Origin of the sequence: Oceanospirillum beijerinckii DSM 7166, assembly GCF_000422425.1 — a bacterium.
Lineage (GTDB): Bacteria > Pseudomonadota > Gammaproteobacteria > Pseudomonadales > Halomonadaceae > Oceanospirillum > Oceanospirillum beijerinckii.
Genome location: NZ_AULT01000028.1, coordinates 1 through 57,671 on the forward strand (window position 1 = coordinate 1; position 57,671 = coordinate 57,671).

General features: G+C 47.1%; 45 protein-coding genes (1 of these 45 running past the window's edge). 15 read left to right on the plus strand and 30 right to left on the minus strand.

Annotated features, from left to right (window positions below; all coding sequences use genetic code 11):
- The 4 genes from H579_RS0109095 to H579_RS0109110 all read left to right on the plus strand — a co-directional run.
- Positions 1-286: IS110 family transposase (locus H579_RS0109095; protein ID WP_028299745.1), on the plus strand; the 286-nt coding region annotated here is incomplete at its 5' end.
- Between the two features lie 340 nt (positions 287-626).
- A complete protein-coding gene (locus H579_RS25025; protein ID WP_051227484.1) occupies positions 627-2,318 on the plus strand; it encodes a B12-binding domain-containing radical SAM protein in 1,692 nt (563 codons plus the stop codon).
- A 3-nt stretch (positions 2,319-2,321) separates the two neighbouring features.
- A complete protein-coding gene (locus H579_RS0109105) occupies positions 2,322-6,392 on the plus strand; it encodes a non-ribosomal peptide synthetase (RefSeq protein WP_084624045.1) in 4,071 nt (1,356 codons plus the stop codon).
- 116 nt (positions 6,393-6,508) lie between these two features.
- Positions 6,509-8,764, plus strand: coding sequence for a cyclic nucleotide-binding domain-containing protein (locus tag H579_RS0109110; RefSeq protein WP_028300412.1), 2,256 nt, complete (start codon positions 6,509-6,511; stop codon positions 8,762-8,764).
- Between the two features lie 201 nt (positions 8,765-8,965).
- Here the strand turns inward: H579_RS0109110 and H579_RS0109115 are convergent, their stop codons facing one another.
- The 4 genes from H579_RS0109115 to nfuA all read right to left on the minus strand — a co-directional run bounded on the left by H579_RS0109115 (position 8,966) and on the right by nfuA (position 15,142).
- Entirely contained in the window at positions 8,966-10,315 is a 1,350-nt protein-coding gene (locus tag H579_RS0109115; protein ID WP_028300413.1) for an OmpP1/FadL family transporter, read from the minus strand.
- A gap of 54 nt (positions 10,316-10,369) precedes the next feature.
- On the minus strand, positions 10,370-12,679 hold the full coding sequence (locus tag H579_RS0109120; protein ID WP_028300414.1) for a hypothetical protein: 2,310 nt from the start codon (positions 12,677-12,679) through the stop codon (positions 10,370-10,372).
- Positions 12,680-13,293: 614 nt separating this feature from the next.
- A complete protein-coding gene (locus tag H579_RS0109130) occupies positions 13,294-14,370 on the minus strand; it encodes a TAXI family TRAP transporter solute-binding subunit (RefSeq protein WP_342662782.1) in 1,077 nt (358 codons plus the stop codon).
- 181 nt (positions 14,371-14,551) lie between these two features.
- A complete protein-coding gene (nfuA, locus tag H579_RS0109135; protein ID WP_028300416.1) occupies positions 14,552-15,142 on the minus strand; it encodes a Fe-S biogenesis protein NfuA in 591 nt (196 codons plus the stop codon).
- Positions 15,143-15,541: 399 nt separating this feature from the next.
- Here nfuA and metH point away from each other — a divergent pair, with 399 nt between their 5' ends.
- The 4 genes from metH (at position 15,542) to H579_RS0109155 (ending at position 23,058) form a co-directional block, all read left to right on the plus strand.
- On the plus strand, positions 15,542-19,240 hold the full coding sequence (gene metH / locus H579_RS0109140; protein WP_028300417.1) for a methionine synthase: 3,699 nt from the start codon (positions 15,542-15,544) through the stop codon (positions 19,238-19,240).
- A gap of 205 nt (positions 19,241-19,445) precedes the next feature.
- Entirely contained in the window at positions 19,446-20,759 is a 1,314-nt protein-coding gene (locus H579_RS0109145; protein ID WP_036565906.1) for an MATE family efflux transporter, read from the plus strand.
- Positions 20,760-20,930: 171 nt separating this feature from the next.
- A complete protein-coding gene (locus H579_RS0109150; protein ID WP_028300419.1) occupies positions 20,931-22,577 on the plus strand; it encodes a nitrite/sulfite reductase in 1,647 nt (548 codons plus the stop codon).
- Positions 22,570-23,058, plus strand: coding sequence for a DUF934 domain-containing protein (locus tag H579_RS0109155; RefSeq protein WP_028300420.1), 489 nt, complete (start codon positions 22,570-22,572; stop codon positions 23,056-23,058). The genes H579_RS0109150 and H579_RS0109155 overlap by 8 nt, the downstream gene beginning before the upstream one ends.
- An 86-nt stretch (positions 23,059-23,144) precedes the next feature.
- On the opposite strand, the gene H579_RS0109160 is transcribed toward H579_RS0109155, so the two are convergent.
- The 13 genes from H579_RS0109160 to H579_RS0109220 all read right to left on the minus strand — a co-directional run bounded on the left by H579_RS0109160 (position 23,145) and on the right by H579_RS0109220 (position 36,888).
- Positions 23,145-23,375: a hypothetical protein gene (locus H579_RS0109160; RefSeq protein ID WP_028300421.1), complete on the minus strand. Its 231-nt coding sequence runs from the start codon at positions 23,373-23,375 to the stop codon at positions 23,145-23,147.
- 226 nt (positions 23,376-23,601) lie between these two features.
- The gene (locus H579_RS0109165; RefSeq protein WP_028300422.1) at positions 23,602-24,768 is read right to left on the minus strand and encodes an NAD(P)/FAD-dependent oxidoreductase; all 1,167 of its coding nucleotides are present in this window, start codon (positions 24,766-24,768) and stop codon (positions 23,602-23,604) included.
- Entirely contained in the window at positions 24,752-26,830 is a 2,079-nt protein-coding gene (locus H579_RS0109170) for a LodA/GoxA family CTQ-dependent oxidase (protein WP_028300423.1), read from the minus strand. The genes H579_RS0109165 and H579_RS0109170 overlap by 17 nt, the downstream gene beginning before the upstream one ends.
- An 82-nt stretch (positions 26,831-26,912) precedes the next feature.
- On the minus strand, positions 26,913-28,313 hold the full coding sequence (locus H579_RS0109175) for a hypothetical protein (protein WP_102049317.1): 1,401 nt from the start codon (positions 28,311-28,313) through the stop codon (positions 26,913-26,915).
- Positions 28,314-28,512: 199 nt separating this feature from the next.
- The gene (gene moaA, locus H579_RS0109180; RefSeq protein WP_084624047.1) at positions 28,513-29,607 is read right to left on the minus strand and encodes a GTP 3',8-cyclase MoaA; all 1,095 of its coding nucleotides are present in this window, start codon (positions 29,605-29,607) and stop codon (positions 28,513-28,515) included.
- Positions 29,594-30,115 carry a molybdopterin synthase catalytic subunit MoaE gene (gene moaE / locus H579_RS25030; protein WP_084624048.1) on the minus strand — a complete coding sequence of 174 codons (522 nt, stop codon included), beginning with the start codon at positions 30,113-30,115 and terminating at the stop codon, positions 29,594-29,596. The genes moaA and moaE overlap by 14 nt, the downstream gene beginning before the upstream one ends.
- Positions 30,116-30,118: 3 nt before the next feature.
- The gene (gene moaC, locus H579_RS0109190; protein WP_028300426.1) at positions 30,119-30,967 is read right to left on the minus strand and encodes a cyclic pyranopterin monophosphate synthase MoaC; all 849 of its coding nucleotides are present in this window, start codon (positions 30,965-30,967) and stop codon (positions 30,119-30,121) included.
- A 119-nt stretch (positions 30,968-31,086) separates the two neighbouring features.
- On the minus strand, positions 31,087-32,376 hold the full coding sequence (locus H579_RS0109195) for a bifunctional molybdopterin-guanine dinucleotide biosynthesis adaptor protein MobB/molybdopterin molybdotransferase MoeA (RefSeq protein WP_028300427.1): 1,290 nt from the start codon (positions 32,374-32,376) through the stop codon (positions 31,087-31,089).
- Entirely contained in the window at positions 32,373-32,963 is a 591-nt protein-coding gene (mobB, locus tag H579_RS25035) for a molybdopterin-guanine dinucleotide biosynthesis protein B (protein ID WP_051227485.1), read from the minus strand. The genes H579_RS0109195 and mobB overlap by 4 nt, the downstream gene beginning before the upstream one ends.
- A 552-nt stretch (positions 32,964-33,515) precedes the next feature.
- On the minus strand, positions 33,516-34,109 hold the full coding sequence (mobA, locus tag H579_RS0109205; protein ID WP_028300428.1) for a molybdenum cofactor guanylyltransferase MobA: 594 nt from the start codon (positions 34,107-34,109) through the stop codon (positions 33,516-33,518).
- Between the two features lie 224 nt (positions 34,110-34,333).
- Positions 34,334-35,035, minus strand: coding sequence for an ATP-binding cassette domain-containing protein (locus tag H579_RS25040; protein ID WP_084624049.1), 702 nt, complete (start codon positions 35,033-35,035; stop codon positions 34,334-34,336).
- Between the two features lie 53 nt (positions 35,036-35,088).
- The gene (locus tag H579_RS0109215) at positions 35,089-35,793 is read right to left on the minus strand and encodes an ABC transporter permease (RefSeq protein WP_028300429.1); all 705 of its coding nucleotides are present in this window, start codon (positions 35,791-35,793) and stop codon (positions 35,089-35,091) included.
- 279 nt (positions 35,794-36,072) lie between these two features.
- On the minus strand, positions 36,073-36,888 hold the full coding sequence (locus H579_RS0109220; RefSeq protein ID WP_028300430.1) for an ABC transporter substrate-binding protein: 816 nt from the start codon (positions 36,886-36,888) through the stop codon (positions 36,073-36,075).
- Positions 36,889-37,412: 524 nt separating this feature from the next.
- Here H579_RS0109220 and H579_RS0109225 point away from each other — a divergent pair.
- The 3 genes from H579_RS0109225 to H579_RS30085 all read left to right on the plus strand — a co-directional run bounded on the left by H579_RS0109225 (position 37,413) and on the right by H579_RS30085 (position 41,278).
- The gene (locus H579_RS0109225; RefSeq protein WP_051227486.1) at positions 37,413-38,840 is read left to right on the plus strand and encodes a sigma-54-dependent transcriptional regulator; all 1,428 of its coding nucleotides are present in this window, start codon (positions 37,413-37,415) and stop codon (positions 38,838-38,840) included.
- A gap of 149 nt (positions 38,841-38,989) precedes the next feature.
- Positions 38,990-41,092, plus strand: coding sequence for a sensor histidine kinase (locus tag H579_RS0109230; protein ID WP_084624050.1), 2,103 nt, complete (start codon positions 38,990-38,992; stop codon positions 41,090-41,092).
- 87 nt (positions 41,093-41,179) lie between these two features.
- The gene (locus H579_RS30085; protein ID WP_425411339.1) at positions 41,180-41,278 is read left to right on the plus strand and encodes a hypothetical protein; all 99 of its coding nucleotides are present in this window, start codon (positions 41,180-41,182) and stop codon (positions 41,276-41,278) included.
- Positions 41,279-41,382: 104 nt separating this feature from the next.
- On the opposite strand, the gene H579_RS0109235 is transcribed toward H579_RS30085, so the two are convergent.
- The 3 genes from H579_RS0109235 to H579_RS0109245 form a co-directional block, all read right to left on the minus strand.
- Positions 41,383-42,291, minus strand: coding sequence for a helix-turn-helix transcriptional regulator (locus H579_RS0109235; RefSeq protein WP_028300433.1), 909 nt, complete (start codon positions 42,289-42,291; stop codon positions 41,383-41,385).
- Positions 42,284-43,246, minus strand: coding sequence for a formate dehydrogenase accessory sulfurtransferase FdhD (locus tag H579_RS0109240; protein ID WP_051227487.1), 963 nt, complete (start codon positions 43,244-43,246; stop codon positions 42,284-42,286). Before H579_RS0109240 ends, H579_RS0109235 begins: the two co-directional genes overlap by 8 nt.
- A gap of 351 nt (positions 43,247-43,597) precedes the next feature.
- Positions 43,598-44,128: a peroxiredoxin-like family protein gene (locus H579_RS0109245; protein ID WP_028300435.1), complete on the minus strand. Its 531-nt coding sequence runs from the start codon at positions 44,126-44,128 to the stop codon at positions 43,598-43,600.
- A 627-nt stretch (positions 44,129-44,755) separates the two neighbouring features.
- Here H579_RS0109245 and H579_RS25045 point away from each other — a divergent pair.
- The gene (locus tag H579_RS25045; RefSeq protein ID WP_036565909.1) at positions 44,756-45,064 is read left to right on the plus strand and encodes a DUF6482 family protein; all 309 of its coding nucleotides are present in this window, start codon (positions 44,756-44,758) and stop codon (positions 45,062-45,064) included.
- A 139-nt stretch (positions 45,065-45,203) separates the two neighbouring features.
- Here H579_RS25045 and H579_RS0109255 read toward each other — a convergent pair whose 3' ends face one another.
- A complete protein-coding gene (locus tag H579_RS0109255) occupies positions 45,204-46,070 on the minus strand; it encodes an HDOD domain-containing protein (protein WP_084624051.1) in 867 nt (288 codons plus the stop codon).
- 340 nt (positions 46,071-46,410) lie between these two features.
- Here H579_RS0109255 and H579_RS0109260 point away from each other — a divergent pair, with 340 nt between their 5' ends.
- The 3 genes from H579_RS0109260 to H579_RS0109270 all read left to right on the plus strand — a co-directional run bounded on the left by H579_RS0109260 (position 46,411) and on the right by H579_RS0109270 (position 49,558).
- Positions 46,411-47,502, plus strand: coding sequence for a TRAP transporter substrate-binding protein (locus H579_RS0109260; RefSeq protein WP_211224695.1), 1,092 nt, complete (start codon positions 46,411-46,413; stop codon positions 47,500-47,502).
- A gap of 208 nt (positions 47,503-47,710) precedes the next feature.
- Positions 47,711-48,262 (plus strand): TRAP transporter small permease subunit, encoded by a 552-nt coding sequence (locus tag H579_RS0109265; protein ID WP_036565913.1) that lies wholly within the window; start codon positions 47,711-47,713, stop codon positions 48,260-48,262.
- A gap of 9 nt (positions 48,263-48,271) precedes the next feature.
- Positions 48,272-49,558 carry a TRAP transporter large permease gene (locus H579_RS0109270; protein WP_028300439.1) on the plus strand — a complete coding sequence of 429 codons (1,287 nt, stop codon included), beginning with the start codon at positions 48,272-48,274 and terminating at the stop codon, positions 49,556-49,558.
- Positions 49,559-49,644: 86 nt separating this feature from the next.
- On the opposite strand, the gene hypE is transcribed toward H579_RS0109270, so the two are convergent.
- The 9 genes from hypE to hybE form a co-directional block, all read right to left on the minus strand.
- Complete coding sequence (gene hypE / locus H579_RS0109275; RefSeq protein WP_036565916.1) at positions 49,645-50,694, minus strand: hydrogenase expression/formation protein HypE; 1,050 nt, start codon at positions 50,692-50,694, stop codon at positions 49,645-49,647.
- Positions 50,695-51,027: 333 nt separating this feature from the next.
- A complete protein-coding gene (hypD, locus tag H579_RS0109280; RefSeq protein WP_028300441.1) occupies positions 51,028-52,173 on the minus strand; it encodes a hydrogenase formation protein HypD in 1,146 nt (381 codons plus the stop codon).
- A gap of 24 nt (positions 52,174-52,197) precedes the next feature.
- On the minus strand, positions 52,198-52,920 hold the full coding sequence (locus H579_RS0109285) for a D-sedoheptulose-7-phosphate isomerase (RefSeq protein ID WP_084624052.1): 723 nt from the start codon (positions 52,918-52,920) through the stop codon (positions 52,198-52,200).
- Positions 52,917-53,216: a HypC/HybG/HupF family hydrogenase formation chaperone gene (gene hypC, locus H579_RS0109290; RefSeq protein WP_028300443.1), complete on the minus strand. Its 300-nt coding sequence runs from the start codon at positions 53,214-53,216 to the stop codon at positions 52,917-52,919. Before hypC ends, H579_RS0109285 begins: the two co-directional genes overlap by 4 nt.
- A gap of 26 nt (positions 53,217-53,242) precedes the next feature.
- Positions 53,243-54,775: a sigma-54-dependent transcriptional regulator gene (locus H579_RS0109295; RefSeq protein ID WP_084624053.1), complete on the minus strand. Its 1,533-nt coding sequence runs from the start codon at positions 54,773-54,775 to the stop codon at positions 53,243-53,245.
- A 60-nt stretch (positions 54,776-54,835) separates the two neighbouring features.
- Positions 54,836-55,870 (minus strand): hydrogenase nickel incorporation protein HypB, encoded by a 1,035-nt coding sequence (hypB, locus tag H579_RS0109300; RefSeq protein WP_028300445.1) that lies wholly within the window; start codon positions 55,868-55,870, stop codon positions 54,836-54,838.
- Positions 55,871-56,203 carry a hydrogenase maturation nickel metallochaperone HypA gene (gene hypA / locus H579_RS0109305; RefSeq protein ID WP_036565918.1) on the minus strand — a complete coding sequence of 111 codons (333 nt, stop codon included), beginning with the start codon at positions 56,201-56,203 and terminating at the stop codon, positions 55,871-55,873.
- A 46-nt stretch (positions 56,204-56,249) separates the two neighbouring features.
- Positions 56,250-57,491: a hypothetical protein gene (locus H579_RS0109310; RefSeq protein ID WP_028300447.1), complete on the minus strand. Its 1,242-nt coding sequence runs from the start codon at positions 57,489-57,491 to the stop codon at positions 56,250-56,252.
- On the minus strand, positions 57,484-57,671 hold the end of the coding sequence (gene hybE, locus H579_RS27810; RefSeq protein ID WP_028300448.1) for a [NiFe]-hydrogenase assembly chaperone HybE. 634 nt of this gene lie beyond the right edge of the window; the window shows 188 of its 822 coding nt (coding positions 635-822); its start codon lies beyond the right edge, outside the window; its stop codon occupies positions 57,484-57,486. The genes H579_RS0109310 and hybE overlap by 8 nt, the downstream gene beginning before the upstream one ends.

The following is a 57,671-nucleotide window of genomic DNA, read 5'->3' on the forward strand; positions in this document are numbered from 1 at the left end:
ACAAGTAGCGGCCTATTTGGGTTTAGTGCCTCGTATCCAGCAATCAGGGCAATGGAAAGGAAGAAGCCGTTTAAGTAAGCAGGGGCCAGCCAAAATAAGAGCAAAGCTCTATATGGCAGCAGTCAGTTGTTTACAACATAACCCAGATATTCGACATCAATTTAAGCGTTTAGTAGAGAAGGGTAAAAGTAAAATGCAGGCCCTGTGCGCAGGTATGCGCAAGCTTGTTCAAATTTGTTTTGGTGTTGTAAAGCATCAAAGCGAATATCACCCTCAATCAGCCTAAAAGAGCTGTTGAAGGTGATTTGGAGAGATGGTATCTACAATATTTATCGGGATTGGTATTAGAAGCCCCCAAAACCCCCTCTAATCACAAATCCTAAAAAAACATCCCCCCTCCTTCTTAGGGCAAACCACCTATACTTTGCACAGAAACTTGAACTATGCCGCACAAACCTTTGTTGGCAATGCCATAAAAAAGTGGCACTTTTAAATATGTCGTAACAAATTGATCCATCGAATGATCCAACCAGAGTTGTTGAGCTCAACAATGGTTTGAGAAACGTTAGTCAATTTGTTGTAGCGCTCATTTGTCGAGCCGTTGAAATAATAAGCCGAGTGTTTTTATGGAAAACCCTATATCTGTTCAAGCCCAGCAAAACTCAAGTCAGAAACCATCCCGTTTTGGCATTTTGCTCATTAAACCCTCCCGTTATGACGACGATGGCTATGTAGTGCAATGGTGGAAGAGTATCGGGCCTGCTCATAGCCTGGCTGCGGTTTGGGGAATCGTTGAAGATGCAGCCAACCGCCAGGTGATGGGTTCCAGTGTAACGGTTGAGATCAATGGAATTAATGAAATGACCACCCGTGTTGACACTAAAAAACTGGGCAAACAGCTTAAATCCTATGATAGGGCTTTGGTGATGATGGTTGGAGTACAGACCAATCAGTATCCACGCTCGATTGATCTGGCTCGACAGTTTATTACACAGGGTATTCCTGTGGCTATTGGTGGTTTTCATGTCAGCGGTACAATGGCTCTCACGCCGGATTGGGAATACGGCGCTCTTAAATCCGCTCAGGATGAAGGTATTACACTGTACGCTGGTGAACTGGAAACCGGTGTCGATGAACTCTTGCGTGATGCCTTGAACGGTACTTTAAAGCCGATGTATGACAAGGGCGACGACCTGGCAGATATGAGCAAGGCCCCTCTTCCCAAGCTGTTAACGCCAAAACAGCGCAAGATGAAAATCGATGTCGCCACAATGGATATGGGGCGGGGCTGTCCTTTTAAGTGCTCTTTCTGCTCAGTGATTAATGTATCCGGTAATAAGATGCGTTCGCGGGACCCGGCAGCGATTGAGGTTTATCTGCGTCAATGTATTGATCAGGGCACTCACCGCTTGTTATTGGTGGATGATAACTTTGCCCGCTTGCGTGAGTGGCGAGAGATTCTGGATGTTTTTATTAAGCTGCATAAAGAGACAGGTATTGAGTGGGATTGCTTTGTGCAACTGGACACTCAATCTCACAGAATTCCAGGCTTTGTGGAAAAAGCCAGGGAAGCGGGCTGTACTCGGGTGTTTATCGGAATAGAAGCTGTGCGTAGCGATAATTTGCTCGCCGCAGGTAAAAAACACAATAAAGTCCAGGCGATGCATGACATGGCAATGGCATGGAAAAAAGCCGGTATCTTTATCTTTGGCACCTTAATCATAGGATTTGATCACGACACCCCTGAGCTGATGAAACAGGATATTCGTTTTATTCAGGAAAATGTGCCCATCGATATTCTGATTACTACCGTTTTGACTCCCCTACCCGGTTCAATGGACCATAAGCACGCCGTTGAAGCGGGAGTAAAGCTGGACCCAGACCTGAATGAATATGACACCACGCACGCGGTATTTGATCACCCTCTGATGAGTAAAGAGGAGTGGAATCAGACCTATCTGGATCTTTATGACTGGTTTTATACTCCTGAACATATCGAGAAGATTTTCACCCAGGCGCTGGAAAATGGCATCAGTGTGAAAGAGTTGATTCAGGTAATGATGGCATTCTACGGTTCACCTCGCTTTGAAAAAAGCCATCCTTATGTTTATGGCCTGGTGCGCTTCAAATCCCGTATTGATCGCCGCCCTGGCCGAAAGATCGAACCGGTCTGGAGTTTCTATCCCCGCCGGGTATGGGAGGTCAGTAAATCCCTTGTCGGCCACATAGGGCTTTATATTCATCTAGTAAGAATCGCACGACGTGCCCGCAAAGCAGTGAAGCGCCGCAGTCCTTTGATCAAAGTGGAGCAAATTTGATTTATGTATTGCTCATCCCCGCCTCAGCCTCAACCGGACTTAGATAGACCCGGCACGGAGAACAAAACAATCGAAGACAATCAGGACATTAATTGCCACCAGGCCAGCTTTCAGGCACATCTACACCCAATGACAGCTGGGCATCAGGCAATCTGGCTGGATCAATGTGCTCATGCAGACACCCCCCTGTACAATATGGGTGGTGGTGCTTTTATCGAAGGCCCATTAGATAGGGCTTTATTATGGCGGGCACTGGATCTTGTAATTCAGGAAAGTGATGCCCTGCGTATGGTGCCTCAGGGCGGAAAAAGCTTTTTGCTACTGGACAAAATCACACCTGATATTAAAGAGATTGACCTGAGCAAAGCACAAGACCCAGAAGCTGCAACTCTCGCATTATGGGAGCAGCACTCCGCTCAACCGTTTGACCTAACACTGAAAACGCCTCCGTGGAAAATCATTCTGACCCGGTTAAGTGAAGAGCGTCATGGCATACAAGCCTTGTATCATCATCTATTAATGGATGGCTTTGGCTCAACTCAAATCATGCATCTTTGGTCAAATATATACACAGCTTTAACTCACGGCCAAGACACCCCATCATCAACCACTCCCAGCTATTGCAACTATTTGGCGGATAGTCAAACATATTACAATAGCCTGCAATTCGAAAAAGACAAGGCCTTTTGGCAAGAACATCTGCCAGAACTACCGGAACCTATTATCCTCCCCAGGCAGAATATCGCTATCCAGGCAGTCTCAGCTAAAGCGACACGCACTCACAAAGACTCACTCACTCCAAGCCAGCTTCAACAAAGGGGGAATACCTCAGAAAAGCTTAACCCTTCTGTTATTCGTCAACACACGATTCCCCGGAAATTGTATGATCGTATCGAAGAAGGCGTCAGCAGCTCGGCTCCGGTTTTTCTGGCCGCATTAGCCCTGTATTTCTCTAAAGTCAGCGGGCAAAAACAGGTTGTGATCGGAGTCCCGACCTTAAATCGCTGGGGCAAGCGCTATAAATTCACACCGGGCTTGTTTACCAATGTGATACCAGTCCCAATTAACGTTGATCCTGATGCCAGTTTGACTGATCTAGTGAGCGCCGTAAGCAGGAATCTCAGAGCATGCTATCGGCACCAACGCTTTCCTCTATCCGAAATAACACGCCAGTTAAAAGCACTTAAGGAAGGCCGCACCGCGATTTTTGACCTTGCCTTCTCCTTTGAACGCCAAATGCTTGGTATATCTTTTGGCCAGGCCACCCTAAACAGTACTCGCCAATTATTTTCTGGGGTATCCCGTTACCCCATTATTCTGTCTCTGTGTGAATTCTCCGCTGACGATAATGTGGAAATGGTACTAGAAGGAGATCAGAACTATCTGTTTGACGGTGAAGCCGAACTATTGCTGAAACGATGGTTTCAGATACTCCAGACGATTGTCGATGCGCCGGATACTTTCTGTCGTGATATTGAGCTGGTACCTGAAACTGAAAAACAACAGCTACGTAAACTGACGGTGCTGACAGCACTTACACCACCTGCTGATACTCTTTTGGTTTCCGGTGAAATGCCCCTTGCCTCATTAGCCAGTCCTCAGCAGAAATACGATACAGTTATTCATGCTTTTCTGGATCAGGCTAAAAACAAGCCCAATACCATTGCGCTTATTAGCGATGAGAGTCGTGTAAATTATGCTGAGCTGGAATTATGGAGCAGACAAATAGCTTTACAGCTGAGAAAAATGGCTACTCAGCCCATTGAACCCGATTCAATAATTGCCTTTGCTGTCAAACGCTCACCTGCAATGATTGCGGCTATTTTAGGTATTCTACGTTCTGGCGCAGCTTTTATGCCCCTTGACCCGGATACACCTGCTGACCGTCTACAACATATGCTGGCTGAGGCAAATATCAGCACAGTCATCGTCGATGGAAATACCACCCAACAACTGACTGATCTGGAAATAAGCACATCGGTTAATTTTTTTGAACTTAATTCACCCGATAGAAAAAAAGAACAAGCTCTCGACTCTACCCTATCACTCGATCTACCCTGTGCAAATCAGCTGGCCTATCTGCTCTATACTTCCGGCTCCAGCGGTCTGCCTAAAGGGGTTATGATCGATCACAGCGCCCTGATGTCTCGCATCGTCTCCACTTACGGCTCAGTACCTTATGATCGCAGCTGTCAAGGGACTCAGATCACCTTTGATCCAGCGATGGTGGAGATTTTTGCCCCACTTTGTCAAGGTGGTGCGATTATTTTACCGCCACCTGGACGCCAAACAATGGAAGTGATCGCACAAACCATTTTGCGTCATAAGGCAAGTTTCGCCATCTTTGTACCATCAACGCTACCTCACTTCCTGGATGCGATTGAAGGCAAAAAGGATCTGCCTCTCCGCCTGGTTTGGTGCGGTGGTGAGATTCTCTCTCCAAGTCTGGCACAACGTTTTCTAATGCTCACAGGAGCGCGCTTAATCAACTGCTATGGGCCAACAGAAGCCACAGTTCTGGCTTCCAGCTGGGAGTGCACCTCGCAAAAGATGCCAGCGGTTCTGCCTATTGGCAAAGCAATTAAGGATAGTAGTATTTATATTCTTGACGCTTATGGTCAACAACTGCCTCTGGGCATCACAGGCGAGATATACTTAGGAGGGCCAGGCCTGGCACGGGGTTATCGTAATCGACCAGAACTGGATACTGAGCGCTTTATTTACGCACCATTTGATTCAGAACTGCGTCTCTATAAAACGGGTGACCGTGGCATGATGATGCCAGATGGCGTGGTATATTTCTCAGGTCGAGCGGACCGTCAGGTCAAAATACGAGGTCATCGTGTTGAACCCGACGAGATTGAAACCGTGCTATTGGCTCACCCGGATATTACCAACGCCGCAGTTAAAGCCCAGCCAGATAATAATTCACAGAGCTTACATGCCTGGCTAGCCAGCCAATCACTGGATGAAACAGCCGTGCGTGATTACCTGCACAGCAAACTACCTGACTATATGGTACCTGGTTTTATTAAGGTGATGGATGCTTTACCAAACAACTCCAGCGGTAAAGTTGATTGGCAGGCATTGCCTGAAATTACTTGCAGTACTGAAACCCATCAGTATCAACCCCCTTCAACTCCACTGGAGATTGAGCTGGTTACGTTCTGGGAGGATCTACTCAAACGCAGCCCCATTGGTATTCATGATAACTTCTTTGCCTTAGGCGGTGATTCACTATCGGCAATGAGTTTCTTATCGGGTCTGGATACCCTATCAGGTAAGGAAACTACGGTATCACTGTCCTTTTTTATCCATCACCCAACGGTTGCTGAGATCGCTCAGGCTTTTTCAAAGTTTGTCGGTGATAAGCCTGTTGCAGTGACATTGAGCGACAACCCCATGACCCCTACTGTCTTCATAGCGGCTTCAGGTCATGGCGATGCAGCCCGTTTCCAACGTCTTGCCGATGCCTTGGGGAAACAATGTTCCCTGGTGATGCTACAACCACCTTTAACGACATCGGATGATCCTCTGGAACAACGAAACCTTAATCTGGCACAACATTATGCTGATGCCATTGAAGCCAAAGCGGACAGAGAATTTATTCTGGGCGGTTTTTCCATTGGCGGTATTGTGGCTCTGGAAACAGCAAAAGAACTCATCCGCCGTAATCGGGCGCCACAACGTACACTGCTGCTTGAAACCGTTTACCCCTGCCCTATCTTAAACAGTGCTCGTATTTGGTTAGCCTTTGTGAAGTTGGTTAAAGGGCTAAATATTCTGAACATTAACGTGAATGGTCGCCGTTTAGGTACCATGCTGTCTGACCAAGGATTAACAAGCCAGATTGAAGCGATGAAAATTTATCGTGCCAGTTCATTTGATGGCCCAGTGGATCTGATTATCTCTAATGGTTTGAACTTGCTCAGTCCTTTGTTATTTCGTCGCTGGAAAAGCCAAGTATCTAAGCCACCTCGTATCATGCGCGTCAAAGGCTGTCATGGCTCTATGTTTTCTGCCAATAATGTTGCAGATCTTGCTAAAGCTATTGAAAAAAGTTTACATAAATAGTTGGCATCTCTCTGATTTTTTTATAAAAATCAATGGCCACTGTAATTAGCCAACCCAACAACTGCTCGAACCAAGATATTCCAGCTTGATCTGAAGCATACAAAGGAAAACGCTTTATGCTCCCAAAACATCCCAACGATTCGATGGAGCCCGATGAGATCATCGCTCTGCTGGCGACACTGGATGTTTTTAGAGGTCTGGAGCAGAGTCTGCTTACTCGGGTTGCTCAAGTGCTTGAACCTATGTCATTCACTTCTGGCAGTTATCTCTTTGATCGGCATGATGTGGCTCATACTGTTTTTATCATCGTATCAGGCAACGTGCGTCGAGTGGCATCATCAGCTAATTGCTCCAGTGTATTATCTGAGCATAGCCGGGGAGATATTCTTGATTTAGCTGTTCTGGGTGGCCAGATGACCCGCTCTTCTGCAGCCTTAGCCATATCTGAAGTACAACTTTATCAGCTATCCAGAAGCGCATTTAAGCAGCTGCAAGCTCAATACCCCACCCAATTTTCCGCCTTGATCCGCCGTTTAACACAAACCATTGAGATCATTCACCTCAAAGCAGCCCTACAGGAAAGCGCTCTTTTTTCCGATTTAAGCGAAGATATTCTGGATCATCTCAGCCACGAGATGGAACTAAAAGTGGTTCCCAGCGGCATGCAGCTGATCAAAAAGGGAGATCCGTCTGATTATATCTATTTTGTAGTCAGTGGCCGTTTCTTAGCAGTTGATGAAATCGATGGCCAAGAAATCCCCTTAAGAGATGTAGATCGTGGCGAAGTACTGGGTGAGATAGGAGTTATTCTCGAAACCAGCCGCGCAGTGCATGTTCGTGCAGTACGGGACTCAACGGTAGGCAGGCTCAGCAAAACGGTGTTTGAAACACTGTTTAATAATCATCCTGTAGCAGTCCATAAAGCCACCACCAAGATGATTGTTGACCACCTTATATCACCTTCACGGCCCCTTGGTGCCACCATCCCACGCACCATCGCCATACTTCCCATCTCCACAGGAGTTCCTATCAGTGAGATCGCCAGGATGTTGGGAATAGCCCTGTCGAGTCGAGGCGCAACTTTAACAGTTGATAGTCAGCTGATCACCAGTATGGGAGGTCTCAATGATCAATCCCTGGCCCCATCCGATGAAGCCTCCAGGGGCTCCATCGTTAATGCACTGAATGACCTTGAACGCTCTCATGAGCACTTAATTCTTGTGAGCGATACGGGCGATACCCCTTGGACACAACGCTGTATCAGGCAGGCTGATGCAATACTGCTACTGGCTGACACCTCTGCTGATACCTCAGTGACACCCCTTGAGCAACAGATCAAAAAAATCAAAACAGATGGCAGGATAAAGCCCCATCTGCTTCTGTTACAGAAAGCAGAAACATCGGTTGCCCGTAATACTGCAGCATGGTTGGCACACAGAGATTGTGTAATGCACCACCATCTACGTCATGGAAAAAAAGATGATATTCAGCGCCTGGCCCGCTTTTTAACTGGCGAAGCAATTGGTTTGGTTCTAGGAGCTGGAGGAGGACGTGGCCTGGCTCATATTGGCGTATTTCGTGCGATGAAAGAACTCAATATTCCCATTGACTATATCGGTGGTACCAGTGTCGGCGCCTTTATCGCCTGTCAGATTGCATTAGGCTGGTCACCAGATAAAATACTTGAGCAGAGTAAACGCATTACAAGTTCATTTGCAGATCTCCCCACTCTGCCCATTGTGTCGTTGTTTTCTGGCCGCAAAGCCTGCAGGGTAACAGAGCAGGCCTTTGGCGATATCTTGATCGAAGACTTATCCACAAAATACTTTGCAGTGTCCTGCAATATCAGCCATGCCGGTATGAAAATCCATAACCGCGGCCCCATGGTTGAAGCCGTGTTAGCGAGCAACGCAGCACCGGGCATTTACCCGCCCTATCCTCATCAGGATGGTTTACTAGTGGATGGTGCCGCACTAAACAGCCTGCCTGTGGATGTGATGGCTCAAGCTAACCCCGGTGGCATTGTATTAGCCGTCAACGTGAACCCTAAAAATGATGCTCGCGATCCAATTGAATACGACGGGGCTTTATCGGGTTGGAGCGTGCTGTTTAGCCGCCTGAACCCGTTTAGAAAATCGATTAACGTGCCCAACATGGTTGAAGTATTGATGCGGGTCTCCAATATTGGTGGCACGCTGGAGCAACGAAAAAACCAAGCAGTCTATACAGATCTATATCTGGAGCCCCCACTGACGGACTTCTCCGTAGTCGATTATAAAAAAATTGAGCAACTGGCAAACATTGGTTACGACTACGCTAAGCCGCTTCTCGAAAAATGGAAGCAAGAGAAAGAAAAGGAAAAAGGAAATTGATTGAATGTGCCACTAATCAAGCTTTGTACAACTGATACTGAAAACTGTTTAAATCAAATGTAAAAAGCGGGCCATTATTTGGCCCGCTTTCGTATTAATCTAATATACTGGCGAGATGTATTAACCAACTGACTCCAATGTGCTTGTTAGACCTAGCCAGATTTAACAAGACATCAGTAGCAGCCACTCAAACTCAACGCACTAGAAACTCATATTAAAGCCCACGGAAAACACATGCGCTTCAGTGTCGTAGTCCGCATTAACACTGCCTCGTGAAGCATCTTCCGCCAACTGACCCGTACGATTCAGATTCACCTTATCAACATTCACATAGGTGTAAGCTAAATGAATACGACTATCAGGTGACAACTGATAACTACCGCCCAATGACATCCAGGTTCTGTCTCCATCCGGTGTACGGGCTGAACGATACTCCTCTTTCACAGGAGAATTATCTTTAGCAAAGCCGGTCCTTAAGGTCAGCTTATCGGTAGCCTGATAAGTAGCGCCAATCGAGTAGAACCATTGGTCTTCAAAATCAAAGGTGAGTACCGAATCCGGTTGTTTAACCTTATCTTCACCGGCTGCAAATGCGATCCTTAGCTCATCCATTGAACTCCAACCCGTATGCATTGCCGTCAGCCCCAACGTCACTTTTTCATTCATATCGTGCTCAAGGCTTAATGTGGTTACTGACGGAAATTCAATTTGGTCAAACACATAGGCATTATCGACTCCCAATGCCGCCATAGTTGGAGGAACATTTTCGTAAGTTGCATCGCCTTCAAAGGTAAAATCGATTTTACTACGATGACCAAGACCTAAACGTGTCCCAGGAACAGGTTCATAAGCTAAACCAAAGGCATACCCTACTGAAACATCATCCCCTTCAATCTCACCATAGCCTTCACCTCCAATACTATTACCCCCATTGAAATCTGTTAGCGCAGACGCCAGAAGAACATACCCTCGATGCACCTGAACACTACCGCCAACTTTCAGTTCTGACGATAATTTATGAGAAGCACTTAATGCCAGGGTTAATACCTGCACCTCAGTTTCCGCTGAGTGATAACGTCCTGCCCAATTTTTACCATATTGTCCAGCGAGCCCAAAAGGTACATTAAAAGATACGCCAAGAGTGGTCTTTGCATCCAGCGCATAGGCATAATGCAATGAAGGTACAAACGAATTATCGACGACATCGTTTGCTTCACCGGTCATAGGATTGCCAACGGGATCTGCTGCTGAGTTCACAGTCACATCCATATCGGGCAAGATTAGGGCACCACTGGTATATACTGCACTTCGGGAGCCATTGCCGTTACTATCCAGACTATTACCGTTATCCAACAGCGCTGGATTCCAGAAACTAAAGGACATATCCGAATTGCTTGCAGCAGCACCAGCCAGAGCATTACCAGATGCCGTAGCGCTGTGGTCATTTAAGGCGAAACCTGCCGATAGAGCACTCTGGCTTACGACCAGGCCCGAAGCCGCCAGAATAGTTGCCTGAATGCTGCGAGACAACACACTTGTTTGAAGTTTCATAATAATTCTCCGTAATTCTTTTTGTCAGAGAGAAGGTTCAACGTGTTGCCTCGATTACTGAACAACGTTGCTATTGGTGATACTTATGGCAGTACCCTGACTCTTAACAAAAGAGATCACTTGTGTCTGCATCTCTACAGTCGCAGCTAATGCTGATGTAGCATCCTGGGTAACACCGACCTGTTCAGATGGATCCAGCAATGAGGAATGCTTGCCCAACAAGAAATTAGTGTAAACCTTCAAACCTGTCGCATCGGCCGTCGAAGCAGAAGCTTGTGTTAAACCCAGCTCACTGATTAGACCTGAGGTACCGGCCAGTGGGAATCCCTTCTCCACGATGGAGTTCGGAACCACTTGGTCAGATAGATTGATCCCATTACCCACAACCTGAGTCACCAATACAGGAGTATCACTATTGATCTGAGATGCCCAGGCGCTGGAATCTCCGCTATCAACCACTTGCTGAGCACCCGCAATAAAGGTCTGGATAAAACTTGGGTAAGCAATATTAGACAGACTGTCGTAGGTCGTTGGATCTGTAGTGCGCAAAGCAATAAAATCACTTGCACTGTATCCCAGGTTACCCGCTACCGCTGCAGCAAAAGAGTCATTGGCTTTAAAGGCTGCTTTAACAATAGGTCCAAAGGTGTTGGAGTATCCCATCACCGCTGCGGCTTGACCACTGGCGACTGTTAATGCCGCCGCATTAAAGTCAAATGGATTATTAGCATCACTTTCAGCTAAGCCATCACTATCGCTGTCATAACTGTCCGCAACACCTACAACACCAGTACCAATAATTGAGCCCAGTGATACTCCAATTAATGATACGGAGTCCCCATCCAGGTCAACAGCCGCTACTGGTTGAACATTACTATCGGTATAAACAGGTGTGTTGGTCAGTGCAGCGCGCAGGGTCAGCATATCGGAAATAGACTGACGCAGGTTATCACGTACCGTACGCAAGGAACTGAGATTAGCAAAAACCAAAGAGCTACCATTGGCATAAGCAGCGCTGGTAGTTGAGTCTGTGCTGGTTAGCTCATAGATACCATCACCATCCATATCGATACTACGGCTGCCATGCAGGGGTAAATCAATAGCAACGACTGCGATGCCCTGGGCAGCCAGATTACCGGCCATTGCTGCAATGGTTTCTTTATGGGAGGTAATACCATGCACATAAAGAGCGACCGGCCATCCATTTTCTGGTTTAGTTACCCCTGCCGGTAGATTATTTTCATCAGGTACAGAGATAAAGACTTGAACAGTATGGTCACTTTGTTTTTCAGGCGAATAGTTGCCAGGACGTAGTATGCCATCAGCGCCATCGTCCGCTACCCAATGACGGCCTAATGCTGTGCAACTGCCTGTTGTGCTTAAATCAACCGCACAATTAGCTGCAGTTGGAGTTTCCAAAAAGTACGGTAGCTTAACACCTGCATAGTAGATCAAAGGATCATGTGCCAGAGTAGCCGTTGCTGCCGTAGTACTATCCTGACCTAAGCCCATTAGATACGAACTCAGCTTATTATCTGCAATTGTCACACCTGATGCTGCCAAAGCCATTTGTGCACTGGTAACACTGCCAATCATAGGTGCTTCAGCAACGATCCGGTCCATGACCTCCTGCATTACAGGCTTGATTTTCTGAGCAGTAAAGCGAGTGGAGTAGATAATATTAGAGTCTGCAGAAACAAAATTACTTAAAACAGGGTTAATTCCAGTCAAAAGAGTCTGGATGCCCTTTAGCTGAGCCTGTTGAGACGCGTCAGCAGTGAGAGTAGTCACATCGGTACCACTGTTAGACAACAAGGAATACATCTGGGATGGCGCCAGCTTACGACCTAGAGAGTCTTTAACCGTATCAGTTACTGCAACCAGATATTGATTGCCCGGCTTAAAGGTTTTAAGAGGAACAAGGGTGAGGCCCGATGAAGAGGCTTTAACGATATAGTCCACACCATAGGTCAGCTGATTCATACGGGTCAAATCAAACAGCACAACTGAATCAGCACTTTCAACCGTACTTTCATCTAAAGCAATGGTGCCATACTCGCGGCTTGGAAAACTGACCCCCAGTGAGATTGGCGAACCTAAGCCCCAACCGTCCAGAGAGCTTAATGACTCATAGATATCTCCCTGCTGAGGAATTGTGACTAAGCCAGTCGCTGTACTGATCAAAAGATCTGTGGGTGTAGAAAGTTCAGCGGTGGTGGGATTAAAGGTAACGCTGGAAGCAGGAATATCATTTATTGATGGTGCAGCGGAGCTATCTACACTATCGGAGTCAATTCCACTGTCGCTACAACCAGACAGTGCAACTGCCGCCGCGATAACCGAGGCTAGTATCGTTTTCTTCATCTTTGTACCTACTTTATTGTTGTTATTACTGATAATTCATAACTGTTCAGAACACACTCAATCAGTCACTGACGGATTAATGTGAGTGGCCATTTTATATTCTGCTGGCTGAGATTTTTAAAGAACTTCCAACAGCCCCTCCCTATAAAGCGTTACAGGCAAGAAGCTCCAAGGAAATCTTTTTTTAGTGAGATACGGCTGATTTACCGCATTAGCCAGCTCAAAATAAAACAGATGTTTGATTAGAGTCACAGTACTAACGCCAATTGTCAATCCTGAAACGTATCTCACTCAGACAAATAAAGCTCAATTACCCTATAGGACTCTACTTCAAACACTTTTATCAAGAATATTCCTTTAAAAACAATACGATAAGGTCTTTTTGAAACGCAGCAATTTGACCAACCAGTCACGCAAGCATCAAACTCATAAAACAGTTTTGTAACACACTGTTATCTAAGGATAAAATATGAAGCCAGCAGATCAAAATAGTGAGCTAGACCAGAAAGAGATGGCAACTATCTTGACAAACACCGCAACAAAAAAGGGCTCTACCTTTTGACAAGCTTGCATACATAGCAAGTGATCCGATTAAATCCTGTTCAGAGGCCTGCCTACTCATCGTGGGTGAAGAACTTTTTAGCTCCAGGGTGCAGAGGTACAAGAGGCATTTTATCGGGTACCATAATGCTCCAATCCAGTGACCTTAGGGCTGGATGCAACGCTTTGAATTGATCAAGATGAGCGAATACTGAACGAGTGATCTGAAATCCTTGCTCCGTACTTAGACTAGTATTTGTTACAACAGAAGCACGGACCTGAAAAGTTGAGATGTCTTTATCTGTACCGCGATACATACCTCCGGCAATTTCAGCAGACTGGTAGAAGGGATACTGTTCGGTAAAGCTCTGAATTAACTTGCCCGGTAACGGCACCAGCTGACTATCACAGAACGTGGTTGCTTCACGAATAGAGGTATTAGGGTGCCCCACCATATAGATAAAGGCATCAATGGCTCCATTACACAAAGCTGCAGCCATTTCCGACGGTGGCAGCTCCGTGGCTAAAGCAAAGTCTTTCTCACTCCAACCAATGCGGCGCATAATCAGCTCCATCGTTTTGCGATGACCTGAGCTGGGGCTGCCAATATTCACTCGCTTCCCTTTCAAATCACTGAAACTGTTAATCTCGCTATCCTTGCGTGCCACAACCGTAAAGCTTTCACTATGCAGGTTAAACAACAATCTCAGAGAATCATCGGCACCATTCTCTGAAAAGATAGAGCTGCCGCGACTGGCATGATAAAGCCAGTCTGCCTGAACTATTGCCAGATCAAACTCATTTCTTCGTAATGAAAATAGATTGTAAGCAGAGCCCTCGGTACTCTCTACAGCGCAACGCAGGCCGTGCTGCTCTTTTTCCTCATTGATCAGACGACAAATTGCCCCCCCAGCAGGATAGTACACACCGGTAATGTCACCTGTACCAATAGTGATAAAGCTGGAATCACCGTGACTCACTGCAACTGAAAAACTCAAAAAATACGCTACTAAACAATGAGTTAAAATTTTCCCCAGGGGGCCAAAAACTTTTTGATTGCACTTTGACTGCTTGCTGCACCATAACTGTTTTCTGCTCTGCAGCAGTATGCTCAGTTTTAATGTCATAACACTTTCCCAATGATTTGGCATTCAGTGTATGAAAAAATAGACACTTTTGGGAAAAAGATACGTAAAAAAACGTAAAAAATACAACTTTCACCCAATAAAAAGAATAACCAAATTCGAGCAACAGGCAGACACTAAAAAGCCGGTGCGCTTTTAAAAAGTACACCGGCTTCTATCAACCAGACTGAGCTTTTAAATAGCAGTCTTACTTAAAGTAAGCGTTATCCGTGACGGTATGGTCAGTGGAGTCCTTCACACCTTTCAGTTGAGGGATCTTCTCCATCAGCGTTTTCTCAACACCGTCTTTCAGCGTCAGATCAACGGCTGAACACCCCTGACAACCACCACCAAATTGCAATACAGCGATCTCATCATCAATCAAATCAACCAGCTTCACTTCACCACCGTGAGCCGCCAGGCCTGGATTGATATCAGAGTACAACACATAATTGATCTGCTCTGCCAGCGGGCTATCCGCGCTCACTTTTGGCATCTTGGCGTTAGGTGCTTTAATGGTCAGCTGACCACCCATACGATCCGGGTTAAAGTCAACCACCGCTTCTTCCAGGTAAGCTGCACTGGTTTTATCCAGATAGACAGGGAATGGAGAACCTTCCTGCAGAATATCCTCCACTTCTTCCTCTCCTGGACGGCAGTAAGCCAAACAGGTTTCTGCATACGGCGTACCCGGCTGTGTGACAAAGACACGAACACCAATGCCTTCAACATCTTGTTTGCCGAGCAGTTCGCCCAGATAGTTTTCTGCGTTTTCAGTAATATCAATAATGCCGGACATAGATTCCAAACCTGGGTTAACAATGAATTGCTGCCATTTTATTGCAATTTTACACATTTGGAAATGCCCTAGTCTTTTAATCAGGTTTATTATTGCTTTAACCAGAATTTAAATAGGGATAAAGCATAAGCTCTTGAACTCACATGTTTATTACTGTAATTGGCCAGCAGATAATTGTTAGATGGTTGGTTAGATAGATTCATAGGTTATTCGCAACACCAGACGTTGCAGGAACTTATACCTGGGCATGATGAGTGAATTTCAATTCATTATGCAAAGCTCTCATGTCGTTATAAGCAACTATTCTCTTAATCCATTACATTTTTTGCTAAAATGTGAAATTCGCTAAAAAACAACTAATTACCCTATTGCTTCTGTAATACCGGAGACCCGAAGAGCATGAATTTGGATACCCGTATCGCCACACTGAAACAAGCCATTCAAGACCGAATCCTGATCCTGGACGGTGGTATGGGCACCATGATTCAGGGCTATAAACTCACCGAGGAAGACTTCCGTGGTGAGCGTTTTAAAGACTGGCCCTCCGATATTCAGGGCAATAACGACCTGTTAGTGCTGACCCGTCCAGACGTGATTAAAGCCGTGCACCTGGCTTATCTGGATGCTGGTGCCGATATTCTGGAAACCAACACCTTTAATGCCACCCAACTGTCTCAGTCTGACTACGGCATGGAAGAACTGGTTTATGAACTGAATGTTGAAGCCGCGCGCCTTGCCCGTGAAGCAGCGGATGAAAAAACGGCGCAGGAGCCAGAAAAGCCACGTTTTGTGGCCGGAGTCTTAGGCCCAACCAGTCGTACCGCGTCTCTGTCTCCCGATGTAAACGATCCGGGTTTCCGTAATATCGATTTTGATACCCTGGCAGAAAACTACCGCGAGTCCACAAAAGGTCTGATCGAAGGCGGTGCCGATATCATCCTGATCGAAACCATTTTTGATACCCTGAACGCTAAAGCCGCCATCTTTGCGGTACAGGATGTATTTGAAGAGCTGGGCATTGAACTGCCGATTATGATCTCAGGCACCATTACCGACGCCTCCGGTCGTACCCTGTCCGGCCAAACCACAGAAGCGTTCTGGAACTCGATTCGTCACGCCAAACCACTGTCTGTGGGCCTTAACTGTGCACTGGGTGCGACTGAACTGCGGCCTTATCTGGAAGAACTGTCTAACAAAGCGGATACCTATGTTTCTGCGCACCCGAATGCGGGCCTGCCGAACGAGTTTGGTGAATACGACCAATCCGGTAAAGAGATGGCGGCTATTATTGATGAATTTGCCGCCAGTGGCTTTGTAAACATTATCGGTGGTTGTTGCGGTACTTCGCCAGAACATATCTCTGCGATCGCGAAAACCGTAGCCAAACACAAACCGCGTCAGATTCCGACCATTGAACCCGCTTGTCGCCTGAGTGGTCTGGAGCCATTCAACATTGAGAAAAACAGCCTGTTTGTGAACGTGGGTGAGCGTACCAACGTGACCGGTTCTGCCCGCTTTAAGCGCCTGATCGTGGAAGAAGATTACGATACCGCACTGGAAGTGGCTCAGGAGCAGGTGGAAAATGGTGCTCAGGTGATCGATATCAATATGGATGAAGGCATGCTGGAATCTCAGTCTGCCATGGTCACTTTCCTGAATCTGGTCGCCTCCGAGCCTGAAATCTCTAAAGTGCCGATTATGATCGACTCCTCTAAGTGGGAGATCATTGAAGCGGGCCTGAAATGCGTACAGGGTAAGCCTGTCGTTAACTCTATCTCTCTGAAAGAGGGTGAAGAAGCCTTCCGTCATCACGCCAAGCTGTGTATGCGCTACGGAGCGGCCATTATTGTGATGGCCTTTGATGAAGAAGGTCAGGCAGATACCTTTGAGCGTAAAGTTGAGATCTGTAAGCGCTCCTACGACGTACTGGTCAATGATATCGGTTTCCCGGCAGAGGATATTATCTTCGACCCTAATATCTTCGCGGTAGCGACCGGTATTGAAGAGCATAACAACTACGCCGTTGACTTTATTGAAGCCACCCGCTGGATTACCGACAACCTGCCGCACGCCATGGTGTCTGGCGGTGTATCTAACGTGTCTTTCTCTTTCCGTGGTAATAACCCGGTGCGTGAAGCGATTCACTCGGTATTCTTGTACCACGCCATTAAAGAAGGCATGACCATGGGAATCGTAAACGCCAGTCAGCTGGCGGTTTATAATGATCTGCCTGAAGAACTGCGCGAATACGTGGAAGATGTAGTCCTGAACCGTCGTGAAGACGGCACAGATCGCCTGCTGGAAATTGCCGATAAGTACCGTGGCAGTGGCGCAGAAGAGAAAAAAGAGGATCAGGAGTGGCGCTCCTGGCCGGTTAATAAGCGTATTGAACATGCACTGGTTAAGGGCATTACCAACTTTATTGTTGAAGATACCGAAGCCGCCCGTCTGGAAGCAGACCGTCCGATTCAGGTGATCGAAGGCCCGCTGATGGATGGTATGAACGTCGTGGGCGACCTGTTTGGTGCCGGTAAGATGTTCCTGCCACAGGTAGTAAAATCCGCCCGTGTAATGAAACAGGCTGTTGCACATCTGGTGCCTTTTATTGAAGCGGAGAAATCCGGTGCGGTAGAAAGCAACGGCAAGATCATTATGGCCACCGTTAAAGGCGACGTACACGATATCGGTAAAAACATCGTGGGCGTGGTTCTGCAGTGTAACAACTACGAAGTAATCGACCTGGGCGTAATGGTACCGGCAGAGAAGATTCTGCAAGTGGCCAAAGAAGAAAACGCTGATATTATCGGCCTGTCTGGTCTGATCACTCCGTCTCTGGATGAGATGGTGCATATCGCTAAAGAGATGGAACGTCAGAACTTTACCATCCCTCTGATGATTGGCGGTGCAACCACCTCCAAGGCTCACACTGCGGTTAAGATCGACCCTCAGTATAAAAAAGGCCCCGTGATTTATGTCACCGATGCCTCCCGTGCGGTAGGTGTCGCTAGTCAGCTGCTAAGTGACGAGTTACGTGATGACTTTATTGCCGGTCGCCGCAAGGAATACGAGGAGACCCGTATTCGTAACGCCAACCGTCGGGCTAAAGCGGATCGTATCAGCTACGAAAATGCAGCGGCTAATAGGCTAAAACTGGACTGGGATAACTTCACACCGGTGACACCCGAAGCAAAAGGCATCACCGTATTTGACGATTACCCGCTGGAAAAACTGGTAGAGCGTATCGACTGGATGCCCTTCTTTATGACCTGGGATCTGGCGGGTAAATTCCCGGCGATTCTGGAAGATGAAGTGGTTGGCGAAACCGCTCGCAGCCTGTTCGAAGATGCCAAGGTGATGCTGAATAAGATCATAGACGAGAAACTGATTAAAGCACGTGGCGTGATTGGTCTGTGGCCTGCCAATACTACGGATGCTGATGTGGTTGAGGTTTATGCCGATGAGAGTCGCTCTGAAGTGATCTCTCGCTTCCACCATATTCGTCAACAGACGCCGAAACCCGATGGTAAGCCAAACCTGAGCCTGGCTGATTATATCGCACCAAAAGACACCGGCCTGAACGATTATGTCGGTGGCTTTGCGGTGAACGCCGGTATTGGTGCAGATGAACTGGCGAAATCCTATGAAGAGGCCGGTGATGACTATAACTCCATTATGGTTAAAGCCCTGGCGGACCGTTTGGCGGAAGCTTTTGCCGAACACCTGCATGAACGCACCCGTAAAGAGTTCTGGGGTTATGCTGCTGATGAAGCACTGGAAAACGAAGCCCTGATTAAAGAGCAGTATCAGGGTATTCGCCCTGCTCCAGGTTATCCGGCTTGCCCTGATCATACAGAAAAGGAAACGCTGTTTAAACTGCTGAACGCCACAGAGAACACCGGCCTGGAACTGACCTCCAGCCTGGCGATGTCTCCAGCGGCAGCCGTATGTGGCTGGTACTTCGGCCACCCGGAAGCGAAGTACTTTGGTACCGGTAAGATCGACAAGGATCAGGTGGAAAACCTGGCAGAAGCGAAAGGCAGAAGCACTGAAGAGATGGAACGCTGGCTGATGTCGGTCCTGTCTTACGATCCAGAGTAAAAGCCTGAACAGTTGCAGAGTAAGACTCTGGACAAAGCAGCCTGCAGCGGATTTCACTAAAGACCTCGCTACAGCATTTGTCGTATAGTAAGCACGAATCCCTCATATCTTAGGATTGAGGGATTTTTGCGTAAAAAAGCCCACAACACTCCAGGACGATATAACCACCTTGGCGACCTCCCTTAGCACCCGACTATTTCCTCCCATGGATCGGTTAAAAGCGATTTTAAAGCTCGCCCTCCCTATCATGGGCGGTATGCTTTCTCAAAGTTTGATCAATCTGGTGGATTCCGCCATGGTTGGAGCCTTGGGCAGCACCTCTCTGGCAGCAGCAGGGATCGGCGGTTATGCAGCGTTTGTGGTTACGGCGTTGATTCTGGGTTTATCGTCAGGCGTGCAATCCACCACGGCTTTTCACTTTGGTGCAGGCTGCAAAAAATCCCAAGTGGATACCCTGCATGCGGGTTTGATCCTGGCATTTCTGCTCTGTTTACCAATTATCATCCTCTTCTACCCCTTTATTGAATATGCATTATCGTTACTTAATAGTAATGGTGCAGTGGTGGAACTGGCGATTCCCTATCTGGAGTGGCGTATTATCGCTCTACTGGGTGTCGGTATTAATCTCGCTTTTCGCGGCTACTGGAATGGCATGCATCATTCCGGGGTCTATCTGAAGATAATCCTGCTGATCCACCTGAGCAATATTCTGATTAGCTACTGCCTGATCTATGGCAAACTGGGCCTGCCAGCTATAGGCGTAGAAGGCGCAGGTTTAGGCACCTGTATCTCTATCTTTTTAGGTTCTTTGGCATGGCTGATCTATACCCTGCGCAAGATCCACCGTCAGGGTTTTCTGCGACGCCTACCCAATCTACCTATTAGCTGGCGGCTATTAACCCTATCTCTACCTAATTCTTTGCAACAAACCCTATTTGCCATGGGCTACCTGAGCCTGTTCTGGATTATCGGCTTAATTGGGCCTTTATCCTTGGCTATTGGTCATGTACTGGTCAACCTGTCGCTATTGATGATTCTGCCAGCCGTTGGCCTGGGCATGGCTGCTACCAGCATGGTAGGAAAAGCACTGGGGCAACAGAAAGATCTGGAAGCGCAACAATGGGGGCTGGATGTGGTAAAAGTAGCTGTTGTCCTGCTCTGCCTGATTGCTATTCCCCTGGTAGTTTTTCCTAAAGAGATTTTATCGCTATTCATTATCGAAAATTCGGGTATAGAGTATGGCGCTCCGTTGTTGCAACTGACCGCGGTGATGGTGATCATTGACGCCGCCGCGATTGTGCTGACCCAGGCCCTGCTTGGAGCCGGAGCCAGCCGCCTGGTGATGATGGTGTCGGTTACGCTGCAATGGGCATTTTTCCTGCCCCTGGCCTTTGTTTTCGGGCCTTATCTGGGTTTTGGCCTGGTCGGTATATGGTCGGTACAACTGGCCTATCGCGCCTTAAATGCCTGCACCTTTATCTGGCTGTGGCGGGTAAAAGCCTGGACGCTGACCTCCTGACATTTTCGAGCTAAAGCATCGTTATTTATTATTCTATTTTGAAATAAATATATAGATATAAATTCATTTTAATTATAAGGCAAGACTGATATCTTGCCCTCATTCAAGCTGCCATTATTCGTTTTCGCGCAGCCAAACCGTGGTTAAAGCTACCTAGTCGTAGGAAAAAGAATGTACAAGTACGACGATTACGATCATAAGTTAATTGCAGAGCGTGTGGCCCAACACAGGGACCAGACACAACGTTATCTGGACGGTAAACTGGAAGAGCTGGAGTACCTGCCTCTGCGTCTTCAAAACGGTATCTATATTCAACGTCATGCACCTATGCTGCGTGTCGCGATTCCGTATGGCATGTTACGTGCTGAACAGATGCGCAAACTGGCGCACATTGCTCGTACTTACGACAAAGGTTATGCCCACTTCACAACGCGTCAGAACGTACAATTCAACTGGCCTAAACTGGAAGACACCCCGGATATTCTGGAAGAGCTGGCAACCGTTGAAATGCACGCTATTCAGACCAGCGGTAACACCATCCGCAACACCACAACCGATGAGTTTGCCGGTGTGGCCCGCGATGAAGTGACAGATCCGCGCCCTTGGTGTGAGGTGATTCGTCAGTGGTCTACTTTCCACCCTGAATTCCACTTCCTGCCACGTAAGTTCAAGATCGCTATTTGTGCGTCTGCAAATGACCGCGCGGCGATTCGTGTACACGATATCGGCTTGCAACTGGTTAAAAATGAAGACGGCAGTATCGGCTTTGACGTATACGTCGGTGGCGGTCTGGGCCGTACGCCTATGATCGGTGATCTGGTACGTGAAAACTTGCCAGCGAAACACCTACTGACCTATCTGGAAGCGATTCTGCGTGTTTACAACCAGTTTGGTCGCCGTGATAACAAGTACAAAGCCCGTATTAAGATCATGGTAAAAGCGCTGGGTATCGAAGAGATCGCCGAGCGTGTTGAAGCCGAGTGGGAACACCTGATCGATGGTCCATCGACTTTGACCGAAGCGGCAATGACTAAAGCTCAAAGTTTCTTTATCGATCCGGATTACGAAGTTTCTCCAAGCGAAGGTGACTTTGAACAGCAACGTGCTGACAACAAAGCTTTCTCTCGCTTTGTGACCAACAATACCGTTGCGCACAAGCAAGACGGTTATGTGGCGGTAACGATCTCGCTGAAGAAGACCGGCGTCCCCCCAGGTGATATTACAGATGCTCAAATGGATCTGGTTGCAGATCTGGCTGAGAAATACAGCTACGGTGAACTGCGCATCAGCCATCACCAGAACATCGTACTGTCTGATGTGAAAAAAGCCGATCTGTTTACCCTATGGCAGATCCTGGAAGAAAATGGCCTGGCCACGCCGAATATCGGTAAACTGACCGATATGATCTGCTGCCCTGGCGGTGACTTCTGTAACCTGGCAAATGCACGCTCCATCCCGGTAGCAGAAGAGATTCAGAGCCGTTTCGACGATCTGGATTACCTGTACGACCTGGGTGAGATAGAGTTTAATTTCTCTGGTTGTATGAATGCCTGTGGTCACCACCACGTCGGCAACATCGGCCTGCTGGGTGTAGACCGTAAAGGTGAAGAGTTCTACCAGCTGTCACTGGGCGGTCGCTCAGGTACAGACGCTAACATCGGTAAGATCTTAGGCCCTGCACTGAAACTGGAACGTGTTGCCGACGCGATCGAAACCGTAATGAAGGTTTACGTTGACAACCGCATTGAAGGCGAAACCTTTGTAGAAGCTTACCACCGTATTGGCCAACAGAAATTTAAGGAGGCGGTATATGCCTAAGATCATCCTGAACGGCGAGATTGTAGAAGATCAGTGGCAACTGGTTGGCCTGGAAGATGAGCTGCCAGCCTCCGGTAAAGTACTGCTGCCTTACCCGCTGTGGCTGTCTGGTGAGTTTGATGCGACTGCTTTTGAAGCAGTAGGTGTTTGGGTTCCAAACGACACCGTATTCGACGAGCAAGCCAACAAACTGCAAGAGCTGGATGTTGTCGCGGTAGATTTCCCGGTATTTACTGATGGTCGTGGTTACACCCTGGGCCGCCAGCTGCGTGATCGTTTTGGTTTTACCAACGAACTGCGCGCGGTAGGTGATGTACTGCAGGATCAGCTGTATGCCATGGGCCGCTGCGGCTTTAACAGCTTCGCCCTACGCGCTGATAAGAACATCGAAGAGGCACTGAGGTCACTGAAGCCGTTCTCTTACTCTTATCAAGCGGCATTGGATAATCCTAAGCCTCTGTTTGCAGAGCGCTGGACATAATCCACTTTTGATTGCTTTATCGCATTAGAAGCAAAAGGCACCTGGCTTTAAAGCAGGTGCCTTTTTGGTTTAAGCCTCAATCACTTTTACTGCTTTTCAAAATTTGACTGATTTCCAATTCTGACCTCTGCTGCGACCATTGCACAGGAAAAGATCAGCACTGCCCAGGTATTGACAAAGGGCGATGCATCGATAAAGAGAGATACCAGATCAGTGAGCAAGGTATAGCAACCAAAGTGCAGCAGGATTAGCAGCACGAGACCTTTAGTGCCATGGCGATTGGTGAGCTTGGTTAAATCTGCGTAAAGTCCTTTCATTTTGACCTCCTCCTGAGGTTTGTATTTTTACGGGAAGAATTTATGTGGTCAATATCCGGCCGGAAATGAGGGTTAACCGTGACCAAAAACATCATCCAAGCTATCAATACCGACCCCGCTAAAACACTCGCCAAATAATATCACCCTCACGATACCTGCCAAGAGGTAACCTCCAGATAACCTTGAAATTATCTGGAACCCTTATGCTTAACCCATTAAGCCCCGATCAGAAAACACGTTGCGACCAATAACGCTGACCGGCAAAACGCGTTTCACTGGCATAAAGCTGAGAGCGTAACCCAACATACTGGTTAAAATCATTAAATACCTGATCCTGATAACCGGATAAAGCATCCATACTTCCCCCTGCCCACTCAGAGATTGCACTACTCGCCCGTTCGCTCTGCAACAAGGCTTTGGTGATTCCTGCAGAAGAGATAGGATCAAAGCCACAAGCTGCATCACCTACCGCCAACCAACGCTCACCAATAACATTAGACATAATAAAAGAGGTGGCCGCACGGGTGATAATAGTGGTTTCACTCATCTGCTCAGCTATCTCTGCCATAGGTATGCGACTCTGCAACCAACTTGTTTGCTTGAGCTTTTCCAACCAGAATTCTGCCTGATCACAGGCACTGAGTTTTACATGTTCAGCATCAGTACAAAAAGTGACCATTAATCTATTGTGTGGCAAACGAGCGGAATACCACCAGCCATCAGAAACCGCTTCGACCAGAGTATGATCGAGCATATCAATGCTGTCAGGCAGATCAAATTCAGCACATAGAAACAGTACCGAATCTAAGATGTTACGTGCCACACCTAACTTGCGGGTAAAAAATGAGCCAGCTCCAGAGGCATCCACTACAAAATCGGCATCCCATTGTTGATTGCCTTCTGCGGTGGCGAACTCCAGTGTAAAACCAGAGTTGTTTGGCTCTATATTGCACAGGCGGTATTGATCATGACAAACAACACCAGCCGATAGCACTCGCTGTTTTAACTGCTGTTCGAAAAGTGTGCGGTTTAGATGGTAACCTGCGCCGTCCAACTCAAAGATAAAGTCGTTATGGCCCGGCGTATCACTGCCCCAGAGAGAGATACTACCGGGGCACTCCAGATGTTCAGCAAATATAGACTTGAGCTGCTCACCAAATAGTTTTCTTAATACAGGCGTGGCTGCAGGAGGAATGCTCTCTCCCACCTTGAGTTTGTCTTCTTTCTGACTATCAAATAACAGAATAGAGCAATCCGCTGACAATTTACTCCGCAGAAAGATCGCCGAGGCAAGGCCCGCTGGGCCACCGCCAATAATGGCGATGGTCAGCGGTGCTTGCTGTTCGGCACTGATATGCCGTGCAGCGGTATTAAGATCAGTCATCATCAGCATTCAATGCTGCGGTCGGCCAGGGCTGAACAACATCACCAGGGCCTTTGAACTGGCTAGCCACCTCCAGGAACTTATCCTGGCCATAGTTACCGCCATGTTCATCCGCAATCTGAATACCCTGAATAATAAAACCGGTTCGGTGCCAGTTTTCCAGGAAATCCATATAGTTCTGGTAACGACCGACATTCTGAGGCAGATAGGTATGGGTTAAGTTTTCTTCACCTTCCCCATCACCACGCACACTGAATAGCTGCCCACCCAAATTCCAGACTTTATTTTCCTCATCATAGGTACAAAGACCTACCGGATGCACCTGAACAGGACGTTGAGCCGGCCATGACCAATACAGCGTATTGTTATATTCCGGGTTCGGTGATGGTTCGTGTACCGCACAACTGTTGTAATCGGTATGCCATGGCTGAGACATAAATTTGCTCAGATCACCAGGTTCCACCGGAGCATTACGCAGAGGCACATACCCCTCCTGAAGGAATGGCTTAGCTTGGGTTGCGGTACTGTAATCCATAGCCTGCAGGTTAATACGGAAAGGACCGGTTTCACCGCGCCAGTTCTGATTAAACAGATTTACATCACGTACAATAAAGGTGAGATCAATACCTGGAGAGAAACGGCCACCCAAACAGTTTAGCAGTACAACCCGGTCCAGCTTCTCACCTTCACCTAATACAGGACCGTAAGGCTCGCTCTGGCCTTCATACCACTGCTTCAATAAGAAATACTGTGTACGGGACAACGACAAAAAGCTTCTCTGCGCATCGCCCAGTGCCAAAGGCATTTTTACTCCCTGACCATCTTGCTTAGGGTCATTAGGGTCACGAATCAAGGCATCAAAGTTTGGAATTTTAGCTTTTGGATCATCTGCGGGCTTAATCTGGGCCACCCAATTATGCCCACTCACGCCTTTACCTGGTAGGTTAGTGTTCCAACGCTGCAAAAACGCACCATGGAATACAGGCAGAACATCTGCGTAGAAAGCCGACTTATAGTCCGTCTGATACTTTCCGTCTTTGAACAAACTTGGAATCAGATCCAACTCCTCAACCCAAGCACTGAACATATCATCCCAGGTGGAGACTACATTACGGGTTTGTGGTGCGTAGGAAGGGTCAGTACAGACAAACCAGCCTGCAACGACATCACTGGTTGAGCCATCATCAAAGACTACAGTAGCATTCACAGGCCCATCTGATACATCATCAAACCACCCATCATTATCAATCGCGTGATCTAATTTAGGGTCTTTGCCGTCTGCATCCTTAAAAGCAAAGGTATTACCGTAGCCGCCGGTCACTATCAGACGTCCACTGCCCTCTTCAATCTGCAGCTCGCCCAAAGTTTCTATGGTGCCATTCTTAGTATTAACATTTTCAAAATGATCACCTGGGAAACTTATAGGGTAATCAGCCACGGGCTGAACAACACCATTTTGTCCAATATGGCTCGCCTGCGTATTCCTGTTAAAGTCCACCACCTGATCAGAAGCAGCAGACGATACAATTGTACGTGGACCGGCATCAATCACCAGTTTCCTAAGCCGCTCTGGAGCACCTAGCTCTGGACCATAACTCGGATTGCGGATCGGCGGGGTATTACCATTTTCGTATGGGGCAACCCCCTCTTCTTCACCGATCACCTTACCTGAACTGTCTTTAATCGGGCTGGCAATCTGGTAGTTATTATTTTTCTTGTTAGCCAGATGCACCATCCAAATAATATCTTTAATGGTTTTGCCACCCACCTGATCACCGATCTTAACTTCACGACCCGGATCTTCCGATGGGTAACTATTTTGTAGCTGATCGTAAGCAAAAATCTTAAAACGTGCAGCCTGACGCTTTACCTGACCTTTAGCATCACGGAAGTCTTCAGCTGTGATCGGGGTATTTTCAGTACCCGGCTTGGTTGGCAAGCCGCCAAATAAACCCGTGTTTTCATCAATTACTTCACCAGCAGCGGTTTCCGGGGCAATGTAATACTCGGGACTGTTACCTACCCGTGCAAAGTTAATCGCCGGATGAACACGAAAAATTGTTTCAGTCATCGTTATATACTCTCTAATCTGAATTCATTACTGAAAAATCAAAGTTAATGCGTGAATTTTTGTCCTAAGCGCTCAGAGTTGACTACTTGTCTCTCAGCTGCATCTCCTGGGACCAGAAGTAGATATTCATAAACGCATGGCTGATATTCAGATTGGTTGCTTTAAGTGGCTGAAGATCTGTATTACCGGATGGTGGCAGGCGATACTGAGTGTTATGACAACGGAAGCAGTTGTCCATCGTATTGGCCCGCTGGGTAAAGGTTTCTATGGTTGAGTTGGACAATTTCAGAGAACCAATCAACAACTGGTGTTTTGGTGAGCCCACAGGATAATTAGAATCTGTATCCTCGGCCAGATCCATGCCCGGTTTTAAGCGATTAGCACCTTTAAACCAGATAGCACCTACTTCAAAATAGTTTGACCAGACGTCACTCTTATCCAGATTCGCCAGCACGCTCTTATTCAGTTGCTGAATCACTTTAATATTGGTTGGTACTGAAAAGTCCGTCTGGCTTGGGTCATTACCGTAAGCATACTGTCGACATACCTGGGTAATGGGAGATAATGTTTGCTGTTCTTCATTCAGGACTAATGATGGCGAGTTGGCAGGATTGACATTACAGGCATAGAAGGGGGTACCTGCTTTATAAAAAGTCCAGTCTTTATCTGACACGACTGTATCTGGCTCTACCTCTGTGCGTATACCTTTGGCAAGAACATCTGGAGCGTTATCTTTATGCTCAAAAGTCGCCCAGATCATCTCAGGATGGCCTTTTACCACGCCACCGATATGGAAACCAACCATTGCCAGAGTGACATCAATTTTCTGGGTATTATCAACGATAATCTTACCGTTTTTGTTTACCAGCTTATAAACAGAAGACTTCATGGTGAAGAAATCAGAAGCGTCTTCACCCTCCTCCACTATTTTCCAGGATGCTTTCAGCTCAATAGCATCAACAGGGAACTCCGTTTCAGGATCAAGTTTTTGCACACTCTGAGGATCTGTCAGTTTTTTCTCATTAATAAAGGTAACAAACTCATCATTTAGATACTGATTGTAATAAATTGCCCGACCATTCTGATCGATCATTATTCCTTCAGTTCCCGCTTGTAAATACTCATCCATAGAGTGAGGTGTTTGGGATTTATTCAATACTGGCTGTAGGCTCTCACGGTCTTCCATACCCAATACATCATAAGGTGACTGCATATTGACGAAAACGGGTTCGCCGTTTTTATCTTTCTGTGTTAGCCATAAAAATGTTTGCCAGGCCCAGCGGTGAAATTCACAGTTAGTTTTACCATCGAAATCACGACCATCAGGGATTGGAGTCTGACTATGAGGGAACCAACTGGCATCAGCCTTACAATGAGTATCGGAAGGAGTAGAGCTGGTGGTTGAGTTTTCGCCAGCATGAGCATGCAGTGTTGCTGACAGCATGACGGGCAGCCAGAACTTTGCCGGTAATTTGATTTTCATGATAATCCTTATCCATCAAGAAAGAGGTTCAGAGCGTTGAAGAGGTCAACGATGAAATGCTAATACCGGGGCTCTATTGAGAGTATTACACTCAATTACAGAATATTACATAAGGCCGTAAAGGCTAAATAACATCAGGGTAGGATAAGGCTAATACTCTATAGGATTGATTAGTAATGATAATAATGACAAGGAGCCATTAACCCCCTGTCATATTCATAAAGCGCAACACTTGCACATCGCCATCGGTACTAAAGTGATGGCGCTCAGGTTTAAGATCCATCGCTTGAATAATGGCTTGTTTAACCGGTTCGATCTCGCCTGGATTAGCTCTCAAAATAGCTCTTAGATCAACGGAGTGCTCATTCCCTAAACACAGCAGCAAACGCCCTTCAGCCGTTAAACGCACTCTGTTGCAGGTATCGCAAAAGTTATGGCTATGAGGTGAAATAAAGCCCACACGTGTGGCTAAACCTGGAATCTGATAATAACGGGATGGCCCTTGAGTATTTTCGGTAGTAGGTACCAATTTGTAACGTTGCTCAATCACCTCACGTACTTCATCACTGGAACAGTACGTCTCTTCCCGTTTATGCTCACTGATCTGCCCCAGAGGCATCTCTTCAATGTAACTGATATCGATACCGCGTTCGATCGCAAACTCTAACAGCGGCAAGATCTCATCATCATTCCGACCTTTAAGCACGACTGCATTGAGCTTAATACGTTTAAAGCCTTGCCTGGCCGCAGCATCAATGCCTTTGATCACCTGCTGCAGATTTCCGGTACGGGTCAAACTGCGAAATCGATCTTCCTGCAGTGAATCCAGACTGATATTAATACGATCCAGGCCCGCTTCCTGCAAATCATAGGCTTTTGATTCCAGCTGAGAACCATTGGTAGTAATCGCAAAATCGTGAATTTGCTCCATACCGCCAATATGTTCAATTAGCTGCATAATATTACGTCTAACCAAAGGCTCACCACCGGTTAAACGAATTTTACGCGTACCCAGCTCTGCAAAAGCCTGCGCGATCAATGCTAACTCTTCCAACTCCAGAACCTGAGCTCTGGGCAGGAAGGTCATATTTTCACTCATACAGTAAACGCAGCGAAAATCACAGCGATCCGTTACGGATATGCGTAAATAAGTCACTTGGCGGCCAAAACGATCCACCAAAATATCACGACCTGTGTCATCTTTTACCACTAAGGATTGATCTAGCTCAGCAGCTTTAATGCTGGTCTTTTGATCACTTGTCTGCGCAGGATCAAAAAGCTCAGGCCGATTCATGATTCACCTCCTGAGCCTTGCTATTGACGTGTTCCGTTGTTTCAGTGTTTTCTACCCAACGAGCAGCGGCATTCTGGTCTGACTCCCTGGCACTAACCCAGTAATCACCATAATCCGTGTTCTCTTTTTTCCAAAATGGCGCTTGGGTTTTCAGGTAATCCATAATGAAAGCACAGGCATCAAAAGCCGCCAGACGATGAGCCGAAGCAGTCACCACCAAGACAATAGGATCACCTGGTGTTAAACGCCCAACCCGATGAATCACCCGCACATCCTGTAAAGGCCAGCGTTCGCAAGCCTGCTGGATAATATTATCCAGGGCGGATTCCGTCATTCCCGGATAATGCTCCAGCGTCAATGCCGTCACATCGGGCTTTTCATTGAAATCCCGCACCAAACCCGTAAAACTTACAATAGCCCCGATATCGGTGCGGCCCTCACTGATATCGGCACTGATCTGGCCAATATCAAAACTTTCACTTTGGACAGAAACACTGAAACGACTCACAACTTATCCCCCTGTTACCGGTGGGAAAAAGGCAAGTTCATCCCCTTCATTAATACCTGCATCACCTTTGACCATATTCTGATTAACCGCTGTCAGCAGGCTTTTCTGAGTCAGAAAGGTATCCCAATTAGGGTGCTGTGCCAGCAACCACTGCTTCACACCAGCCACGGTATATTTTTCCAGCTGGTTCATCGGCACTTGGTATTCGTCCATACCGACCTGCTCCCTGAGCTGAGCAAAGAACTTGACCTGAATGGTTGGTGAACCTTTTCTTACTTCAGGCTCGAAGATCTCTTGTGGAAGTACTGATGTGACAGCAGGTTGAGTTTTTCTCTCTTCTACAGGCGCAGAGGAATCACTCTCCAGCACCCAATGGCCGGACTTACCACCTTTTTTCTCCAGCACTTTTGTACCTGAGATCACCATGGTTTTATCCACGGCTTTACACATATCGTATAAGGTGAGTGCCGCAACAGAAGCTGCAGTAAGCGCTTCCATCTCAACACCAGTCTGCCCCGCCAGCTTACAGATCGCTTCGATACGAATGCGATCACGCTCTGGCTCAGGAGTGAGCTCAACACCCACCTTAGTCAGCATTAAAGGGTGGCACAGAGGGATCAAATCACTGGTACGTTTAGCTGCTTGAATACCAGCAATGCGAGCCACAGCCAGTACGTCACCTTTTTTATGTCCACCAGACACAATTAACTGCAGAGTTTCAGGCTGCATCTGCACATACGCTTCGGCAACAGCTTCTCGTTGAGTCACGGCTTTTTCCGTCACATCCACCATACTGGCATGACCTTCATCATCCAGATGGGTAAAGCCTGGGGTTAACAGCTGATCACTCATTCTTTATTCTCTTTATCGTTATTTTTAAGCTGCGTTGATCGACACATAAAGAGACCAAAACAGCTTTAATCTCAACTTATTCAATTCCAATGCGCTTGCACTGTACACGCTGAATCAGACTAAATCAGGTCCGAGAAAGGCTGAATCATCACCTTCTCACCCGCCCGAATGCCCTGTTGTTCATCAGGAATCTCAATCAAACAGTTGGCCTCAACCATGGAGCGCAAAATACCAGAGCCCTGACTTCCGGTTGTCCGCACCACAAGCTGACCACTGGCATCCACGGAAAAAATACCGCGATGAAAATCAGTACGCCCCTGACGGCTGCGCATCGTTTCCTGGGCAAGTGCAGGAATAGGAGTCAGTTGCCAACGGCTCTCACCGGCTAACTTACGCAATGCAGGCTGCGCCAGTTGCAAAAAAGTCACCATCACTGCGACGGGATTCCCCGGCAAACCAAAAAACAGTGCTTTTTGCTCATCTTTACCCAAGCGGCCAAAAGCAAAAGGTCTACCGGGGCGAATATTTAAACGCCAAAAACCGATCTCCCCCACCTGGGCCAATGCTGATTTGATGTAATCTGCATCACCAACGGAAACACCACCGGAAGAGATCACTACATCATGATTTTCTGCCGCTTTAGACAGGGTATTAACCAAACTGGTTTCGTCATCCTGAATAATGCCCAAATCGGTAATATCGCATTGCAAGCCATTTAGCAGTCCTTGCAGAGTAAAACGATTGGTATCATAAATGCTGTTTTTTGGCAGAGGCTGCCCCCGCGCGACCACCTCATCACCAGTGGAAAACAAGGCAACCTTAAGTGGGCGTATCACTTTGACTTCACTGAACCCCAGAGAAGCTAACAAGCCCTGATGCTGAGCAAAAATGCGTGTACCCTTACTCAGCGCTAAACTGCCTTGAGCTAAATCTTCACCAGCCTGACGAATATTATCATTCAACGCTACTGCATCGGGGCGCTGCAGCTTGATAAAACCCTCTGCAACATTAACAAACTCTTTCATCACAACAGTATTTGCACCAGAAGGTAAAGGCGCACCTGTTGTGATCATCACCGCCTCACCCTCGGCCAGCTCAGCGTCAAAACCATGTCCAGCTAAAGCTTGCCCCACCAGTTTGTATTCACTGGGATAGGGCAGGCTTATCTCATTACCCAGGCTTGGTTTACGATTGGGTAGGTGAATCGCAAAACCGTCCATCGCTGAATTGGTCTGGGCCGGTACATTTACCGGTGAAATAATATCTTCTGCCAGGACTTTACCGACCAGCTGTTCAATCGAACAAAACTGATGTTCAGTAATAGGCTGCATCTCATCAAGCAAGGCCTGTTTTCCCTGCTCAACGCTCATCTGTGCCGGAGCATCAAAACAACTGATGGATTGATTCATAGCTCTGCTCCAGAGGCATTTGAACCGGCTGCCTGCTTACCCGTCGCTAACAGCTGCTTTTGGCGTTCAACTTCAGTACAGACAAAATCAGCCAGCTCAGTAATATTGTTCAGATCCAAGTGGGGCAGTTCAGGCTTAACACTGCTCACTTTCTCGATATCATCGGTCGCAATAGCGATAATATTTGGATCACTCAGCGCTAACACCTCTTTTTCCATCACAGGGCGATGCAGCTCAATCTTATTGAAAGGCACATGCTTAAACCCCTCGACCAATACACAATCCAGTTTATGCAGTGGTAGATAGTCGATCATCTCCGTCAAAGAGGGATCTTTTACCTCATCAAAATCCATCATCATCGCCATACGCTGGCTGGAAGTGATCAGCATAGGTGCAGCCCCAGACTTACGTAGCTCATAGCTGTCCTTGCCTGGCTTATCGGTCTCAAAGTTGTGGTGGGCGTGTTTCACCACTGCCACCCGAATTCCCTGCTGTTTCAGCACTGGTAACAGCTGTTTCAGCAATGTTGTTTTACCTGTACCACTAAAGGCGGCAAAACCTAAAACAGGTAATGGAAACTCTGGCATTAATCTCTACCTTTCTTCTTATACGTCATTTTGCTCAGCATAGCGCCGAAGCTATTGGGCTCACAATATGAACAAGATGTCATAATTTATTTCTTATGGTTATTAAAATGGCAAAGAGTGTACCAAAGCAGACCTGAACAAAGTCAAAAAAGCTCTAAAATGTTCCATAAACACTGAGGCACCGTTCGATTTTGGGTCGCCACGGGTCAAAATGTCCTAAGAAAAAATATTTCGGGACACATTGGGGCTATTCAGAAACGCCACCAACAAGAAATGAGATTACGGTAAAAAGATTTGGCTTCTGTAAAACAGATAAGAAGGTATCAAAACGTAAAGAAGACAGGCTAAAAGTGGAAAAGAGCAACGAGTGCGGCTCTAGCAGAGAAGCTGGCACTCAAACAGCCCAATGCAGTATGAAAGCATCCAAAAAACTAAGGCCCAATCAAGTGCCACTTCTGATTAAGCCTTAGCATGAATCTATTTTAACTCTCTAGCTCAATTTCAGCGGCTAATAAGCTCGTTATGAGTAGATGTTAGCTGTTATTTCGCCAATTACGCACATAACGGCGATTCATTCTGCTTCAAATCGACCGGGGTATTAAGGTTCATAAAAACCTCTTGACCATGTTCAAATGGCACTACAATCATTTTGTGCTGCATAAACCAGCGATCAATTTTTCGCTTACCCTCTTCCAGCCATACTTCCAAGCTTGGCAACAGTGATTTATGCAATAAAGCAATTACCGGCTGCAAACGTTCGCCATCATGAGCAACCGCAATATCAGCACCGCTCTCTTTTGCTGCATTGAGGAGTTGTTCTGCCAAGTCCGAAGGTAACGCAGGTGTATCGCAGGGCACAAATAAAACCCAGTCATTTGCAGAGTGTTTGAGACCCGTTAACATACCCATCAGAGGACCGTGAAACCCCTCAACACCATCTTCAATAACAGGATGACCTAAGGCCTGATAACGCTCAAAACTACGATTCGCATTAATGATGATATGATCAACTTGGGGGTCAATCTGTTCCAGAACATGCTGAATCATAGGCTTTTCACGAAAAATAACCCAGCCTTTGTCCTGCCCCCCCATTCTCTGACCCCGACCTCCGGCCAGAACTACTGCAGTAACCCTTTGCTTTGTCATAATGATCTCGCTTGAAAGTTCTACTAACAGGCTGACAGCCTGTTAATCCACATAAAGTAGAAGATCCCTTCCCAGCTTATACCCAGTTATCGGAAAGAGGTAAAAATGTCATAAAATAACATCTTTATCTTTTCTTAATGAAAAGGCCATACGCACGTTGCACAGGGCTTTCTACCATTTTAGATATCTGCAACACTATTTATTCTAATCCGCTCAAAGCTCAATCAAGCATAAAGCAGGCCATTCTCAATCTGCCATGCATGATTACAGAGAGAAGTAAGATCGCAATTTTGATGGGAGCTGAGCATAATATCAGTATTTTTTTCTAATAAATTCAATACAATATGCTTCATTAGGGTTACAGACTTATGATCCAGATTAGCTGCAGGTTCATCTAAGAGTAACACTCTGGGCTGAAGTAACCAAGCCCGTAAAAGGGCAAGCCTTTGCCTTTCACCACCAGAAAGAGTACTCGCATCTTGCTCCACTAAATGAGTCAGCGCCGCCATCTCTAAGCCATGCTCCAGACGCTCCAGCGCCTGGGCCCGCCTTTTTCTTGGCAGATTATTCAAGACGAAATCAAGATTTTTCTGAACTGTACCAGCAAACAAATAAGGCGTTTGATGGAGGTAACAGATCTGTCCTCGCCCTCTGGCACGAAGCCAGCCTGTATTATGCCAGGGAAAGCTCACAGCTCCCTGTTGAACACCTTCTAATCCCGCCATCAAGCGCATTAAAGTGGATTTACCAGTACCATTTTCTCCCTGTAACCATACCACTTGACCTTTAAGCCAGATCGCATCATCAATATCAAACAGCACTCGATCACGGTTCCAGGCATGCTTGAGACCTTTAATATGAGCAACAGCTGTCACCTTGAGTCGATTTTTCGGATCAGCCAACTCCAGGTTTAACTCACTTGTCATAACTTAGCCACCGCTCCTATATTACGCTTCTTTAACAACCTGACTGTCCTATGCTACCTATTTCTCAACTGGCCCCGCCCTCTGAGAAGTGCCATCCCAAGATTTAGCACCATAGCCAGCAGAAACAGCACCAGCCCCAGAGCAATCCCTTGAGCATACTCTCCTTTTAGAGTCTCCAGAGCAATCGCAGTGGTAATGTTTCGGGTATAATTCAAAATATTACCACCGACCATCATGGCACAGCCGACCTCAGCGATAATGCGGGCAAAAGCCGCAACCAAGCTGGCAATCAAGGCGTAACGCACTTCATGCATCAATACCCATAAACAGCGTAATGGATGACCACCCAACATGCGTGCCGTTTCCCAGGCCCGCTTATCCGCACTCTGAAAAGCGGTATGAGTCATAGATACCAGCAAAGGCAAACAAAGCAAGATCTGACCGATAATCATAGCGTCTTGCGTGAACAGCAGCCGCCAATCTCCTAAAGGCCCACTGCGAGAGAGCAGCATAAACAGAATCAACCCTACCACCACCGTCGGCACAGCCATCAATGTGTGCGTCATTGAGAGCAGAAGCCAACGCCCTGGAAAACGCCAATAGGCCAATACAAAACCGATCAAGGTTGCGGGAATTGCTGCTGTCATAAGCGCCAGCAGAGAGACACGAAACGAAACACCGATGATCGTCCAGAGCTTCTCATCCCCAGAGACCAGCAGCTCAAGCGCATGTATAAAGGTTTCTGTCAAACTAGCCAAAAAAAATTCCAAACAAATCGAAGAACGGCTCTGACGTTAATACCGGCAACAAACAGCTCAATTAACGACCTGTATTAATCATTACCGTATCAATGTACTCAAGTGAATTGCAATCAAGCCATTACTAAAACAAACAAATCTCAGACACTATTGCCATTAAACCAAATCTGGCCAAAATCAATAGCACTGAGATCGTTTAAACACTTCAAAATCCTCACTTATTAGCCATCACTTAATAACAAAAAAAGACCTTCTGTTATTCAATAACAAGCCAATAAATTAGTCTTTAGCATTAGCTACAAACAGCTGCTCACCATGCAGGCGGAAGTTGTTAATTTTATCTTGGGTTTTATCTGACACTAACCACTTACTTAAAGTTTCTGCGCCTTTAGTATTAAGATCTTGATGACGTTTAGGGTTTACGATAATAACCTGATAAGGATTAAAAAGGCGTGCATCGCCTTCAGATACAATTTCCAGATCTACTTTAGTTTTATAGGCCAGCCAAGTACCACGATCAGTCAGCGTATACCCCTGCAGTTCAGAGCTAATCTGTAGCACCTTACCCATACCTTGACCCACTTCACGGTAGCCATCAAATGGCAGTTTTACCCCGGTTTGCTTCCAAAGATTCAACTCTTTCTTGTGGGTACCTGAGTCATCACCGCGGGACACAAACAACGCGTTATTCGCAGAAACCTTACCCAGCGCCTGACTGATATCCTGAGAACCCTTGACACCTGCAGGATCACTCTTCGGGCCAACTAAGACAAAGTCGTTGTACATCAAACCACGAGGATTAACACCATATCCCTCGTTAACGAATTTCTCTTCTGCTTTTGGCGCATGAGTCATAACAACATCCACATCACCATCACGCCCCATACGCAGCGCTTTACCGGTACCGACAGCAATAACCTGAATTGTCGCACCGTGCTCTTTCTCAAAGTCAGGGAGCAAGTAATCCAATAAACCTGAATTATAAGTACTGGTTGTTGTTGCCAAACGTACGATACCTAAATCTTCCGCCATCGCTTGAAACGATGCACTGGCAGTAATAACCGCTGCTGCGAGTAGACGTGTAAACTTTCTCATTTTTTATTAAACCCCTCTAATATGCCCCAAAGTGGATAATTTGTTATCATGGCTACCCCACAAGAGCAAAATGGATGCCATAGTGGGAAAGCAGCGCTATAACGTTGTTGAATTAAAATTAAATAGCCCCATTTACCGTGACAGCATTTTTCCGGGGGCTTCAATAGGACAAAATGACACAACCCATCAACACCCTGTATCTTTATGTCCTATCAATAAAAATTAAAGTGGAGAGAACAAAACTGGTTAAACTAATGTGGAAAAGAGTTTAAGCACCTGAACACAAGTAGTAGCCCAACAACATACGGTGTTCATTCATTGCTATAGTATAGACAGCAGAACATCAGAGTATTTTTGCTCAAACACAAATTTAAAAACCGAGCAAACAACTGGAATTGCTAGAAATAAACCGACAAGCTCTTAAACCGATGTACCAATATTTTCCGAGCGCCTCTTGGCAAATATAAGACATTTATCCAGCCAATCTGCTTAAAGTAACTAGCTTGATAACGAATAAAAAAATTATGACCTCAAAGGAAACCTCCCATCAGAGCGACACACAGACACTGTCTCTGTGCAATCTGCCCGCAGTGTCTGTACTGATTGTCGATGACGAACCCGGTATGCGCAATTTTCTGGTCAAAGCGTTAAGTAAGCGCTTTGCCCTGGTTGAGTCCGCCGACAGCATTGAAACCGCTGAAGAGATTCGTAAACGCTGCCACTTTGACCTGCTGATCTGTGATATCAAACTGCCAGGCCGTTCAGGTATCGAGTGGCATGAGGCCATTGATGAAGGAGAAAAGCGCAGCGATATAATTTTTATGACCGCCTACGCCGATCTGGAAACGGCTATAGAAGCCCTACGCGCCGGTGCCAGCGATTTTATCCTGAAGCCTTTCCGTCTGGAGCAGATGACTACGGCCATTGATCGATGCCTCGAGCGTCGCTTGCTAGCCAGAGAAAACTTTGTCCTGCGCCGGGAGGTCAACTCTGTCTATAGCTCCGGCAGCGCCATGTTGGGTGAAAGCCAGGCTATTCAGGAAGTTGATAGCATCATCCGACGTGTAGCACCCACTCCTTCTGCCGTCTTGATAGAGGGTGAATCCGGCACGGGTAAAGAGCTTGCCGCTCGTGCATTACATCAGTACAGCGGGCGCACCGGAGCCTTTGTTCCCATTAACTGTGGAGCCATTGCCCCGGATATTCTGGAAAGTGAGCTGTTTGGTCATACCAAGGGAGCCTTTACCGGTGCACAAAAGGCCCGCGAAGGCCTGTTTACCTTTGCTAACGGTGGCACTCTGTTTCTGGATGAGATTGGCGAGATGCCTTTAGGCATGCAAGCCAAGTTATTACGGGTACTGGAGCTGAAAGCGGTACGTCCCGTAGGTGGCGAACAGGAAGTCAGTATAGATGTGCGTATTGTCGCAGCAACCAACCGCAATCTGGAAGAGGAAGTCAAAGAAGGTCGCTTCAGGGAAGACCTTTACTACCGTCTCAATGCACTCACGCTAACGCTGCCACCGCTGCGTGATCGTCGTGAAGACGTTCCAACACTGGTACATAATTTCTCACGCAAACTCTCCCGAGAGCTGGGCCTGCCTCCCGTACCATTTGCCCATGAAGACCTGGAAGCCATGATGGCTTATGGCTGGCCAGGCAATATTCGTGAACTGAAGAATTTTGTCGAACGCTGCATCCTTTTGGGCCGCCTGCCCATCGACAGTTTTCCGGAACAGAATAAAGTAGCCATGGAATCCCCCCCTAACCAGCCTTCTGGTCGAGGCTTCCCAAGCGAATGGCCGCTGGAAGAGGTTGAAAAACATCATATTTTACAGGTCCTGGCAGACCACCAAGGCAATAAATCAGCAGCAGCCCGCCAGTTAGGCATTTCTCGAAAAACTTTGGATCGAAAATTGCAGGCTTGGGATGAAACCAGTCAATCAGATTCCTAAGAGGCTTTTGTTGTTAGCACACTCACTGTTGGCACACGATCAGTAACACACAAGTTATTTGCTCACTGGCCCAGTTACAGCTGATCATTACGATCACTCAACACATTAACGACAAGATGTAAGGGAATTTTTGCATAACCCGGAGCACCATGCGTACATCGATCCGCCTTAAAATACTGGGGTTAACACTAACCCCAGTCGTCCTTATTCTGGTCACCTTAATCGGTATGACTACATACTGGGCCAGTACCTACTCTGCAGACCAGCTGTATCGAAAGGTACAAGCAGATCTATCGGTAGCTCAGGGCATACTTAATATTCTGGAAGAAAAAGATCTCAGCACTCTTAATCAACTCAGTCAAAGCAGACGCTTAAAAGAATCGCTGAAAAATAGCGACAGTATGCGTATCGCCCAACAGCTATATGACTACAAGAACCTGCATAAAGTAGACTTTATTCGCCTTTTACCAGTAGAAGGTATGGGGGATCGACTCCTTAAAGAAAATAGCCTGGCTAAAATTGCTGCTGAAGTGATGCAAGGTCAGGCTCAGGTGGGGTTACAACTGATCGATCAGGACGAGATCGCCATGATTGAGCCCGACCTTATTCCAACGATGCAGATCAAGCTTCAGGTGACACCACGAGCTCTGCCGGTAAGGAAATCTCATGAAACACGGGGTATGTTTATTCGCGCCCTGCAGCCAGTGGTCAACCTGCAAGGCGAAGTCATCGCTGTACTGGATACGGGTCGGTTACTGAATCGTAATAACGACTTCGTGGATCAGATTCGAGACTTGGTTTATCGCCCAGGCACTTTGCCCGCAGGTGGTATTGGTACCGTCACCCTGTTTCTGGATGATGTACGCATCAGTACTAACGTGCCTCAGGAACCCGGCATTCTTGAACAAGGTGGTTTGACGCGGGCCCTGGGGACCAAGGTGTCTTATGATGTGCATCGAAAAGTATTGATAAAGGGTGAAGGCTGGGTGGACCGTGCCTTTGTAGTTAATGATTGGTACATCTCTGCCTACAAGCCCATTGAAGACCTGTCTGGTAAGCGCATCGGTATGCTATATACCGGATTTCTGGAGCAGCCTTACACCAGTATCTACCACCAAAACCTGATTGAGTTGATCGGCTCAATTGCAGTCGTAACCTTTATATCCTCTATTCTGGTGCTGCGCAGTGCAGGACTGGTCATTCAACCCGTACGCCGCATCCATAGCGTTGTAAAAGCGGTAAAAGCTGGACAGCGTAAACGCATCGGCATGATGGAAAATCATGACGAACTGAGCGAGTTAGCCGAACAGTTTGATACTATGCTGGACCTTCTTGAAGAGCGTAATCGCCAGATTCAGCAAGCGGCCGAATTCCTCGAGCAAAAGGTGCAGGAGCGCACTCAATCCCTGCAAGATAAAACCCGGGAGCTGGAAGAACACATCCGCCTGCTACAAGCGACACGGGCGCAGCTCGTCACCAAGGAAAAGCTCGCAGCTCTGGGAGAGCTGACCGCAGGTATCGCTCATGAAATCAACAATCCGGCTGCGGTCATCCTGGGCAATATGGATCTGCTCCAGGCAATGCTGGGTGACGATGCAAAACCCGTGGAAGAAGAGATTGAACTGATTATTCAGCAAGTTTATCGTATTCGCGCATTGATCAACAATCTTCTGCAATATAGCCGCCCTGGTGAATACACCCAGTCCACGGCACCGCTGGATATCAATCAAGTGGCCCAGGATATGCAGGTTTTAGTACGTCATACCTTAGAGAAGAAAGCACTTCATCTGGAACTGACTCTTAACGCTAAAACTTTGATCGAAGGCAACACTCAGCAACTGCAACAAGTACTGGTGAATCTGGTAATGAATGCAGCCAATGCGAGCACAGGCCCCGGTCATATTTGGCTAAGAACCTCTAATTGGTATGAAGCAGGCCAACTACGTGGCGTTTTGATCGAAGTAGAAGACAAAGGCAACGGTATTGATGCAGATACCCTACCTCATATCTTTGATCCGTTCTTTACCACTCGCGATAATGGCACTGGCCTTGGCCTATCCGTTTGCTACGGCATTATTCGTCGCTATGGTGGTGATATTCAGGTGGTCTCAACACTGGGTAAAGGCACTACCTTTACAGTATATTTATTATCGGAAGCTAAGTTTACTAACTCCGATCAGTCCACCACGGAACAACTGTTAGCCTCTCTGTCCGAGGTACAAAGAAGCCAACAGAAAACAAATAACGGATAACGCACTCGAATACCATCAGATGACAACACTGTTGCTTGTCTAAACTCTATCCCCTGAAAGCCGACTTTGAGTCGGCTTTTCTATCAAGTGGGCGGCCGGGTGTTAAAATATTTTAGCGACCAGATTTCTCAATGTATACGCAAAACCGATACTTTTGGCCGCTGGGGCGGATACCGCCATGTATGACGCGAAGAGAAATGATCGCAATCAGGTATACGTGCCACGCATAGCCACTTTTTATCCGACCATTTTTGCCCGCCCAACGAAAGATTATGCAGAAGTAGAGCCGTTTAATCAGCCCCATTCCAAACCAACTTACCGCAGTCCGACATATCGTACCCACCCAGTGAACGCGCTAATTCTAAGCCTTCACTACCCTGCATATAATCAAACAACTGCTGGAACAAACCACGGAAATAAACACTGCGGGGTACAACCAGATCAAAGGCTTCTTCACACACCGGCACAAACTCCAAACCGTATTCCCGTGCAGCACTTAAGCTACCAGGGCCAATATCTGCTTCACCTCGGCAGATCATGGAAGCCATCTCTCGCTCACTAAAAGCTTCAGCAGAAACATTCAGTTCATCCAGTTGAGTTTGGAAGCCAGACAACCACTCCTGCAGAAAACGCTGTGACCCGGCCCCCTCCTGACGTACAGCCCAACGCAGACGATTAATAGCGATATTGTCCGGATCTTTATAATCATAATGATCCGAGCGGATAATTAGACCCTGGGTACGACGAAAGGCATGCACCAGCACCCACTGACGATGGTGAGAAAACTGACGGATCAAACCGGGATGACGCAGATGGCTTTCTTCAGCTCTGCCCCAGTGAATAGCCGCCACATCCGCATGCCCCTGAGACAACAGCCCCAACCCCATACGGCTGCCTGTCACGCTATAGCTATACAGCGCTTTATTACCGACAACATTGGGCAAACGCAACATAATTGCCTGTAAAAAGGGGTCATCACTGCCCGTTAACAACAGACGGTCCGCCATTAAACCACTGTGGCAGGATTCCAGTAACCAACGATCCACCAGCTTTTTGGGGAACAGCCACTTACCCGTGACCTTAGTGGCTGGGATTTGGCCTTCGCTGGCCAGAGCATAAACTTTTTTCTCGTTTAAATGCAGGTATTCAGCCACCTGTTTAACGTTCATAAACAGGGTATCAGCAATCATTTCAGTCATGAACAGCTTCTTTCTTCTTGGTGTTTTTAATCGTTTTAATTTTCTCTTTATCAAGGCTGGCTTCGGGTTTCGCATCCCAGACAAAACGCCTTTCCCCGTGGTAGAGCAAGAAATGTTTACCCTTGGCACGGGCAATCAGCATAATGCCCAGTTGCTTGGCCAGTGCCAGCCCCATAGCGGTCACACCCGAGCGGGATAACAAGATTGAGATCCCCATCCTGGCCACTTTAATCACCATCTCAGAGGTTAAACGTCCCGTGGTATAGAACACCAACTGTTCACCTTTAAGATCCTGCAACCACTGTTTACCGGCTAATGTATCGACCGCATTATGACGACCAACATCTTCCGAAAAGGCCAATACGCTGGCTTGAATGCCCGTGTCAGTCTTATCCAGACTGCATAGAGCACAGCCGTGGACCGCACCGGCTGAACGGTAGGTTTCGTTATAGGCATTTAATGCTGATAGCAACTGATATACAGCGCTTTGCTGCATGTTTTGCTGAGGCAGATCTATCTGACTCAGGTTATCCATCATGGCACCGTACTGAGTCCCCTGACCACAGCCTGTAGTAACGGTTTTATGAGCCAGCTTCTTTTCTAACGCGTCATGATCTGTTTCAGCGACCACCACAGCAGCTTCTACTTCCCAATCCACCTGAATTGCCCGCAACTCTGACAGATCATTGATCATGCCCTGGTTTCTGAGATAACCCAGCACCAGCGCTTCGGGCTCAGCCCCCAGAGTCATCAGGGTGACAATCTCACGTTTATTCAGATAAAGGGTTAATGGCCGCTCACCGGCAATTGCCACATCGCGCAACTGACCATACTCATCCCATACCTGAGCAGCATCGGTTAGCTCAACCTGAGCATCACTGATCTCAAAGTTCTTCTTCTCTGGATTAATGCTCATATCAGAGAGGTCTGCATCAGGTGTCACTTGCTGCCCCATAGGAATATCCTTACACAATTAACATTTTTACGACAAATAAAGTCTCTAATGACGATAGAGAATATCTGAAGCCATCAAGGAGCGCAGTCAGCACTGTATGTCGTAGATAAAAGAGTTAGAGCAATAACCATTCCCAAAGTGGAATTTGACGAGAAAAAGCTCGATTAAGAGTTGATAAAGCAAAGAAACACGGTATTGGCGTAGAAATCCGTTAAAGTCTAAAAAATTCCGTAGAAAGGAAAAAGAGCATCAGAAAGAGAAAAAAACGGACAAAAAAGACCAGCTTGGGACAAAATGTCCCAGACTGGTTTCTAAGGAGAGGTTAAGCGGTTAAATTTGACTCATAACGGCCTAAACAAGTTCACCACGAGCCGGATAATCGTTCTTCAGTACGAAATCAATTGCACCAACAATTTCTTTAAAGTGCGGACGAGCAAATGGCATGGCGCTCACATTTCCCCAATACAGAGTACCGTCAGGACGTACCAGATAAACCGCAGGCTCACTGAACTCAGCAGGCTCTTCAATACCGATAGAAGTTAAACCACGACCCGCAGAACGATACAGCCCCCAGGCATCAGCCTGCTCTTTACTTAGACCGAAGCCGACTGGAATGTTATCCAGCCCCCACTCCTCAAGAGCTTGCGCTGCACGCTCCTTAGAATCACTACTCAGCGCCAGAATACTGACACCACGCTCAGCGAGATCACCTGCCAGACGATTCAACTCTGTCAGGTAGGTACGACAGATTGGACAGTGAAGACCGCGATAGAACACTAGCAGAGTAAAGTTTTCAGCCTGGCTATCCGCCAGAGACCAACTAACGTTCAGGGTTTCAATATCCAGCGCAGGTACAACTTGTCGAGGTATTAAAGGTTGCATATCAACTCCTAAGATATTTTTTCATCAGAACTTGATAGCAGTTTAGACTGCAAAATAGAACGATCGATACACAAAAAACGCATTATTTATAGCCAATCGTTCAAAATAGTGATTACCAATATATTTTCCAACCCATGAGTTGAGGTCATAGCTCTTGATTTAAAAAAGCTGAATGTCATGGAACCTAAAGCTGAAGATAAAGTCTCAAGTCAGGTAAGTGCCTATGGTTAAACGAATATACAGAGTCTCTGTTCAGACTTCTTAATTCAAGGCGGCTTAGTAAGTACCTGAGTACCTGAAGTACCTGCATAAACGTTTTTCGACGCTTATACCCTTGTCCTCTCCGGTCGCTGGTCTGAGAGGACAGAAATATTTATGTTGGTACGCTTAAAAGGTGTTCATTCTATTATATATAGTACTCACACACTCATAGCCCCTACATTTACTAAGGATACTTATCTATATATCTTTGTATACACACTATTAACAACATATTTTTGAGAAAAAAGCTGACTTGGAAGTTGAAAAGCTTGCTTTTACACAATAAACCTGTTGTATTGAACTATCAGGGATTGTGTTTTCTAACACCAACAGCCCAAGGACTAAATTCCTAAAGGAGGAAATAACATGAGGATTAAAGAACTTAAAAACCTGGTTGAGAGCAACGCAGACGTTAGCACCCGGATTGAAACCCATGCGACACACAACCAATATAACGTTGTAGTTGCCCATGGTGGTGCTGAATATGCAATAACTAACTGGCGAAATAAACCTTTGATTTTCCGTAGCTTGGACCAAGCGACTGAGGCACTTGCCCGTGCAGGTATTTTTCACTCAGTACTGGTACAACATGACGGCGATAAGAAAATACTGGAAGTAGATACTCATCCACAGCTGTTCTTAGGCTCAACTCCAGTTTCTGTGCAGCTTGGTTGAGTAGCTGATATTTTAATTAGTTAATACCAGCGCTATAAGCTAAAAAAATAACCGTAAAGATATTCAGGATATAAACCGCTGACGTAAAAATACAACTGTCAGCGGTATCATCACAAAAAGCCACTGTAATGAATAGCAGTTAGCTAATCATATCTTTCTTTTCAAGTTCCTTAAGCAAGTCTTCCCGAAGATCGAGATAATCAACATCGGGAAGCCCCAAATACGCCAGCACCAGTGGCAACTCCATCAAGGGCTCCTTATTATCGTAAATACGCCAGAAACGTCGATAGATAGCACTGACCTCTTTTGCCAGCGTCAAAACACAGATGAGTGTCTTAGTTTTATCATTGCACTCGACTTTCCCAGATAGTACGTCTATCAAATCTACCTGTAACTCAATGGCCTGACTGATTTCGTGGGGCATATACCACTCGTCTGCCATTTCACCTCCAATGGTAAAATGATTTGCAGAAAATTGCTGTTGCTCTATTCGCTTTATCTCCAGAGGCTTATTACCATTACCCGTACGAAGAAAAGCCTTGTAGTCACTAAAGGCTTCCAGCATTACAGGAATGCCGCAATCATGCATCATGCCAAGGGAGTAAGCGTCGTGCGGGTCCAGATCAGTAAGTTTTTTAGCCAGCAGAGCACTCAACTCTGCTATCTCTGTCGCACTGTCCCAGAAGCGATCCAGGCGCTCTACTTTCCCCAAACTATTTTTTAATGCGGCTAATCGCACAATAGCAAACAGCCGATCCAGGCCCAGCAACGTAATCGCATGAGTCAAATCAGTGATTTTTTTACGCAAGCCTAAATGAGGAGCATTCACCTCGGACAAAACACTGGCATACAAGCAGACATCCTGTTTCAAAATTTGAGCAATCTGATCAGCATTCGGCTCTTTACGCTGCATAAGCTCGACCATTGAGAGCAGCGCCTCAGGCCTGGCCGGAAGTGTGTATGGCCGTTTTGCTGTACTTATGGGTCGGGCTGCTTTTTTGCTCATAGCTTATTTTTCATATTATTCAATTTATCTACATTTTAGAGAGTGCCAGTCAATTATGAAACATTTTTTATATTGGGGGTTAATTTAATGAATCCTATTTCTTCTTCAAGGACAATAAACCGCTTCCAGCCGATGTTGAGTATAGACGCTTTACACTAACCCCTTACGTAAAAGTACGTAGTGGTCCTGCGTATAAACTGCAACGTTCTTGCGTAGTGATGCGAATATATTTGACGCCTCCAGACTGACATTATTTCTCCACCGAAACCGGCTTAACGAGTGATAGAAAAATATTACTCGCTGAGTGATAGCCCTTCATACGCTTAGGATGATAAAAATAATGTTTAGCGCCTTGAAAAAACTCTCTTTTGGCAAAAAGGCTCTGGCAGCGGCAACCTGTCTGAGTTTTCTGGTTTCACCTGCAATGGCAGATGATAAAGTCTATCGTCTGAAAATGGCGGAAGGCTGGCCAACCAACTTTCCTATCTTTGGTGATGCCCCTCGTAATATGGCCGCTATGGCTGAGAAGATGTCCAATGGTCGTCTAAAGATCAGTATTGACTCGTCTAACAAACACAAAGCACCACTGGCCATTTTCGATATGGTTAAGGGTGGTCAATACGACATGGGCCACACGGCCTCCTACTACTGGAAGGGTAAAGATCCAAATACGCTGTTCTTCACCACTATGCCGTTTGGTATGACGGCACCAGAACAATACGGCTGGTTCTACTTCGGCGGCGGTATGGAGCTGATGGAGAAGGTCTACAAGCGTCATCGCCTGATGTCGTTCCCTGGCGGTAATACCGGCGTTCAGATGGGCGGTTGGTTCAAAAAAGAGATCAATAGCGTTGAGGACCTGAAAGGTCTGAAGATGCGTATTCCAGGCTTTGCGGGTGAAGTATTGGCAGAGCTGGGGGCTAAGCCGACTAATATCGCAACGGGTGAGCTGTATACCTCTCTGGAACGTCGCACCATTGATGCACTGGAATGGGTTGGTCCATCCCTGGATCTGCGTATGGGCTTCCACAAAATCGCCCCTTACTACTACACCGGTTGGCATGAGCCTGCCACTGAGCTGCAGTTCCTGATCAATGAGCGCAGCTGGAAGGAACTGCCGGAAGATCTGCAAGAGATCCTGCGTGTATCCATGCGTACTGCGGCTTACGATATGTATATCCAGTCCACACACGCTTCCGGCGAGAACTGGGCCACTATGAAGCAGGAATATCCAAATATCGAAGTGAAGCGTTTCCCAAGTGAAGTAATTGAGGCGATGCGTAGCGCTAACGATAAACTGCTGGCGGAAAAAGCGGCTTCAAACCCAATGGCAAAAGAGATTATCGAATCTCAGGCAGCTTATCTGAAACAGGTGCGTGGCTGGACCAATATTGCGGATAAACAATATTTGGACTCCATTGCGGGCGAATAACCCCCTAATAATCAGAAAAGAGCCGAACGCTCTTTTCTGATTTTCTCTTTACCTAGGGCTAGACCTAAAACCAGGCCTGCCTCCAGGCAAAGTCAACAAGCATTAAGACGGTATTGGTTTCTATCCGACGTACCACTGAACCACCGTTACACAAGCTATAACAATTCTCAACGCCTACACCCGACACCTAACCCGTAAGGATAAGCATATGTCCACGACATCTGTGCCTGCCCTGGTACGGTTGGAAAATATCCTTAATTGGATTTCCGACCGACTGGGCACCTTCTCTGCGCTGATTTTTCTCGCGATGCTGGTTAACGTCTTTTACGACGTACTGGCACGTTATCTTCTGAATGATGTATCCATTGCCCTGCAGGAGCTGGAGTGGCACCTGTTTGCAGCCACCTTTCTGTTTGGTGTGCCCTTTACCTTAAAAGCCGGTGGTCATGTACGTGTTGACCTGATCTACGAACGCCTCTCCCCTAATGGCCGCGCCTGGATCGATCTGTTTGGCACTATCGTTTTTCTACTGCCGTTCTGTGGTTTGGTGACCTGGTTTGGTATCGACTTTGTGAAAGAAGCTTATGAATTAGGTGAAAGCAGCGGTGATCCCGGTGGCCTGCCCCATCGCTGGATTATCAAAGCAGCCATTCCGGTTTCCTTTGGTTTTATGGCCATCAGCGGCCTGGGGCTGCTACTGAATTCAGTGAATACCCTACTGGGTTATCACAAACCTATTTACCACAAAACCGAGCTGTAGGAGGCCAACATGATCGGTATTTTAATGTTCGCAACCGCTCTGGTTTTGCTGCTACTGGGTTTCCCTGTAGCCTTTACCTTTGGTGGTGTCGCCCTGATCTTCGGTGTTTTTGCCGAAGGCATGGATATGTTCGCCTTTATGCCATTCCGTATTATGAGCATTATGCAAAATACGGTAATGATGGCGATCCCGCTGTTTATCTTTATGGGTCTGGTGCTGCAGAAAACCCGTCTGGCGGAGCAACTGCTGGAATCTATGGGAACCCTATTTGGCCAGGTGCGCGGTGGTATTGCGATCTCTACGATTCTGGTTGGCGCATTGCTGGCTGCCTCTACCGGAGTTGTCGGTGCATCTGTAGTGGCTATGGGTCTGATCTCACTGCCTGTGATGCTGAAATATCAGTATGACAAACATCTGGCCTGCGGCACCATCTGTGCGTCCGGTACCTTAGGGCAGATTATTCCACCCTCGATCATTCTGATTATTCTGGGTGATGTGATGGGTATTCCTGTGGGGGATCTATTCCAGGCCGCTGTAGGCCCTGGCTTCCTGCTGATTGCTGTCTATATCATCTATATTCTGGTTTACACTTGGATGAAGCCCGAAATTGCACCTGCGATGCCGATGGATGACAGCATTGATCGTAAGGTTCTGTATTTTAAAGCGATCAAAGCCATTGTACCGCCACTAGCACTGATTCTGATCGTACTGGGTTCTATCTTTGCCGGTGTTGCAACACCAACTGAATCTGCTGCTCTCGGTGGTGTGGGTGCCGTGATTCTAGCCATCTTCTATCGCCAGTTTAGCTGGAAGATGATCATGGACAGCGGTATTGAAACGGTTAAAGTTACCGCAATGGTGTTCGCTATTTTGCTGGGGGCGACCGCCTTCTCAATGGCTTTCTCATATACCGGTGGTGAAGAGATTGTTGAAGAAGTGCTGCTCAGCCTACCCGGTGAGAAATGGGGCTTCCTGGTGCTGTCGATGATGGTAATCCTGATCCTGGGCTTCTTTATCGACTTTGTAGAGATCTCTTTTATTATCGTACCGATTCTGGTGCCGATTGCTGAGATCCTGGGCATCAATATGACCTGGTTTGCGATCCTGATCGCTATGAACCTGCAAACATCCTTCCTGACACCACCCTTTGGCTTTAGTCTCTTCTATCTCAAAGGGGTCGCACCGGATGGAGTCTCGACGATGGATATTTATAAAGGGGTGCTGCCATTTATCGCCTTACAAGTACTTGTCTTGGCTCTGCTGTTATTCTTCCCGGAAATGATGGGGTTTGAATAAAGAATGTTAGCCTGCTATTGATAACGGATAGCAGGCTATCTAATCGGTTGGTTTGGTTGCTTAAAAAGCTAACACAACCAACCGATTTAACAGATCCGAGGCAATTGCTCACCAATCAGCATATCCAGAATACGACCGCCGCCTAAACCTGTTTGTAGCGTTACACGGCCTTTTGGCCCCTCTTCCACTTCACCGATTATCGCCGAGCCCTGACCTGCTGGGTGATTATTCATCGCTTCAACCAATGCTTCCGCTTTGTCAGCAGGAACAATGGCGACCAGCTTACCTTCATTGGCAAAGTGCAGCGGATCTAAACCCAGAATCTCACACACCCCTCGCACTTCATTACGTACCGGAATTGCTGATTCCTGCAATCGAATAGCGACCTCAGAGCTTTCAGCAAATTCATTCAGAACAGTTGCAACACCACCACGGGAGGCATCACGCATACAGTGAATATCGGGGCACACCTCACGCATCACATCAACCAGGCCATTTAACGGCTGGCAGTCGGTTTCCAGTTCAACTTCCAGCATCAGATCACCACGGGCATTCAGAATTGCCGCGCCATGGTCACCCACATAGCCGTTCACAATCACCTTATCACCTGGTTGAGCGCGACCGGCTGAGATCTGAGCATCAGTGGGAATCACACCCACACCTGTAGTATTGATAAACAACTTATCGGCTTTGCCTCGATTCACCACCTTGGTATCCCCGGTGACAATCTGCACACCCGCTGCATCAGCGGCCTTACGCATATTAGTCAAAATACGACGCAGGGTTTCAATCTCCAACCCTTCTTCGATAATCAGACCACAGCTTAAATACAAAGGCTTAGCACCGCTCATAGCGATATCATTCACCGTACCGTTGACCGCCAAGGTGCCGATATCACCACCCGGGAATTCAATGGGATCAACCACATAACTATCCGTCGTCATTGCCAAACGATTGCCCTGAGTCGTCAATTCAGCCAGATCAATACGGGCCTGATCTTCCAGAGCAGCCAGCTCAGGGTTATAAAAAGCACCCAAGACCACATCTTCAATCAGATCACGCATCGCCTTACCACCACTGCCATGAGCCATGGTGATTACATCGCCTTTTACCGTTCTTTTTGGGCTATAAGTCATAATGTTCTCTTTTCTTATTCTATACTTATTTCCACTGTGCTAAAGAAACCATCATATACATGACATCTATCCCTAAATGCTTCACAACAGCAGAAACGACAAATATTTTTAACTCAGAAGCTGACCGCCTGCAGAGGGTCTTTGCTACATTCGGCCATGGATGGCCGTAACACCTTGTCCAGCGCAGGGATGCGCTGCAAGGTGGTAGCAAAGATCTCTGCGAGGCTTTTGTGCTCAGTGTTCGTCAAGATGGTTGTCGGAAGGCGCCTTGCGGCTTTTCCGACCTACAACAGCTTCTTTGGGTTGGTATAACAGTTATCCAAAGGCCAATGATCAGCTCACTTGCTCAGCAGGGATTTGATCATCCTGATTCACCTTGCCGTAGGTAAAATAAGCAGAACATGAACCTTCACTGGACACCATCAAGGCACCCATGGGTGTCTCTGGCGTACAGGCTCGGCCAAAGACCTTGCACTCCCACGGCTTGATCACACCTTTAAGCACTTCACCACACTGACAGGACTTAGGGTCCGCAATCTTCACATTAGGTAGGCTAAACTTCTTTTCAGCATCCCAAGCTCTGTAACTATCACGCATACGCACACCAGAATGATCAATGGAACCTAAACCACGCCATTCAAAAAACTCACGCAGTTCAAAGACCTGACTTACTGCCTGCAATGCCTGACGATTACCATCGGGTGGCACGATACGACCATACTGATTTTCAACCTCACAGCGGCCTTCATCCAGTTGCTGAAGAATCATCCACACCGATTGCAACACATCCAAGGGTTCGAAACCGGCGATCACCATAGGGCGTTTATACTGCTGGGCGACAAACTCATAAGGACGGGTGCCGATAATCATACTGACATGACCCGGCCCCAAGAAACCATCTAGATGCAGATCCGGTGAATCCAGCACAGCCTTAATGGTAGGAATAATGGTGATATGGTTACAAAACAGGCTGAAGTTGGTGATGCCCTCCTTCTCTGCCTGCAATACAGTCAGCGCCGTACTCGGCATAGTGGTTTCAAAACCCAGACCAAAAAACACCACTTCTTTATCTGGATTCTTTTTCGCCAACTGCAGTGCATCCAGCGGCGAATACACCATACGGATATCCGCACCTTGGGCCTTGGCCTGTAACAGACTCTTTTTCGAACCTGGCACCCTCATCGCATCGCCAAAGGTAGTGAAAATAACATTGGGTTGTTCCGCAATGGCAATACAGTCGTCCACCCGTCCCATGGGCAGTACACAGACCGGACAACCCGGGCCATGCACCAACTCAACCATCTCGGGCAGTAACTGCTCCAGACCATAGCGAAAGATCGCATGAGTATGACCACCACACACTTCCATCAGCTGTAGAGGCCGTCCCAACTGCTGAACTTTTTTATCAACCAGAGGGCGAATACGCTGTAACAGAGCTTCAGCCATCTGAGGGTCACGGAATTCATCAACAAAACGCATCGCGTTCTCCTTTAATGACTGAAGTTAGAAAGTGATTTCGCGGGCAACACGATGATTCGCCAGCAGGGTATGCACCAGATCCCATAATATGTGATAGGCCACCAGATGACTCTCCTGAATGCGATGTACAGAGTCGCACTCCACTACCAGACTATGAGTCAGCTTGCCGGATTTATGCAGCTCTCCACCATCAAGCCCCAGGAAACCTACTGTTTTGATACCCAGCTCAAATGCTTTCTGATTCAGTGCCATCAGATTGTCGGAATTACCGGAAGTAGAGAAAATTACTAACACATCGTTCGGCATTACCTGAGCCAACAACTGACGCACAAATACATGCTTATAGCCCACATCATTGGCCACTGCAGTAATGGTTGATATATCACTGGTGAGATTCAATGCCGGTAACGCCTGACGCCCCGCGGTTACGGGATGCAGAAACTCCAACGCCAGATGAGCCGCATCACAGCTGGAACCACCGTTACCTACGGTTAACAAACGGCCACCGGCTTTATAGGCATCGGCAATGGTGCGGCTGATTTGCACCAAAGTGTCGCCATAATCGGTGAAAAACTGCTGTTTAGCGGCTAAACTTTCCTGAACCTTGATCTGTACAGAGTTCAACAGACCATCATCGGAAGCTTCTTTAGCACTCTCTGGCTTCATACCGGGATAAAAAGCCGCCAGCAGATCATCATTTTGCCCCAGAGCTGTTCTGCTGCTGGTTTTATCGGCTTTATCGTTCATGATGCAGACTCCTCGGAACCCGCCACACTGGCCTTAATAGCATCCATCTCTTCATTGAGCTCGTCCAACTCAGCCAATAATGCCAGGGTACTTTGTGCCTCTGCTTCATCAATACGGCTCATGGCAAAACCCACATGAACCAAAACCCAGACTCCAATCAGGCTCTCAGCTGCAGCGCCCTCTTCCAGCACACAGGCGTAATTCACTTGCCGCTTTACACCGCATACATCCACCGATGCCAGCTGTGCAGCTGCATCAACAATGGCCACCACCTGGCCGGGAATTCCTAAACACATATGCCTTCTCCAGATAGACCAGATGGTTAATTGGGTTGATCGATACCGTAACGTTCGATTTTGCTGCGCAGACCAACACGGGAAAGGCCCAGCTCATTGGCGGCACGGCTTTTGTTCCAGCGAAAACGCAATAGGGTTTCTTTTACGATGCGGGCTTCCAGGGCTTCGATACGGTCTTTTAGCGTGCCTTCCATACCGCCGAGCATGGTTAACTCACGGGCCTGTTGCTCATCTTCCGGTGCGGCACGCAATACATGAGGCGATAGCAACTCCGCCCCCAGTTGATCTTCTTTCGCCATCACCAACATACGGCGCACTTCATTTTCCAACTCACGTACATTGCCGGGCCAGTGATAGGCCTGCATACAGGCAAGGGCGGAATCGGTAAAACCCTGCACAGGCTTGGCAAAGTCCTGCTCTGCCTTTTGCAGGATTTTCTCGGCTAAAACAGAGATATCATTGCCACGATCTCTTAACGGCGGTAGTGTCAAGGTAACTTGGGCAAGACGATAGTAGAGATCCTGACGGAAACGCCCTGCCTGAACCTCTTCCTGCAGATCCCGGTTGGTTGAAGCAATCACACGCACATTCACTTTGCGGCGGCGATGACTACCGACAGGACGCACTTCCCGCTCCTGCAGTACACGCAACAGTTTGACTTGGAAAGCAGGCGTGATTTCACCAATCTCATCCAGAAAGATAGTGCCGCCATCCGCTTGCTCAAACAGACCAACATGATCGGCTATTGCCCCAGTAAACGCGCCTTTTTTATGGCCAAACAATTCACTGGCCAGCAACTCATCAGGCATGGCACCACAGTTTTCCACCACAAAGGGTTGATCAGAACGATGACTGTTATAGTGCAAGGCACGAGCAAACAGCTCTTTACCAGTACCGGACTCTCCTGTTACCAACACGGCGATATCATAAGGGGCAATCTGAGCCACTTCATCGCACAAAGCCTCCAGTGGGCTCTGCTCACCACGACAGATACCCTCCAGTTGAAAGTCAGCTTTCAGCTTTTGTTTATGGCGTAGAATTTTGCCCTCGGCCACATCTGCTGTTAGCCGCATCTCATTAGCCAGCAGCTCATTTTGTTGCTGTAGTTGCCACAATTTTGCCGCGTTATTAACCGCCAACAGCAACTGATCCGGGTGCCAGGGTTTAGTGAGATATTGATAGATTCCGGCTTCATTGATACCGGAGATAATATCTTCAGAATCCGTATAACCGGATAGCATCAGACGGATTGTTTCCGGCCAGCGTTGACGGACTTGAGTCAAAAACTCCACGCCGGTCATTCCCGGCATACGCTGGTCACAAACGATCACCTGAATCGCACACAGATCCTGATCACTGCACTGCTCCAGCAGGGCCAAAGCATCGGTGGCGCTGGAAGCGGTGAGCACATCAAAGGACTCATCCAGAATACGCTCCAGGGTTTCCAAAGAGCGAATCTCATCATCGACCACCAGCACCTTAGGGCGCGTTTTTATAGAGACGGTTTCGCTGCTACTTTCCTCAGACAGCGAACCGAGAGGGGTTGAAAAGTGGTTCATGGTTTTATCAGCCTCAGCCCGTTTTAACGGGTCTTGTTGTCATTTATGAGTGTTTTTCTGTTAAATCGCTTCTAATTGACGTTCCAGACTAGCGACCTTTTCTTTTAGTTCGGATAGTTGTTGCTCCAGACCTACTCGGCGTTGTTGGTAAATCCAATCCAGCCACTCATCCATGCCCTCGCCACTCTTGGCAGAGACCTGAATCACCTGAATCTCAGGGTTCACTCGACGGGCATATTCGATACAGGCTTCCACATCAAAATCCAGATAAGGCAGCAGATCGACTTTGTTTAACAGCATCAGATCTGCGGCATGGAACATATCCGGGTATTTGATTGGCTTATCTTCGCCTTCAGTGACCGACAGGATCGCCACCTTGCTGTTTTCACCCAGATCAAAGGCGGCAGGACAGACCAGATTACCGACGTTTTCAATATAGAGAATGCCATTTTCCAGCTCGTCCAGTTGCTCCAATGCATGGCCGACCATATGGGCATCTAAATGACAGCCCTTACCGGTATTGACCTGAATCGCCTTAGCACCGGTTTCACGAATACGATCTGCATCGTTAGCCGTCTGCTGGTCACCCTCAATCACCGCGACAGGAATACGCTCCAGCTGGCGTTTCAGGGTTTCGGTTAACAACGTGGTTTTGCCGGAACCCGGGCTGGATACCAGATTCAGCACCAGAGTATTTTTCTGCTGAAAACGGGCACGGTTTACGGAAGCATAACGATCGTTTTTGCCCAGAATATCCTGCTCAATCTGCACCATACGGCTTTGCGTCAAACCCGGCGCATGGGCTCTGGCAGCCCCCTGACCAAAGTGCAGATCACCGTTGTTTTGTTCCGGCTGGAATTGAGTCGCCGCTGCTTTGTCTTCACCGTGTGAATGACTATGAGAATGGCTATGGCTGTGTGAATGAGGTTGGGCATGATCGTGGCTGTGATCATGATCGTGAGAATGGTCATGATGATGTCCGTGCTCATGAAAATGACTATGCCCATGAGAGTGATCATGGCTGTGGTTATGAGAAGGGCCGTGCTGACCTTCGATACTTACGTTGCCTTCAGCGCAACCGCATACTGTACACATCTATTCCACCTCTAACTCTTTTATTCTTAGTTCTTCGCCACCGGTGACCTGCACCTGATAGCTACCGCAGGCCGGACACGCCTGATAACGCTGTTCTACTTCAATAGACTGACTGCAACCTAAACACCAACCGCTGCCGGGCAGTTCTATAATATGTAGCAAGGCGCCCTCTGCCAGGGTATTGCGTGTGCAGGCATCAAAACAGAAACGTAATGCCTCGGTTTCGACGGCGGCCAATGGCCCTACTTCTAACCAAACCTGTTTTACTTTTTGATAGTTTTGCGAAGTGGACTGGTCTTCAAGTACCTGCACCAGGCCTTCGCAAATCGACATCTCATGCACCTTGGCTCTCCTTTGAATCTGTCTCGACAAAGACCATTTATTCTCTACCTGCCTCTTCTGCGCCCACCTCAGCTATTTCCGCTTCAGCTATGTTTACCTCAACACAGGCATCCAATAGCAGTGCCAGTACTTCTAACTGTTGCCTGCTTCTGGTTTTCCCCTGTCGAGCCAGTAATTGCCACCAGCGCTGTAACACACCGTCTACAGCAAAGTTACGTTCTGTTGGCGCTAGGATCTTGTAGTTCAGGATCTGATGATTCTGGTCCAAAGTGACAAAGTGCAATAAAGGGCCGCGTGCCGTCATCACCTGAGCCACTCGACCAGACCGTTCCCCGCAAGATAGCTCACTGTTTATACTAACTTTAGTTTCCAGTAGCGAAAAATAACTTTCCATTTCAGAAAAACTGTTTTCCAGCAATTGTTGTATAACTTGTTCCACATTGCCCCTAAGCTGGGTCAACGTATTCGTAATTATTTGTTTATCTTTAGTATTTCCCAACTTTACAGGATAAGAAAAGCGACAACTCAAACCCTGATCAATCTGTGCTAATGGCCAATCAGTGACAGGAAACCGGCTATAATCCTGATAACAGACTAACCACTGATGCAATAAGCTCTGAACATCTCCAGATTTACTTTTTTGCGGACTTTCTAGGCCATCACCCGAGATAACAGCAGACTTGGCATCTTGAGCTACATGTCTTCGCAACCCAGAGCTTTCTTCAAAAAAATCAAAGGGTTGCACTTTATTTAAACATTCCGACCAAAAGCTTTCTGAAAACTGTTGCTGATACCAGTTCTGACACTCTTTCAGCAGTTGTTTCTGTTTCTCTGCTAACTGCAGCCTCGCAAGCTGTGGCTGAATATTATTTCCCTTTACTAACGTGCTTTCCAAATACTCGCTTAACGCCTGCTGACAACTTTGTTTCCACTGATTAAACCAACTTAGCAACCATTTCTTAGCTTCCAGCTGTTCTCTTGCGTCTATCAATAGACACCAGCTTTGCCACTGCAATAGAGATAACAGCTGCTCTCTTAATGCCTCGCCTTGTACCACCCAAAGACTGTGTTGAGCCTGATGCTCAACCAGGTCACCGGATAGTAACTTTACAGCGGACTTATGAGCCTCACCGCATAAACTAAATAAGCCAGGAATCACACTTTCGGCTTCAGCCAGTGTTTTACCTTTTAACAAGCGATCAATCGGTAACTGGCCTCTGGGCTGAATGGTTAAATCACCTTTCTGATCCAGTATCAAACCGATCTGCTGGTTAAACATTTGTTACCTCTACAGCATCCATCTCGGCTGTGCTTTTTCCCTTGCCAGCTTTGCTACCAAAACCAAATAAACGGCGTCGGGATAGATCAACCTTTTCTGTTTCTTCCTCTTCTTCCTCCGCTTCTTTTGCTCCGGTGTTGTCTACTTGCTCAGATTCCATTAAAGATATGGATGCATTCC

Coding starts and splice junctions, on each gene's coding strand:
- H579_RS25025 (WP_051227484.1), top strand. CDS start 627: ATGGAAAACCCTATATCTGTTCAAGCCCAGCAAAACTCAAGTCAGAAA.
- H579_RS0109105 (WP_084624045.1), top strand. CDS start 2,322: ATGTATTGCTCATCCCCGCCTCAGCCTCAACCGGACTTAGATAGACCC.
- H579_RS0109110 (WP_028300412.1), top strand. CDS start 6,509: ATGCTCCCAAAACATCCCAACGATTCGATGGAGCCCGATGAGATCATC.
- H579_RS0109115 (WP_028300413.1), bottom strand. CDS start 10,315: ATGAAACTTCAAACAAGTGTGTTGTCTCGCAGCATTCAGGCAACTATT.
- H579_RS0109120 (WP_028300414.1), bottom strand. CDS start 12,679: ATGAAGAAAACGATACTAGCCTCGGTTATCGCGGCGGCAGTTGCACTG.
- H579_RS0109130 (WP_342662782.1), bottom strand. CDS start 14,370: ATGCCAAATCATTGGGAAAGTGTTATGACATTAAAACTGAGCATACTG.
- nfuA (WP_028300416.1), bottom strand. CDS start 15,142: ATGTCCGGCATTATTGATATTACTGAAAACGCAGAAAACTATCTGGGC.
- metH (WP_028300417.1), top strand. CDS start 15,542: ATGAATTTGGATACCCGTATCGCCACACTGAAACAAGCCATTCAAGAC.
- H579_RS0109145 (WP_036565906.1), top strand. CDS start 19,446: ATGGATCGGTTAAAAGCGATTTTAAAGCTCGCCCTCCCTATCATGGGC.
- H579_RS0109150 (WP_028300419.1), top strand. CDS start 20,931: ATGTACAAGTACGACGATTACGATCATAAGTTAATTGCAGAGCGTGTG.
- H579_RS0109155 (WP_028300420.1), top strand. CDS start 22,570: ATGCCTAAGATCATCCTGAACGGCGAGATTGTAGAAGATCAGTGGCAA.
- H579_RS0109160 (WP_028300421.1), bottom strand. CDS start 23,375: ATGAAAGGACTTTACGCAGATTTAACCAAGCTCACCAATCGCCATGGC.
- H579_RS0109165 (WP_028300422.1), bottom strand. CDS start 24,768: ATGCTGATGATGACTGATCTTAATACCGCTGCACGGCATATCAGTGCC.
- H579_RS0109170 (WP_028300423.1), bottom strand. CDS start 26,830: ATGACTGAAACAATTTTTCGTGTTCATCCGGCGATTAACTTTGCACGG.
- H579_RS0109175 (WP_102049317.1), bottom strand. CDS start 28,313: ATGAAAATCAAATTACCGGCAAAGTTCTGGCTGCCCGTCATGCTGTCA.
- moaA (WP_084624047.1), bottom strand. CDS start 29,607: ATGAATCGGCCTGAGCTTTTTGATCCTGCGCAGACAAGTGATCAAAAG.
- moaC (WP_028300426.1), bottom strand. CDS start 30,967: ATGAGTGATCAGCTGTTAACCCCAGGCTTTACCCATCTGGATGATGAA.
- H579_RS0109195 (WP_028300427.1), bottom strand. CDS start 32,376: ATGAATCAATCCATCAGTTGTTTTGATGCTCCGGCACAGATGAGCGTT.
- mobB (WP_051227485.1), bottom strand. CDS start 32,963: ATGCCAGAGTTTCCATTACCTGTTTTAGGTTTTGCCGCCTTTAGTGGT.
- mobA (WP_028300428.1), bottom strand. CDS start 34,109: ATGACAAAGCAAAGGGTTACTGCAGTAGTTCTGGCCGGAGGTCGGGGT.
- H579_RS25040 (WP_084624049.1), bottom strand. CDS start 35,035: ATGACAAGTGAGTTAAACCTGGAGTTGGCTGATCCGAAAAATCGACTC.
- H579_RS0109220 (WP_028300430.1), bottom strand. CDS start 36,888: ATGAGAAAGTTTACACGTCTACTCGCAGCAGCGGTTATTACTGCCAGT.
- H579_RS0109225 (WP_051227486.1), top strand. CDS start 37,413: ATGACCTCAAAGGAAACCTCCCATCAGAGCGACACACAGACACTGTCT.
- H579_RS0109230 (WP_084624050.1), top strand. CDS start 38,990: ATGCGTACATCGATCCGCCTTAAAATACTGGGGTTAACACTAACCCCA.
- H579_RS0109235 (WP_028300433.1), bottom strand. CDS start 42,291: ATGACTGAAATGATTGCTGATACCCTGTTTATGAACGTTAAACAGGTG.
- H579_RS0109240 (WP_051227487.1), bottom strand. CDS start 43,246: ATGGGGCAGCAAGTGACACCTGATGCAGACCTCTCTGATATGAGCATT.
- H579_RS0109245 (WP_028300435.1), bottom strand. CDS start 44,128: ATGCAACCTTTAATACCTCGACAAGTTGTACCTGCGCTGGATATTGAA.
- H579_RS25045 (WP_036565909.1), top strand. CDS start 44,756: ATGAGGATTAAAGAACTTAAAAACCTGGTTGAGAGCAACGCAGACGTT.
- H579_RS0109255 (WP_084624051.1), bottom strand. CDS start 46,070: ATGAGCAAAAAAGCAGCCCGACCCATAAGTACAGCAAAACGGCCATAC.
- H579_RS0109260 (WP_211224695.1), top strand. CDS start 46,411: ATGTTTAGCGCCTTGAAAAAACTCTCTTTTGGCAAAAAGGCTCTGGCA.
- H579_RS0109265 (WP_036565913.1), top strand. CDS start 47,711: ATGTCCACGACATCTGTGCCTGCCCTGGTACGGTTGGAAAATATCCTT.
- H579_RS0109270 (WP_028300439.1), top strand. CDS start 48,272: ATGATCGGTATTTTAATGTTCGCAACCGCTCTGGTTTTGCTGCTACTG.
- hypE (WP_036565916.1), bottom strand. CDS start 50,694: ATGACTTATAGCCCAAAAAGAACGGTAAAAGGCGATGTAATCACCATG.
- hypD (WP_028300441.1), bottom strand. CDS start 52,173: ATGCGTTTTGTTGATGAATTCCGTGACCCTCAGATGGCTGAAGCTCTG.
- H579_RS0109285 (WP_084624052.1), bottom strand. CDS start 52,920: ATGAACGATAAAGCCGATAAAACCAGCAGCAGAACAGCTCTGGGGCAA.
- hypC (WP_028300443.1), bottom strand. CDS start 53,216: ATGTGTTTAGGAATTCCCGGCCAGGTGGTGGCCATTGTTGATGCAGCT.
- H579_RS0109295 (WP_084624053.1), bottom strand. CDS start 54,775: ATGAACCACTTTTCAACCCCTCTCGGTTCGCTGTCTGAGGAAAGTAGC.
- hypB (WP_028300445.1), bottom strand. CDS start 55,870: ATGTGTACAGTATGCGGTTGCGCTGAAGGCAACGTAAGTATCGAAGGT.
- hypA (WP_036565918.1), bottom strand. CDS start 56,203: ATGTCGATTTGCGAAGGCCTGGTGCAGGTACTTGAAGACCAGTCCACT.
- H579_RS0109310 (WP_028300447.1), bottom strand. CDS start 57,491: ATGTTTAACCAGCAGATCGGTTTGATACTGGATCAGAAAGGTGATTTA.